General features: G+C 67.3%; 42 protein-coding genes, 1 tRNA gene and 1 pseudogene (2 of these 44 cut by a window edge). 22 read left to right on the top strand and 22 right to left on the bottom strand.

Annotated features, from left to right (window positions below; genetic code table 11):
• The 3 genes from GobsT_RS24280 to GobsT_RS24270 all read right to left on the bottom strand — a co-directional run.
• Window positions 1–868: the 5' portion of a dipeptidase gene (locus tag GobsT_RS24280; protein WP_010042198.1), read on the bottom strand. The gene continues 218 nt to the left of window position 1, outside the view; 868 of the gene's 1,086 nt are visible here — the first part of the coding sequence; it begins with the start codon at window positions 866–868; the stop codon falls past the left edge of the window.
• A gap of 150 nt (window positions 869–1,018) precedes the next feature.
• Window positions 1,019–2,308, bottom strand: a complete 1,290-nt coding sequence (locus GobsT_RS24275; RefSeq protein WP_010042200.1) for a hypothetical protein — start codon at window positions 2,306–2,308, stop codon at window positions 1,019–1,021.
• A 104-nt stretch (window positions 2,309–2,412) separates the two neighbouring features.
• Complete coding sequence (locus GobsT_RS24270; RefSeq protein ID WP_010042202.1) at window positions 2,413–3,804, bottom strand: serine/threonine-protein kinase; 1,392 nt, start codon at window positions 3,802–3,804, stop codon at window positions 2,413–2,415.
• A gap of 848 nt (window positions 3,805–4,652) precedes the next feature.
• On the opposite strand from GobsT_RS24270, the gene GobsT_RS24265 reads away from it, so the two are divergent.
• Both GobsT_RS24265 and GobsT_RS24260 read left to right on the top strand, forming a co-directional pair.
• Entirely contained in the window at window positions 4,653–7,244 is a 2,592-nt protein-coding gene (locus GobsT_RS24265; RefSeq protein WP_010042205.1) for a hybrid sensor histidine kinase/response regulator, read from the top strand.
• 227 nt (window positions 7,245–7,471) lie between these two features.
• Complete coding sequence (locus GobsT_RS24260) at window positions 7,472–9,364, top strand: sensor histidine kinase (protein WP_010042209.1); 1,893 nt, start codon at window positions 7,472–7,474, stop codon at window positions 9,362–9,364.
• A gap of 169 nt (window positions 9,365–9,533) precedes the next feature.
• Here the strand turns inward: GobsT_RS24260 and GobsT_RS24255 are convergent, their stop codons facing one another.
• Both GobsT_RS24255 and GobsT_RS24250 read right to left on the bottom strand, forming a co-directional pair.
• Window positions 9,534–10,391 carry a ThuA domain-containing protein gene (locus tag GobsT_RS24255; RefSeq protein WP_010042211.1) on the bottom strand — a complete coding sequence of 286 codons (858 nt, stop codon included), beginning with the start codon at window positions 10,389–10,391 and terminating at the stop codon, window positions 9,534–9,536.
• Window positions 10,392–10,745: 354 nt separating this feature from the next.
• Window positions 10,746–11,768, bottom strand: coding sequence for a zinc-dependent alcohol dehydrogenase family protein (locus GobsT_RS24250; RefSeq protein WP_010052708.1), 1,023 nt, complete (start codon window positions 11,766–11,768; stop codon window positions 10,746–10,748).
• Between the two features lie 154 nt (window positions 11,769–11,922).
• Here GobsT_RS24250 and GobsT_RS24245 point away from each other — a divergent pair, with 154 nt between their 5' ends.
• Window positions 11,923–14,847, top strand: coding sequence for a serine/threonine-protein kinase (locus GobsT_RS24245; protein ID WP_162542134.1), 2,925 nt, complete (start codon window positions 11,923–11,925; stop codon window positions 14,845–14,847).
• A 67-nt stretch (window positions 14,848–14,914) separates the two neighbouring features.
• Here the strand turns inward: GobsT_RS24245 and GobsT_RS24240 are convergent, their stop codons facing one another.
• From GobsT_RS24240 to GobsT_RS24215, 6 genes are all read right to left on the bottom strand, one after another.
• The gene (locus GobsT_RS24240) at window positions 14,915–15,406 is read right to left on the bottom strand and encodes a DUF6559 family protein (protein ID WP_010041060.1); all 492 of its coding nucleotides are present in this window, start codon (window positions 15,404–15,406) and stop codon (window positions 14,915–14,917) included.
• Window positions 15,407–15,788: 382 nt separating this feature from the next.
• A complete protein-coding gene (locus GobsT_RS24235) occupies window positions 15,789–16,286 on the bottom strand; it encodes a hypothetical protein (protein ID WP_010041062.1) in 498 nt (165 codons plus the stop codon).
• Between the two features lie 201 nt (window positions 16,287–16,487).
• Window positions 16,488–17,852, bottom strand: coding sequence for an IS4 family transposase (locus GobsT_RS24230; RefSeq protein ID WP_010041065.1), 1,365 nt, complete (start codon window positions 17,850–17,852; stop codon window positions 16,488–16,490).
• Window positions 17,853–18,515: 663 nt separating this feature from the next.
• Window positions 18,516–19,433, bottom strand: coding sequence for a transposase family protein (locus GobsT_RS24225; RefSeq protein ID WP_109570894.1), 918 nt, complete (start codon window positions 19,431–19,433; stop codon window positions 18,516–18,518).
• A gap of 216 nt (window positions 19,434–19,649) precedes the next feature.
• Window positions 19,650–20,558, bottom strand: coding sequence for a hypothetical protein (locus tag GobsT_RS39910; RefSeq protein ID WP_010041067.1), 909 nt, complete (start codon window positions 20,556–20,558; stop codon window positions 19,650–19,652).
• A gap of 420 nt (window positions 20,559–20,978) precedes the next feature.
• Window positions 20,979–21,049 (bottom strand) — tRNA-Gln (locus GobsT_RS24215).
• A 420-nt stretch (window positions 21,050–21,469) separates the two neighbouring features.
• On the opposite strand from GobsT_RS24215, the gene GobsT_RS24210 reads away from it, so the two are divergent.
• Together GobsT_RS24210 and GobsT_RS24205 are read left to right on the top strand one after the other, a co-directional pair.
• On the top strand, window positions 21,470–22,192 hold the full coding sequence (locus GobsT_RS24210) for an ISAs1 family transposase (RefSeq protein WP_010033685.1): 723 nt from the start codon (window positions 21,470–21,472) through the stop codon (window positions 22,190–22,192).
• Complete coding sequence (locus GobsT_RS24205) at window positions 22,173–22,616, top strand: ISAs1 family transposase (protein WP_109570720.1); 444 nt, start codon at window positions 22,173–22,175, stop codon at window positions 22,614–22,616. The genes GobsT_RS24210 and GobsT_RS24205 overlap by 20 nt, the downstream gene beginning before the upstream one ends.
• 32 nt (window positions 22,617–22,648) lie before the next feature.
• On the opposite strand, the gene GobsT_RS24200 is transcribed toward GobsT_RS24205, so the two are convergent.
• On the bottom strand, window positions 22,649–23,410 hold the full coding sequence (locus tag GobsT_RS24200) for an ISAs1 family transposase (protein WP_261340053.1): 762 nt from the start codon (window positions 23,408–23,410) through the stop codon (window positions 22,649–22,651).
• 113 nt (window positions 23,411–23,523) lie between these two features.
• Window positions 23,524–23,832 (bottom strand): annotated as a pseudogene (locus tag GobsT_RS41200) (transposase family protein); the annotation flags it as partial.
• 352 nt (window positions 23,833–24,184) lie between these two features.
• Between GobsT_RS41200 and GobsT_RS24190 the strand changes: the two are divergent.
• The 3 genes from GobsT_RS24190 to GobsT_RS40590 are packed head-to-tail and all read left to right on the top strand — an operon-like array spanning window position 24,185 to window position 29,296.
• On the top strand, window positions 24,185–25,219 hold the full coding sequence (locus GobsT_RS24190; RefSeq protein WP_010041072.1) for a KpsF/GutQ family sugar-phosphate isomerase: 1,035 nt from the start codon (window positions 24,185–24,187) through the stop codon (window positions 25,217–25,219).
• A gap of 4 nt (window positions 25,220–25,223) precedes the next feature.
• Window positions 25,224–25,754 (top strand): KdsC family phosphatase, encoded by a 531-nt coding sequence (locus tag GobsT_RS24185; RefSeq protein ID WP_010041075.1) that lies wholly within the window; start codon window positions 25,224–25,226, stop codon window positions 25,752–25,754.
• Window positions 25,755–25,765: 11 nt separating this feature from the next.
• On the top strand, window positions 25,766–29,296 hold the full coding sequence (locus tag GobsT_RS40590) for a hypothetical protein (RefSeq protein WP_010041076.1): 3,531 nt from the start codon (window positions 25,766–25,768) through the stop codon (window positions 29,294–29,296).
• A 501-nt stretch (window positions 29,297–29,797) separates the two neighbouring features.
• Here the strand turns inward: GobsT_RS40590 and GobsT_RS24175 are convergent.
• The 6 genes from GobsT_RS24175 to ilvD all read right to left on the bottom strand — a co-directional run bounded on the left by GobsT_RS24175 (window position 29,798) and on the right by ilvD (window position 39,135).
• Entirely contained in the window at window positions 29,798–31,633 is a 1,836-nt protein-coding gene (locus GobsT_RS24175) for a cytochrome c family protein (RefSeq protein WP_010041077.1), read from the bottom strand.
• A gap of 173 nt (window positions 31,634–31,806) precedes the next feature.
• Window positions 31,807–33,372 carry a hypothetical protein gene (locus GobsT_RS24170; protein WP_010041078.1) on the bottom strand — a complete coding sequence of 522 codons (1,566 nt, stop codon included), beginning with the start codon at window positions 33,370–33,372 and terminating at the stop codon, window positions 31,807–31,809.
• A gap of 155 nt (window positions 33,373–33,527) precedes the next feature.
• Window positions 33,528–36,371 carry a M16 family metallopeptidase gene (locus tag GobsT_RS24165; RefSeq protein WP_010041079.1) on the bottom strand — a complete coding sequence of 948 codons (2,844 nt, stop codon included), beginning with the start codon at window positions 36,369–36,371 and terminating at the stop codon, window positions 33,528–33,530.
• A 61-nt stretch (window positions 36,372–36,432) separates the two neighbouring features.
• Window positions 36,433–37,017 (bottom strand): nucleotidyltransferase family protein, encoded by a 585-nt coding sequence (locus tag GobsT_RS24160; RefSeq protein WP_029600940.1) that lies wholly within the window; start codon window positions 37,015–37,017, stop codon window positions 36,433–36,435.
• Between the two features lie 32 nt (window positions 37,018–37,049).
• On the bottom strand, window positions 37,050–37,406 hold the full coding sequence (locus tag GobsT_RS24155) for a hypothetical protein (RefSeq protein ID WP_162542135.1): 357 nt from the start codon (window positions 37,404–37,406) through the stop codon (window positions 37,050–37,052).
• 46 nt (window positions 37,407–37,452) lie between these two features.
• The gene (ilvD, locus tag GobsT_RS24150; RefSeq protein WP_010041083.1) at window positions 37,453–39,135 is read right to left on the bottom strand and encodes a dihydroxy-acid dehydratase; all 1,683 of its coding nucleotides are present in this window, start codon (window positions 39,133–39,135) and stop codon (window positions 37,453–37,455) included.
• Between the two features lie 258 nt (window positions 39,136–39,393).
• Between ilvD and GobsT_RS24145 the strand changes: the two genes are divergently transcribed.
• The 3 genes from GobsT_RS24145 to GobsT_RS24135 all read left to right on the top strand — a co-directional run bounded on the left by GobsT_RS24145 (window position 39,394) and on the right by GobsT_RS24135 (window position 40,508).
• The gene (locus GobsT_RS24145) at window positions 39,394–39,594 is read left to right on the top strand and encodes a Flp family type IVb pilin (RefSeq protein WP_010041086.1); all 201 of its coding nucleotides are present in this window, start codon (window positions 39,394–39,396) and stop codon (window positions 39,592–39,594) included.
• Window positions 39,595–39,777: 183 nt separating this feature from the next.
• Window positions 39,778–39,978 carry a Flp family type IVb pilin gene (locus GobsT_RS24140; RefSeq protein WP_010041086.1) on the top strand — a complete coding sequence of 67 codons (201 nt, stop codon included), beginning with the start codon at window positions 39,778–39,780 and terminating at the stop codon, window positions 39,976–39,978.
• Window positions 39,979–40,307: 329 nt separating this feature from the next.
• On the top strand, window positions 40,308–40,508 hold the full coding sequence (locus tag GobsT_RS24135) for a Flp family type IVb pilin (protein ID WP_010041086.1): 201 nt from the start codon (window positions 40,308–40,310) through the stop codon (window positions 40,506–40,508).
• Window positions 40,509–40,615: 107 nt separating this feature from the next.
• Here the strand turns inward: GobsT_RS24135 and GobsT_RS24130 are convergent, their stop codons facing one another.
• Together GobsT_RS24130 and GobsT_RS24125 are read right to left on the bottom strand one after the other, a co-directional pair.
• Complete coding sequence (locus GobsT_RS24130) at window positions 40,616–41,146, bottom strand: TlpA family protein disulfide reductase (protein WP_148087853.1); 531 nt, start codon at window positions 41,144–41,146, stop codon at window positions 40,616–40,618.
• Between the two features lie 29 nt (window positions 41,147–41,175).
• Complete coding sequence (locus tag GobsT_RS24125; RefSeq protein ID WP_010039408.1) at window positions 41,176–41,694, bottom strand: TlpA family protein disulfide reductase; 519 nt, start codon at window positions 41,692–41,694, stop codon at window positions 41,176–41,178.
• Between the two features lie 181 nt (window positions 41,695–41,875).
• On the opposite strand from GobsT_RS24125, the gene lepA reads away from it, so the two are divergent.
• The 11 genes from lepA (at window position 41,876) to ggt (ending at window position 57,008) form a co-directional block, all read left to right on the top strand.
• Entirely contained in the window at window positions 41,876–43,678 is a 1,803-nt protein-coding gene (gene lepA / locus GobsT_RS24120; protein ID WP_010039410.1) for a translation elongation factor 4, read from the top strand.
• Between the two features lie 64 nt (window positions 43,679–43,742).
• A complete protein-coding gene (locus GobsT_RS24115) occupies window positions 43,743–45,290 on the top strand; it encodes a S26 family signal peptidase (protein WP_010039412.1) in 1,548 nt (515 codons plus the stop codon).
• Between the two features lie 92 nt (window positions 45,291–45,382).
• Window positions 45,383–47,209 (top strand): S26 family signal peptidase, encoded by a 1,827-nt coding sequence (locus tag GobsT_RS24110; RefSeq protein WP_010039414.1) that lies wholly within the window; start codon window positions 45,383–45,385, stop codon window positions 47,207–47,209.
• 69 nt (window positions 47,210–47,278) lie between these two features.
• On the top strand, window positions 47,279–47,665 hold the full coding sequence (locus tag GobsT_RS24105) for an acyl-CoA thioesterase (protein ID WP_010039416.1): 387 nt from the start codon (window positions 47,279–47,281) through the stop codon (window positions 47,663–47,665).
• Between the two features lie 153 nt (window positions 47,666–47,818).
• Window positions 47,819–48,349 carry a MotA/TolQ/ExbB proton channel family protein gene (locus GobsT_RS24100; RefSeq protein WP_010039418.1) on the top strand — a complete coding sequence of 177 codons (531 nt, stop codon included), beginning with the start codon at window positions 47,819–47,821 and terminating at the stop codon, window positions 48,347–48,349.
• Window positions 48,346–48,858: a hypothetical protein gene (locus GobsT_RS24095; protein ID WP_010039420.1), complete on the top strand. Its 513-nt coding sequence runs from the start codon at window positions 48,346–48,348 to the stop codon at window positions 48,856–48,858. Before GobsT_RS24100 ends, GobsT_RS24095 begins: the two co-directional genes overlap by 4 nt.
• Before the next feature lie 19 nt (window positions 48,859–48,877).
• Window positions 48,878–49,528: a hypothetical protein gene (locus GobsT_RS24090; RefSeq protein WP_010039423.1), complete on the top strand. Its 651-nt coding sequence runs from the start codon at window positions 48,878–48,880 to the stop codon at window positions 49,526–49,528.
• Between the two features lie 82 nt (window positions 49,529–49,610).
• The gene (locus GobsT_RS24085) at window positions 49,611–52,070 is read left to right on the top strand and encodes a GTPase domain-containing protein (RefSeq protein ID WP_148087852.1); all 2,460 of its coding nucleotides are present in this window, start codon (window positions 49,611–49,613) and stop codon (window positions 52,068–52,070) included.
• 82 nt (window positions 52,071–52,152) lie between these two features.
• Window positions 52,153–53,055, top strand: a complete 903-nt coding sequence (gene metF / locus GobsT_RS24080; protein WP_010039432.1) for a methylenetetrahydrofolate reductase [NAD(P)H] — start codon at window positions 52,153–52,155, stop codon at window positions 53,053–53,055.
• A gap of 108 nt (window positions 53,056–53,163) precedes the next feature.
• On the top strand, window positions 53,164–55,245 hold the full coding sequence (locus GobsT_RS24075) for an FG-GAP repeat domain-containing protein (protein WP_010039435.1): 2,082 nt from the start codon (window positions 53,164–53,166) through the stop codon (window positions 55,243–55,245).
• Window positions 55,246–55,334: 89 nt separating this feature from the next.
• On the top strand, window positions 55,335–57,008 hold the full coding sequence (gene ggt, locus GobsT_RS24070; protein WP_010039438.1) for a gamma-glutamyltransferase: 1,674 nt from the start codon (window positions 55,335–55,337) through the stop codon (window positions 57,006–57,008).
• 97 nt (window positions 57,009–57,105) lie between these two features.
• On the opposite strand, the gene GobsT_RS24065 is transcribed toward ggt, so the two are convergent.
• Window positions 57,106–57,671 carry the 3' portion of an ornithine cyclodeaminase family protein gene (locus tag GobsT_RS24065; RefSeq protein ID WP_010039440.1) on the bottom strand. Its footprint extends 391 nt past the window's final position, so 566 of the gene's 957 nt are visible here — the last part of the coding sequence; the start codon falls outside the window, past its right edge; its stop codon occupies window positions 57,106–57,108.

Genomic DNA, 57,671 nt, shown 5'->3' with positions numbered 1-57,671 from the left:
GGTCCATGTGGTCCACGATCGCCTCCAGCCCCACCACCTCGGGCCGCGTCTTCCCGCGCTCCCACCCGGGGACCATCATCCACGCGTCGAATGCCGACCCGATCACCGCACCGCGCTTGATGAGTTCCTTTACCTGCTCGTCGGTCAACTGCCGGTCGCCGGGCACCAGCGACCGCAAGTTGTGGTGGCTCGCGAGCATCGGGCCGTCGTACACGTCCATCGCGGTCCAGAATGACTGGTCGGAGAGGTGCGTCACGTCCAGGATCATCCCCACCTTCATGAACTCCTTCAGGAGCTGCACTCCGGCCGGTGTCATCGGGCCGTCTACTGCGGTGCCGAAGGCGTACTGGCCGCGCCCGTAGTGGGCCGGGCCGACCGCGCGCAGCCCCAGCCCGAACCAGTGCGCCACCTGGTCCGGGGTGACGATCGGGTCCGCCCCTTCCATGCTCAGGATGATCCCGAGCGGGGTGGCGTCGGGGGCGGCCTCCCACGCGGCCCAGTGGGCGGCCAGTTCGCCGCGGGTGTGGATGAACTTCAGGTGCCCCTGGGCTTCGAGCAGCCGGTAGTAACCCAGCGAGCCGAAACAGTGGGCGTAGGCGATTTGCTGCGTGGCGTAGTCGATGTCGCCGCGCTTGAACCCCCAGCGCTGGGCGGCGTCCGGGCCGCTGCGGGCCAGCAGCGTGGCCACACACACGGGCACCTTGCACCGCTTGAGCTCCGGGAAGGTCACGGTGCCGCGTCCGCGGCCGGCCACGTCCGTAAAGCTCTGCTCCACCGCCCGCAGCTCGGCGACGGTGAGTTGCAGGTTGCGGTTGTAGTTGAGCGCGTTGAGCGCGAGGTCGAGGTGGGCGTCGATCATCGGGCGCATAGCGGTGCTCGTAATGTGCGGTGTGGGGTAGGAGTGTGAGGAGATGGAGTTAGGTGTAGCGGTGTGTGGGCCGAACTGTAGCCCGGAGACGCGCGCCGGGGCGCGTTTGGCGCCGGCCGCAGCGGAACATCCCGAGCGCCAACGGCGACATCAATCGTCGGAGGCGTTCACGTAACCGCCGTCGCGCAGCGCGCGGCGGGCCATCAGGTCGGACTTCTGCCGCCGGCAACTTGTTCCCGTCGCCGCTTCGAGCCGGTCCCAGTACGCGATCGCGCGGTCGAACATCTCGGGCCGGTCCCGGCCGAGCTTCTCGCACACCTGCGCCAGCGTTTCCAGCACCCACGGGTCTTGCGTGCTGCGTGCCTGGGCCAGCTTCTCGATGTGGCGCAGCGGGCGGTAACACAGGTCGATCATCCCGACCGATTCGTACAGCCGGTACAGCTCGCGGAGCAACTCGGGGCTGTCGGATCGGTTACGAACGGCGCGGTCGAGGACGCCGAACGCTTCGGCGAGCCGGCCGGAGGTGCGCAGGCTCCGCGCCATCGTTGTTTCGGGCGTGTCGAGCCAGAACCGGCGCAGCCGGTCACGCTGCGCGCCGAGCCAACTCCCCAGCCCGCTTTTCGGCGGCTCGGTGGGTGGGGGCTGGCGCTTCAGCCACGCTTCCAGCTCCTGCCCGGCGGCGTGGAGGGCGAGGAGGTCCGGACCGGCGTCCGGGTCGCGCGGGGTGGGCGTGTCGGTCGCTTCTGGCGTGTCGGTGGCGATCGAGGAGCTGAGCGGAACTCGCTCCCGCGAACCGGTCGGCGCGGGCGCGAGGGCGGCCTGCTCCGCCGTACTCGGCTTGATTTCGAGCCGCACCACCAGCGGGCCGACGAGCAACTCGTCGCCGTCCGCGATGCGGGCGAAGGTGAACACGGCTTTGCGGTTCCGGCCGATCGCCTTCTTAGAGAGGTTGTGAACGTACCAGCACCCGTCACGAGGGGCGAGCAGCGCGCCCAGGCGCGACAGGCGCGTGTCCGCGAGCTGGACGTGACAGTACGCGAGCCGCCCGAACAGCAGGTTGTGATCGACCGCCCGGCACTCCTCCATTCCGTCCGGGTTGGTGACGTACGCAAAACACGCGGGGGCGATGTCGTCCGCTTCCGCGCGCCTCGGATCAGTTGACGGGATCAGGATCGTGAACCGGTCGTCTCCGACGCCGAGCAGGTCACCCTTTTGGGGGATCACGCACTGGCCCGCGTGGAGCGGGCGGCGGTTGTAGGTCACGTCCTGGTCGGACAGGGCGTACAGCGCCCAGCCGGTCGGGTAGCAGGCGACCAGCGCGCCGAGGTACGGACCCGTTTCGGTCACGACGGTCGCGTGTTCGGCGGAACCGATCAGCGTGCGCTCGCGGTGCGCCTTGACGGTGTCGCCGGTGAGCACGTTTTGCAGGTGAAGGTCCATACCGTCGGTCCGGTCGGGCGAACGGAGGAGCGTTGCGGGTGCGGCGGCGGAGGTGAACCGACCCGCAACAGTATATCTCAAATACCTCGCGCCGGGACAGAACTTCAACGCACGGCCAGAAAAATGCAACCGCCGACAAGGACCAGCAGCAGGAGCAAGACGGTCGGCCGCGTGAGAAGGACCGCAACTCGTTCCGTGATCGAGGGTTCGTGCCCCGGCGTCGGGCGCATGAGGGCGGGCAGGAACAGGCGCTCGAAAACCGACAGCACCGGCCCGCACACGCGATCGAGCGCCCCGTGTTCTTCTGGTTCTGAGATGCGCACGGTGCGGGCGCCGGCGTTTGGGGGCGCGAGCGGCGCGGGCTTTTTCGGTTTTCGCGCCGGCGGGGCGGCAGCCGCTTCGGACGGGAGTAGCCGCGCGAACGCCTCGCTCAACTCCGCGGCGGTGCCGCGGTCGGCGGGGCGCTTCGCCATGAGCGTCTGAATCAGCGCATCCAGGGCTTTAGGGACATCCGGGTTGTGTTCGCGCGCGGAGGGCACGGGCGCGCGGGTGTGCGCTTTCATGAACTCGATGGCGTCCCGGCCCTCAATGATGTACGGGGCGCGGCCGGTGAGCAGGAAGAACAGGGTTCCCCCGAGCGCGTACAGGTCCGACTCCGGCACTACCCGCTCGCGCCACTGCTCCGGCGGGGCGTACTCGCGGGTGCCCACGAACATGCGCTTCGCGCCCTCGTTTTGCGGCTGTGCGGTGGCGCTGACGGCGCCGAAATCGAGCAACTTCGCGGCGGTGTCCCCCGGCCGGGTGCCGGCTTCCGGCGGCGGGCCGAGCGCGATCACGTTCGCGGGTTTCACGTCGCGGTGAACGAACCCGCTCTGGTGGATCGCCGCCAGCCCGCCGAGCAGGTCGATCGTCCACTTCACCACGAACGGCCACGGGATCGGCCCGGACCACCGCACGAGGCGGTTGAGGTCCGAACCGTCCACGAACTCCATCGCGATCAGGTACTCGTTGGTGGGGCGGTTGTGCTCGTCGCGGACCCGCTCGTAAAGGTGGAACCGGGCGATGGTGGGGTGCTGGACACGCATCATCGCCCGGGCCTCTTGCTCGAACCGCGCCCGGCTGGTGTCGGTCTCGCGGGTGAGGGTCTTGATGGCGACGAACCGCGCCGGGTTCAGTTGCCGCCCGCGGAACACCTGCCCCTGCCCGCCCGCGCCGAGTTGCTCCAGCAAAAGGAACTGGTTCACCGCGAGCTGCGGCGCGAGCGGCGCGTCGTCCCCGTCGAGCCAGGCCTCAACGACCGCCCGCTGGTAGTCGGTGAGCCCCGGCGGCGGTTCCGGGCCTTCGTCCTCGCTCCACCACTCGGGCGGCTGCGCCGTCAGTTCGTCGAGCAGAGCGGCGGTGATGCCGCCGGCGGCGCGGGCGGCTTTGTCCCACCGCGCGCGGGACACCACCCGGCACCTGATGAGGACGTTCGCGAGGTCGGAGAGGGTTGGCATTCGTTCCGCCGGACCGGTGATCGAACGGGTCGCAAGGGTTATTCTGGTACCTGCGGTGTCGCGCCGCCAGCGCGGCGTTACTGTCCGTAATCGCGACAGTCGCCGGCCCAATGAACGGCTAACGCCGTACTGTTCGGTGGAGCACCTGGTACATTTGGTATTTACCGACTCCCCTTCCTCTGCGCGGCATTTCTGGGCGTCTGTATTGCGCCGTGGTTGGGGACTGGTGCCGGCGGCCGTTGGCAACATCGGAACTGCTTTTTCAGGCTTTCAGGTGTAAGGCGTTTTTCGGTAATATATTGCGGTACCACATGTGAACGTCGCTGGGAACACATGCCGTCAACTTTGATGGCGGCCATTCCGGGTTTGAGGGTGCGATTCGTTGGTAGCGACCACCCAGCGAACCGGTAGCGAACGGCCCGTTCGCCGGTAGCAGTCGGGCGCCCGCTCGGACCTCGTGACCGAACAAACGGAACGGGGTCACTCGCCCCGAATCCTCATTACGGTACACGCTACGGCACTTGGATCAAATGTCGGTACGGTATTATGCCGTTGTCACGTGGGTGTTGAAATCGTTACTTCCGGCGGGCCGGGCCGCGACTGTTGTGGGCGTCGGAAACCGGCCGCAGTTGATCGTCTTGCGGGCGACCCGTTGCGCCTCACCGCTCGGACGAGCTGCGGCCACGTTAGTGCCCCGCAGTTAACGCCCGACAAGAGGATCGGTTTGTGGTTCGCGGCGTTTCCACGTCCCTGGCCGCCGCGCGGGTTCCGATCGCGAGCTATTTATTTTTGTATCGCTTTGATCGAATCGCACGTTCATAGGCATCAATTTCAGCGGAGCCGTCAAGATGCCCCTCGCGCTGCTCCTGCTGATCGGACTCGAGCCGCCGGGGCCGGCCCCGCTCACGCAGGTGGCCGACGTTCGCGCGCTGAGCAAAGCGGACGCCGCGGAACGACGCCCGGTCGAGCTGACGGTTGCTGTTACGTTTGTGAACCGGCACCTTCGCGACTTTTTCGTTCAGGACGTTACGGCGGGCGTGTACGTGGAAGAGTCCCCGCTGGCGCTCGGGCTCGCGCCGGGGGACCGGGTGATCCTGACCGGGTTCACCGCCCCGGGGACCTTTGCACCGGCGGTTGTGGCGACCGGGGTGCGCAAAATCGGCTCGGCCGAGTTCCCCGCGCCGGAGCTGCACAACCTCGATCCCGACGACAACCGGTGGCTCGACGCCCGGTACGTCGAGGGGCGGGTGTACGTGCAGCGGTACCAGTACAACGGCGTCCGCGTGCTCTTTTCGGTCGCGACCGCCAAGGGGACGGCCGTGATCAACGTGCCCGACAACGGGCTGAACCTGAGCCGGGCCGCGGCGCTCGTCGGTTCGGTCGTTCGGTTCCGCGGCGTCTGCAACTCCCCGCGCCACGACCCGAACACCGGAACGGCGTCGGCGGTCGGGCGGTTCCTGGTCGCATCGCTCGACGACATCGAACCGCTCCCGGAGTCGAACGGTTCGACGGCGCCGATCCCGATCGCGAACGTGCACCGCGGGTTCGTGACCGGGCCGGCCCCGTTCGCGCGCCCGGTCGCGGTCCGCGGGGTCGTGACCTACGCGCTGGAGAAGAACAAGGTTCAAGAGATCGCCGTGCAAGACGACACGGGCGCGGCGCTCGTTTACCCGAGCGAGCCGACGGATCTGCGCGTCGGAGCGGCTGTTCTGGTGCGGGGGTACAGCTCACCCCGGTCGAGCGCGATTCGGCTCGAGCACGCCGTCGTTTCGTTGGCGGGGCCGCCCCGGACCGCCCCGGCGCCGTTCCCGACCAGTGCGGACCAGATCCTTCGCGACGCGAGGTGGGGGCGGCTGGTTGAAGTCGCGGGCGAGGTGCGCGCCGCCGCCGCCGAGCGGGACGGCGAGTGGCTCGTCACCTGCACCGACATGGGGCGGCAGTTCGTCGTCGCCTACTCCGGCCCGGACGGGGCCGCGCTGGGGGACCTCGAACCCGGGACGCAGGTCACCATCACGGGCGTCGTCTTCCCGGTGGCCGCGCAGCAAGAAGGGGACGCGTTGTGCATCCGGATCAACAGCCCCGAAGACGTTTTCGTGCGGAGCCGGCCGCCTCCGCCGCCGCCGGAGAGCTGGTGGACCGCCCGGCGCGTGACCCGGCTGCTCGTCGGGGTCGGTGTGGCCGGGCTACTCGTCGGCGGATGGATCCTCACGCTGCGGCGCCAGGTCCGGCGCCAGGCCGCCGAGATCCGCGCCCGCTACGAGCGCGAGGCCGAGCTGAGCCGCTCGCTCCAGGAGTCCCGGCGGCTCGAGGCGCTCGGCCGGCTCGTCGGCGGGATTGCGCACGACTTCAACAACCTGCTCACCGTCATCCTCGGCTCCGGGCAACTGGTGCGCGACCTGGTGCCCGCGGCGTCCCCGGCCGACGAGCTGCTGCGCACCGTGATCCAGGCCGGCGAGCGCGGGGCCGACCTGACCGGCCAGCTGCTCACGTTCTCGCGCCGCAACCCGATCGCGCTGGAGCCGATGGACCTCAACGAGGTGCTCCAAGAGATCGAGAAGCTGGTCCGCCCGGCGGTCGGGGACGGCGTCCGGGTCGTGACCGATTACGCGCCGGACCTGCCCCCGGTGCGGGCGGACCGGGGGGTGCTGACGCAGCTCGTGCTGAACCTGGCCACGAACGCGCGGGACGCGATGGACGGGGCCGGTGAACTGGGCCTGCGCACCCGCTGCGTCGCGGTCGCCGGCCGCCCCGTCGCGCGGCTGGTCGTGTCGGACAACGGGTGCGGCATGGACGACGCGACCAAGGCCCGGGTGTTCGAGCCGTTCTTCACCACGAAGCCCGTCGGGAAGGGGACGGGGCTGGGGCTGGCGACCGTGTACGGGATCGTTAACGGCCTGGGCGGCACGATCGCGCTCGAATCGGCGGTGGGGCAGGGGACCACGTTCTCGATCGACCTGCCCGGGGACCGCAGCGCGGGAAACAGAGCGGCGCGTGCGACCCCGGGCCGGCCCCGGCCGGCGCCCGCGGTCGGGCCGGTGCTCCTCGTGGACGACGACCCGTCGGTCCGCGCGACGACCGCCGCGATCCTCCGGTACGCCGGGGTCATTGTTGTTGAAGCCGATGCGCCCGGCGCGGCCCTCGATCTGATCCGGCACGCCAGCGAACCGTTTGCCGTTCTGATCACCGACATCGTCATGCCCGAACTGAGCGGGCCGCAACTGGCGGAACAGGTCCGCCTCCGGTGCCCGGACATCCGGGTGCTGTTCATTTCCGGCTACCCGCGCGAGGAGCTGCCCCAGAACACGATGCCGCGCGAAGGGGACCGGTTCTTGCACAAGCCGTTCGCGGCGGTCCAGCTTTTGGTGGAGTTGCAGGCGCTGTGTGCGGGCTCCTCAGCCGTGCCGGTGGCCGAGTCGCAGCCGTTCGAGGTTCCGCGGTAAGAGGTGCCCCCCGGAGTCAGCGGCCGCGCGGGCCTGGCAAGCCCTTGACCGGCGAGCGCGAGAAGCGCGGCGAACAGAAGACGGGACATCAACGGCCCGCGTGATCGGGTGTCATCCGAAGCACAGTATAGGCGGCGCGTGGGGGCTCCGGTGCCGCAACGCGCGGCGGGCCGATAGAATGGTCCGGTGCTGGCTCGCCCGTTCCGGCACTGCGCGAGCCTTAACACATGTCCGAGCTGATCCCGCATACAACCGACGGAGCCGGTGAGGCTGCCGGCCAATCGGCGGCCCGTACCGCGCGGCCGGGGGGCGCCGGTGTCGGTCACTGGACGATGGACCCGCGCGCCGGGACGCACACGCGGGACGCGGACCTGAACCGGCTGCTCGGGCTGGCCGCGGCGGAAACGGCGGGGGCGCTCGACGAGTTCTTCGCCCACGTGCACCCGGACGACCGCGGGGCCGTGCGCGCCGCGGTCGGGGCGGCGGTTCGCGGCGCGGCCCCGCTCCGGGTCGATTTTCGCGTGCCGTTGCCGGACGGTTCGGCCCGCTGGCTCCGCACGGCGGGCGGTGCGGGCGGTGCGCAGGCGCTGGCCGGTGTGTGCGTGGACGTGACCGATCTGAAGGGCACCGAGGCCGCGCTCCGGACCCGCGCGGCACGGTACCGGGCCATCGCCGCCAACCTGCCCAACGGGGCCGCCGTCATCATCGGCCCCGACCTCCGGTGCCTCCTCGCCGAGGGCGAGGCGTTTCGGGTTCTCGGGTTTTCGGTTGCCGATTTGGAGGGGAAGACGCTCGCGGAAGCGTTCGGCCCGGAGCTGGCCGCCGTCTACGAGCCGCATTACCGCGCCGCACTGGCCGGCGAGCCGTTCCGGGTCGAACGCGCGGCGCACGGGCGCCACTTCATCACGCACGGCGTGCCGCTCCGCGAGGACGGCGGAACGGTCGTGGCCGCGCTCGCCGTGTCTTACGACATCACCGACCGCGTCCACGCCGAGGAGGCGGCCCGGACCGGGGCCGAGCGGCTCCAACTGATCCTCGCCAGCGCCACCGACCACGCCATCTTCACGCTCGCCCCGGACCTCACGGTGAGCGATTGGAGCCCCGGCGCGGAGGCGGTGTTCGGGTACACGGCGGCGGAGATCGTGGGCCGGCCCGTGGACGAACTCTTCACCCCCGAGGACCGGGCGGCCGGGGTGCCCGGCGCCGAGGTCGCGGTGGCCCTCCGCACCGGGAGCGTGGCCGACGAGCGGTGGCACCTGCGCAAGGGGGCGGAGCGGTTCTTCGCGTCCGGCGCGCTGACCCCGCTCGCGGGCGGGCGCGGGTTCGTCAAGGTGCTGCGGGACCTGTCCGAGCGCAAGCGGATGGAGGACGAGCTGCGCCAGAACCGCGACCTGCTGGAGGAGAAGGTGGCCGCGCGGACCCAGGAGCTGGCCGCGGCGCTGGAGTCGCGGGCGTCCGAGATGCTGCGCCGCACCGAGTTCGCGCGGCGGCTCGGGACCGCCCAGGAAGAGGAGCGCCAGCGGCTCGCCCGCGACCTGCACGACACCGTCGGCCAGACCCTGACCGGCCTGGCGCTCGCCGCCGCCGCCGGCCAAATCGAGCAGGTCCGCCGGCTGGCCGACGAGCTGAGCCGCGAGCTGCACGACGTGGCCGTGCGGCTGCGGCCGACGGCGCTCGACGACCTGGGCCTCGCGGCCGCGGCCCGCGAGCTGGCCGCCGAGTGGTCCGCGCGGGCGAAGGTGCCGGTGGACTTCCAGGCGGTCGGCGCCGCGGGCGACCGGCTCCCCCGTGAGATCGAGACGGCCCTGTACCGGGTGGTGCAGGAGGCGCTGACGAACGCGGCCCGGTACGCCGGCGCCCGGCGGGTGGCGGTGGTGGTCGGGCGCCGCGGGGACGAGGCCGTCGCGGTGGTCGAGGACGACGGGTTCGGGTTCGACCCGGACAGCGTGCCCAGGGCCGCGATCCCCGGGCGCCGGGGCGGGCTGGGGCTGATCGGGATGCGGGAGCGGGTGGACCTGCTCGGCGGGGAGCTGGAAATCGATTCCGCTCCGGGCAGCGGCACCACCATCATCGCCCGCATCCCGCTCCGGGAACTTGAGGCCCGCGAGGCCGGGAGCTGAATGTGTTTGTGTATGTGGTATTGTTGTATTGTTTATGATGCCGCGATCGCCAGCGAGTGAGGTACGTCACCCGCTCTCCGGCGGTCGCGGCTCGTGAACGCGCAGCGCAACTGCGGCCGCCGGTTCTGCTCTTGAGTGGGAACCTGGAACGGGACATCCCGAACCGGTGTCACTTGTCGGAGTCGCTGAGCAGCACCTTCGCGGCCGGCTTCAGGTGCGCGTCGTCCAGCTTCCCGACCGACCACAGCAGCCCCCGCGCGACCAGGTCGAGGTACTTCGCGTCGGCGACCGTGTCGTTGTTGTGCCCGAGCGTCGTCGCGAACACCTTGGTTTTGCCGTTGTAGGTGTTGGTCCAGGTGACCACGGCCTCGTCCACGCGCTCCTTGCCGTCCCGGCTCTTGAGGGCCTGCTTGCCCTTCGCGAGCGGTTGGGCGGTCGCGAGCAGTTTACCCGTCACGTTGTTGTAAAGTTCTTCGTTGATGGTTTTCCAGTCGCCAAGCCCTTTCGTGATCGGGCTCTCCCGGTCGATGTAGCGAACGTCGATCGGCATTTGCGGCCCGTGGCCGGTCGTGGCCAGGCCGGTGAAGTCGAACCACGGGGTCGATTTCGGGAACCCCTCGGTGCGGTAGCTGTGCATCGCGCAGTGCAGCACCACCCCCGGCAGCCCTTCCTTGTGCGGCTTCAGAATGCGCTCGACGATTTTCGGGTCCTTGACGTCGGCGCTGCACTCGTCGTGAACCACCACATCGAAGCCCTTCGCCCAGTCGTCCTTCTCGTAAACGGGGTTCATGTGCTTCGTGGTCGTGTCGGGGTCGTAGGCGACGGCCCACTGAACGTTGGCCCGTGCCGAAATGCCTTTCGTGAGCAGCTCTTGTTGCTTCTTGTAATCGTGGCAGCACCCGCCGATGACCAAGAGGGCGCGAACCGGTTTGGCGTCCGCGGGGGCCGCGCCGCGGGACGGCCCGCCCAGCGCCAGTGCGAGAACCACAAGTGAGGTGGCCGGGAGAAGGTTAGACAGGAGGCGCATTCGGGTGAGGCTCCGTGTGGGGTGGGGCGTCGGCACCGCCGACCGCGCCATTATCGGCTATCGGCTTGCGGACCGCCACCCGCAAGGTTGTTCTGATGCGTCGTGGTGCCGGTTCCGCCGAACTGCGCCGGCCAATTGACCGGTACATTCCGCGTATCCCTCACAATCTCACCTCATACCAAGTCCGATTGAAGAGTATCGGTGATTGGGAACGCCACCCGCCGGCTGACACCGGCGGTTCGACGAGCCACAGTCGAACCGCCGGTGTCAGCCGGCGGGTGCAACCTACGCCGCTGTCAAGCGGTTACTCTTTAACCGGATTTGGTATCAGTCGGTCGACCAGAACGGCGGCATTCAGCCGTGGCCGGGAGCGGTCATGCTCAGCACGACCTTTCCGAAGTGCGAGCCGCCTTCCATGTGGCGCAGCGCGGCCACGGCGTCCGCGAACGGGAACGTGCGGTCGACGACCGGCCGGATCTGCCTTTCGGTGATCACCCGGTTCATCTCCTCGAACATGGCCCGGGACCCGACGAACACCCCCTGGAGTCGGACGGCCTTCATCAGTACCGGTACGGGGTTTACCGTACCGCCGCCGGTCAGCACCCCGATGACCGCGACGTGCCCGCCCGTTTTGACCGCCCGGATCGACCGGTCCAGGGTGCCCGCGCCGCCGACCTCGATCACCACGTCCGCGCCCGCGCCGCCGGTCTGCTGCCGCGCCCACTTGTCCCAGTCCGGATCGGTGCGGTAGTTCACCCCGGCGGCCGCGCCGAGCCGCGCCGCCCGCGCGAGCTTGTCGTCGCTGCTGGAGGTGATGAGCGCCCGCGCCCCGAGGGCCGTTGCCAGTTGGAGGGCGAAGATCGACACGCCCCCGGTACCCTGGAGCAGCACGGTGGTGCCGGGGCCGGTGCCGGCGGCCGTCAGCGCGTTCCAGGCGGTCACCGCGGCGCAGGGGAGCGTCGCCGCCTCTTCGTAACTGAGGTGCGGCGGGACCGCCACGAGCGCGCGCTCGTGAACGGCGACGAGTTCGGCGAACACCCCGTCCCGCTCGCTACCGTATGTGGCTCCGGCCGCGGCGCCGGTGATCGCCCCCTCTTCCCACAGCGGCATGAAGGTGTTCGCGACCCGGTCGCCCGGTTTGAACCGCGTGACACCCGCGCCCGCGGCGACCACCTCGCCCGCGGCGTCGGAGCCCATCACCCGCGGCATCGCGAGCTTCGGGTTGTACTGGCCTTTCACGAGCATCAGGTCGCGGAAGTTGAGCGACGCGGCCCGGACCCGCACCAGCACCTCGCCCGCCCCCGGCACCGGCTCCGGCCGTTCTTCGAGCGCGAGGTGGTCCAACCCGAACCCGCCGTTCAGAACAAGTGCCTTCATCGCGTTCCCTCCGCCGTTCATTATGAGTGGGAGTACCCGGGCCGGGGCGAGAGGATTTCACAGAATCGCGGTTCTGCGGGTCGCACCGAATGTGGTAAACTCGGGTCGGGTCGGGTCCGCAGTTCGCCCCAAGCTCACGTCCGGTCTCGTACTGATGGATTCGTCCGACTCGCTGAAGCTCGACGAGAACCTCGCGCGGTTCCTGGCGGCGTACGACCAGGAACTCGACGGGGGGGACGGTCGCGCGCCGACGCTCCAGGTCCATTTTCCCCCGCTGAGTGACCCGGCCCTCACGCCCGAGCGGCCCGTCACGCCGCTGCACTCCGGGGCGGCCCACGAGGGGGCCGCGAGCGAGATGCTCCCGGACCCGGTCCGGCCGCTGCACCTGCCGCCGCTCGGCGGGGGGCACCGGATCGGGCGGTTCGAGCTGCGCCGCCAGCTCGGCAAGGGCGGGTGCGGGATCGTGTTCCTGGCCTACGACCCGCGGATGCGGCGCGAGGTCGCGCTCAAGGTGCCGCGGCCCGAGATGCTGATGAACCCGGACGCCAAGCGCCGGCTCAAGCTCGAGGCCCTCGCCGCGTCCGAGTTCGATCACCCGAACCTCGTGCCCGTGTACGAGTGGGGCGAGGTCGGGCCGCTGTGCTTCATCGCCACGGCCTTTTGCCCCGGGCAGACGCTGGCCGAGTGGCTCGACCGGCAGGCGTTCCCCGTGCCGGTGCGGCAGGCGGCGCGGCTCGTGGCGACGGTGGCCGACGCGGTGCAGCACGCGCACGACCGCGGGGTGCTGCACCGCGACCTGAAGCCGAACAACGTGCTGCTCCAGGAAACGAAAACCGAGGAGGGCGACGAGCAGCCGGCGGGCGGGGTGCCGCTCCGGGGCGCGTGCTACGTGCCCCGGGTGGTGGACTTCGGGCTGGCGAAGGTGGCGGAACGCGGCGGCCCGTCGGAAACGGGCACGCGGCAGATCCTGGGGACGCCGAAGTACATGGCCCCGGAGCAGGCCCAGGCCCGCCGCGAGGACATCGGCCCGCCGGCGGACGTGTACGCGCTAGGGGTGGTGCTGTACGAGCTGCTCGCCGGCCGCGCGCCCTACGACGGCGCCACCGACGTGGAGGTGCTCCGGCAGTCCGTGGAGGGGCGGCCGGTCGCGCCGCGACAGCTGCGGCCCGACCTCCCGCGCGACCTCGAAGCGATCTGCCTGAAGGCGATGGCGTGTACGGTCGGCGAGCGGTACCGCACCGCGATCGACCTGGCGGACGACCTGCGGCGGTTCCTGGACGGCCTGCCGACGGTGGCGCGGCCGCTCGCGTGGAGCGGCCGCGCCGGCCGGTGGCTCCGCCGCAACGACCAGCTCGTCGCGATCGCGGTGCTGGCCGTCATCGCGCTGTTCGTGACCCTGCTGGGGACGTGGAACTCGTACAAGACGCGGAACCTGCAAACCGACAACAACAAGCTGAAGGGGGACCAGGCGGAGCGGAACCGGGCGGACCAGCAGCGCGAGTACGCGCGCCAGGTGCGCGACGGGTACCACGCTTGGCGCGGCGGGAACACGCAGGCCGCCGCCGAGGCGCTAGACTCCGCCCGCCGCGCGTCCGACCTGGTGATGGACCCGCCCGAGTTCGCGCACGACCACCTCGCCCGGCTCACGAGGGGCGGGCAACTGGTGATCGTGTGCCCCGCGGGTGCGGTAACGGCGCTGGCCGTGTCGCCCGACGGCACCCGGCTCGCGAGCGGGCACGCCGACGGCACGCTCGCGGTGTGGGACCGGACGACGGCGGCACAGCTCGGCACGCTCAAGGCCCACGAGGGCGAGGTGTCCCGCGTCGCGTTCGACCGGAGCGGGGCGCAGATCGTGACCGGCGGTCCGGTTCCGAACGGCCTCACCGGGGCGCTCGTTTGGGCCGTTGGGCCGACCGGGACCCTGGCTCCGACCGGCGCCGGCGCACTTAGCATCGGGTTCGCGGCCGGCGGGCCGATTGCGGCCCCGCCCTGGCCCTTTTGGGTTCGGCCCGCGGGCGGGGCGGGCGTGCTGGCCGTGGCCCCCGACGGGCGCGTCGCGCGGAGCCCGCGCCCGGGTTGGGTCGAACTGCCGTCCGGGGCCGTCATCGCAACCGATGACACCGGCGACCTGCGCGCCGGGGCGTTCGCGCCCGACGGTGCGACGCTGTTCACCGCCGGTGCGGACGGCATCATTCGCTCGTGGGACGTGAACCGCGCCCCGTGGGACCGCGGCGCGGCCCCGAGCGACACGCCGCTGGCGATCGGCCTGTCGCCCGACGGCGCGGTGCGGATGATCGCGGGGGCCGCCCGCGTGACCCGGTACGAAAGCGGCCGCGCCCCGGCGGGTGTGCCGGTGCTGAAGAGGCGGGTCGCGGCGGTGCGCGTGTACGACGACGGCCGCGCGGGGGTGGTGTCGTTCGACGGCGCCACCGTTCAGGTCGCGGACCTCTCCGGCACGGCGGTCACGGAGCGGTTGCGCGCGAAGGTGCCCGGCGGGCGGCTGCCGGTGTCGGCCGCGCTGACGCCGGACGGGGGGAGCGTCGCGGTGGCGGACGACGCCGGGGGCGTGACGGTGTGGTCCGTGGCCGGGCGGAGTGCGGCGGGCCGGTACGACACCGGGTTGCGCCGCGCCGGCGCGGTGGCCATATCCGACGACGGTAAGACCGTGGCGGCGCGCGGCCCGAACGGGCTACTGGTGTGGACCGTCGGGACGCCGGAGACGCGCGCGGCCGTCGCGGTCGACGACCAGGCGGTGTTCCGGTTCCTGCCGACGGGCGACCGGCTGGCTGTGGCCGGGCGGGACGGGGTGGTTCGGGTGTTCAACGCCGCGGGACGCGAGGAGCACGCGCTGTTCGGGCACGTCGGCCGGGTGACCGCGCTCGGGGCGTCGCCGGACGGGCGCACTCTGGTGAGCGGCGGGAGCACGGGCGAGGTGCGGTTCTGGGACCTGAAAGCCGGCGTCGAACTCTACAGCGTTCGGCGGCACCCGTCCGCGGTGACCGCGATCGAGTTCTCCGCGGACGGCAAGTTCATGCTCAGCGGCGCCGACGGCCAGTTCGCGGCCTGGGACACGCGGTAGCGCGCCGGCGGTTGACACCGGCCGCGCCGGACAAGATTTGACGGATGGTCGGCCGCACGAACCGGTATTAGGGACAGTTGAGTAAAACGGTCCAGTCGACCCCGGCGAGCCAGCCGGCCGCCTCCGACGCGACCGGGGCCGCGCCGGAGACGATCACGTCCACCACCGCCGGTGTGGCGAACTCGGTGCCCCCGCCGAAGAACGCGGCCCCGACCGCCGCTCGCATGGCGAGGTAGTCGCACGCTTCGCCAGCGGCCGCGTGCAGGGACTCGAACGCCGGGGCGGAGCAGTGCAGAACGTAGGCCCAGCACAAGTAGTCGATGCGGAGCGCTCGTTCCAGTGCCGTTTCCCGCACCTGCGCCGGTGTGTAGTGCGGCTTGCGGCCGTATTTGGCCCGAAGCGCCGGCCCGAGGTCGGTGAGGTACGACCGGACCGCTCGTCGCTTGTCGGCCGTGAGCGTCGCGGTGCAAGCGGACGCGGGTGACACGGGAACTGGCGGTTCCGGCGCCAGGGCGTACACGCCGCCGTCGTCATCGTCGTCGTGTTTGGTCGTCGCCATCGATTCCCCCCTGTGTGACATGGCGCGGTGTCTGACCAATCGAGTCACGCATTCGGGCCTACGTCCGCCGGAAAACAGGCCGATTAACCCGCACACGGTCGCTAACAAGATGTTCGCCGGCCAGCACCGATCGTAGCCGTGGTGTCACTGGCTTCGGTGTGCTGCGCCGCCGAACGTTACAGGAGTCTTCGCTCGCTGACCGAGAAAATTGTGCCGCTCACGGCAAGGCCGCTCGTTGGTTGGTGCAACTGCTCAACCAAAACGCGGGCCAGTGGCCCGGGACGGGCTCGGCGGACATCGGTGGAGCGGGGCGGCAATGCAAGCGGGCTTCTCGCTTGCCGGTGCGATCGCTTTTCAGTCTGTTTCGCTTCCTAATCTGGTGTTACGTCCCCTGATCCGGTTCCGTGCCGGCTTCGTCGTCGGAAGAGACTCGCTGCCGGTCGTGTGAGACGCGAGCATACACAAGGGCGCCCGCAACGAACCCGACGAGGGCGCCCAGCCCGCCGCCGATCGGGACACGCTTGACCGTTTCTTCGGGCACGCCTTTTAACACAATGACGCGCTCCTGGCCGCCGGTGATGACGCGCAGCTCGCGCTGCTCCCGCGGAGTCGGGACGGTGTAATGGTAACTGCCGATGGTTCGCACTCCCACCCACCCGCCCGCCATCATCCCGACCAGCCCCGCGAGGGCGACGCCGGGCAGGCTCACCCCGGACCGGGCTGCAACGGCGAAGCCGGTTGCGTTTGCGAGCACCACCATCACCACGAGGAACCAGTCGTCGGCGAGTGTGTAGCGGTCGGCGGTTAAGAACAGCACGCCACACGCCGCACAGCCGTGTCCGGCGCCGACGAAAGCGGCGCGCCAGGTGGTCCCACGCATGTTCCGTCCTTTGTTGAGTGCTGCGGGGGCGCTCTGCTGCGACACGCCGAATGGTAGATTATTGCCGCCTGTCCCAGGAGGGCACCCTTGAGCACCTCGGGCCTACTCCCCTCCGAGCCGTGCAATTCCACTCGTACATGAGCCCACCTGCGGTGTCGCTTTTCTTGACGAGCCGCGACCGCCGGGGTAATGGCACTCGTTTTATGTTGGTGTGTGGTTGGTGGTGGTTCGCGGTTTGCGTTTTTTGAACTGGTCGGCTTTCGGGCGCCTCGGGTACGCCTCTCGCTCGTACCGGCGATCGGGCGGGCGTTGGGGTAGTCGGTCGCGCATGGCGTACCCGAGCGCCCGCTCGTAACCGGCGCGCCATTGCCCCGCCGTCGTGAACATCTTTCCCAGCAAGAACGTTCGGAACGTGGTCCACACGCGCTTAAAACTCAGCTCCCGTGGCCGGCACTTGGCCCGCTCGGCCGCTTGCCGGCGGAACGGCACCACTAGGTTGTACGACACCACCGACATCAGCAACTCCTTACGGAACATCGCCTCGCTTCGCACCGCCATGTGCTCGGTGTTCAGCACCACCTTCACGTTCCGGATGTCCACTTCCACGGTGCCCCGTTGCCGGTACCACGAGCCCACGTCGCTGGCCGTGGCGTCCGTGTCCGTCACCACCGCCAGCGCCCCGCCGTTCGGTATGCTCACCTCGTGCACCCGCGCCTTCAGCTCGGCGTCCGCCGCCCACTCCGGGTGCTTGCGCCGCTCCTTGGCGCTGGGGCGCCACGCGAATTCCCCGGTCCACCACCCGTCCCCACGGCCCACCTCACGAGCCGTGCGGCGGTATGCGGTGAACCGCGCCGCCGTCAGCCGGAACACGAACCCCAGGCCCCGCGCGCGAGCCCCGAGCGCCACCGCGAAGATCCCGAACCCGGCGTCCGCCATCACCACCCCGTTGGCGGGCAGGCGGTCCATGACGGCCCCGGCCAGTGCCGTTTCCGACACCGCGTGGGGGCCGAACGTGGCCCCCACTTCGGGCACCACGGCGGCCCCGCTACTCAACTCGTGGGCGACCACCAGCAGTGCCACCGGCCACACCCCGCGGCCGTGCGGGTTCGTGGCCGGTGGGTACTTCTCGCGGAGCTCGGGTTCGGGGGCCAGGGTCCGGGTGGTGCCGTCGATCAGGAACACGCGCCGCCCGGACCACGTGGGCGGGGCACCGTCGATGCGCGCGCGGCTCACATGGTCGGCGAACCATCGGGCCGCTTCGAGCGGTAGCCACTGGCGGGCGTCGGAGTAGCTGCTGGTATTCGACGACAGCGCGTTCTCGCGCACCCGCTTGGTGTTAGGGAGCAAATCGGGTCGGGCGTCGAGCAGATGCTTGACGGTGGCTTCCAGGGACTTGTCGGGGTGGGTGCGCTGGTACACGAGCATCCAGAGGATGACCGAGGCGGTATACACGGCGTTGGCCCGCCGGGGGAACCGGGCATCGGCCTCGGATGGGTCGAAATGAGCGGCGAGGAGGTCGAACGCGCGCTCGAACTCCTCGCCCGTCGGTCCGGAAGGCTCGGTCATGGCAACGGTTCCGTCGGTGGATGACACAACCAGTGCGCAATAACCGTGCCAACTAGCACCCGAAACACACCAAAACTGAAAACGAGTGCCATTACCCTGGCGGTCGCGGCTCGTCAAGAACGCGGCAATACTACCGGATACGTGTATCAGAGCGAATCCGATTGATCCGAATGGCACTTCCTGAGTCCTTAAGTTGAGCGGCCGAGCCGTTTTCGGGCTTGGTCTCTGGGTACGGTGAGTGGTGGGTAGGGCTTGGGCCGTCGTTTGCGTGCGCGGGGCTCGAATCGGTCGGGGCGATCGCCCACCGGGTACGCCAACACCACGCAGACGAACGCCTGATACCCGGCCTCCGTATCCAACACCTCGGCAAACGCGGCCAGCGCCTGCACCGTGCCGGCCACGCTCAGCTCGCGTGGCCGGCGCTCCGAGGCCTAGGCCCAATACCGTTCAATTCAGCATGACGATGGATTGCCGGAACTTCTTTGTTGGCTGAGGACAGCGACGATGTTCCGGTCTCTTCTTTGGCCAGTTGCTCATCTTCCGTTTGATCACCCGGGGGTTGATCCGATTCCGACGGACCGGCAGCAATTCCTCCGCAATCTCCACCAGCAAGTCCTCATTCACGCTAGGGTGGGGGTGTTCGTCCCCCTCCCCAACCGGTGCTCAAGCGGCCTTGGCCCGGTGGTCGAGCATCCGATTGACTAACCCGGCCACGGCCCGAACCCGCAGCGCGTGCCCGGGCCGCCGGTGCCGGTTCACGTGGGCCAGCGAACGGAACCGGCGGAGCCGGCCGATCGCATGCTCGACCCCGATCCGGCGGCGACTGAACGCGCGGTTGTACTTGCGGTCCTCGGGCGGCCGCTCCTGCCCGCGGGGCTTGCGGCGCGGGCACGCACTCGCGGTGTGGAGGTCCCGGATCCCGGTGTAACCCAGGTCCCCGAGTGCCCCGACCCGGTCCGGCAACCGCCCCAGCATCCGGGACCTCTTGAGGAGCTTGATGTCGGCCCACCGCCCGGGCACCGACTCGGACACGTGGACGATGCGCCCGGACGCCTCGTCCACGGTCACCTGGCTCTTGAGCGTGTGCGCCTTCTTCTTGCCCGAGTAGTACGCCCGCTGGCTCCGCTTCGGCCGCTGGGTCCGCTGCTCGAACGAGTCCACGATGACCGCCAGCTCGGGGGTGTCACTCAGCACCGCCGGCAACCGCTTGCGGCGGGCGGCCCCCGGGTCCGGCATCCGCATCGTGTCTCGGCCGGCCTGGGCCAGGGCCGGCACGCACCGGGTCCGGACCCGGCTGGCGGTCGAGTCGGACACCCCGAACAGGAACCCGAGCACCTCGTTGGTCGGGTACTGGCGCAGCCAGATGACGGTGAGCAGCAATTGGTCCGCGGTGCTCAGGTCGAAGTGGTCGCCCCCGCCCACCGCCCGCGGCCGGTCCGGACGGTTGAGCTTCTGGCGGTGCCCCGCCTCCACCACCGGGGCCACGTCACGCACCAGCGCGTCGAACGCCGCGATTGTCAACCCGGTCAGGTGCTCAAACACCACCCGATGCTGCCGCAGGTTGTCCAGACGTGCGATCATGGGGACCCTCACCGCGACGAGATCGGCACCGCTAAAATACGAATCCGCGGCTATCGTGAATGAGGTCTATAGACTAAGTAAGGCCCACCCGGACCGGCCCAAGATCCACTCGCACCAGCTCCGCAAGCGGGCGTTCACCGTCGCGTGGCGGGCCGGCATTGACGTTCGGAAGGCGGCGATCGCGATCGGGTGCAATGCGGACACCGTCATGAGGCACTATGTCAAGCTCGACGAACAGCAGGTGACCGACGAGGTGATGCGGCAACTCGCCGAGCGGCTCGGGGCGACGTCGAAGAAGACGAGCGGGCCGTCGCCTGCCGATGGCGGGGAAGGGGGGCACTGACCGTCTGCCGGATGCGCGGGCCGGTCAGCCACTTTTCCGAGCACCAGATCCACCACCCAGCACCCGCGCACGTGGGGGGCGTTCGGGTCGCGGCAGTGGCTGAGAACGTCGGCGGAGTCGCACCCGGCGTCTTGGAGGGCATCCGCCAAGATCGGGAGCGCGGAGAAGTCTCGCGACTCGTACGCCTGCCGGGCAATCGCGACCGCGGTATCGGTGAGCCAGTTCGCGCCCAGCGTTGCGGCTCGAAATGAGTTGCCGAAGATGTCGCTGAACAGGGCCGACACAACACGGCCGTCGCCGATCCAGCGGCCTGATGGCGGCGTACCGTGGATGGCCCAACAGGCCCACTGCTTCTCCCAACATTCCTGCCCGGGGCTGTCGTACGGGGGCTCGTCGCCACTCGGCTTCAGCCCGTGCTCGTCGCGCAGCCTGGCTTCGAGCCTGTCGATCGCGGCTTGCCGCATCGCCACGTCGTCACCGCAACCCCAGATCCCTTCCTCGCCACAGAAGAGCGCCGTTTGGAGTTCGGTCCACTCCGGAACAAGCCCGTCGGCGACCTGCTCGGCAACGTCCACCATCAGCCGGTACACCCACGGCAGCCGGACGTACCCCGTGCGTGCGCACCCGGCCCACAGGAGTCGGCTCTTGCGCGATTGAGTGAGGGACGTGTTCCCATCCGCACCCCACCAGGGGTTGAGTGCGGCGTATCGCGCCCCCACGTTCGGGAGCGACTGCCACTCCGCTTCGGTCACCCCGCACTCCCGCAACAGGTCCGCTCTCATACATGAACCCGCCGTGACTGCCGCATCTAGCCTCATAGAACGCGTTACCGACCAAGAACTTACGACAAGCCAAATGGGACAGCTTCGGCGGGTTCATGTATCAGGCCGACGTCCCGCCGGCAACACGTTTTGCTCAGCGAGCCCACCCGACCGATGCGGACGGTAATCCGTCGGCCGTGTCGGTCACACCTGTCCACCTCAGCAACCCGCAACCCCGTGTCGGTCGAGGCGCTCCCCGGGCACACCGAGGCTCGCGCTCCGAGTTCGTCCCAAGATCCGGTGCAGGCTGGTGGCCCGCGGGTGAGTGCGGTGCATGGTCGGCCAAAATAGGTTGGGCTATTGTTGGGCGTACCGAGATTCTGGTGTACAAGCGGGGAACATGAACGACACAACCCCTGGAAATTCCAGGGGTTGCTTCAGTTACCCGGCTAGGATTCGAACCTAGACAAAGAGAACCAAAATCTCTTGTGCTACCGTTACACTACCGGGTAAAAGTTGAGCATTTGCGTATGAACTGGGATTCAGTTCCATTACTTTTGCTTTACACACCTTTGGTCAGGATTCAACCCGTTTAAGTTATCTTTGGCCGCCATTTTATTGGGCCAAACTTAGCACTGATCCATTGCCTCGCAAAATTTCGGTACATTAGAGTTGCACTCGCCGATTGAAAAATTGTAATGAAACGCGAACGGGTGGGTAGTGTCAGCAGTGTGGTTCCACCTTTCACCGATGTCAGGTCACGGTTTGCGCGTGGACCAATCGGAAGTCTGATTAATTATAGTGATTCGTTACCTTGATTCAACTTGCGGAGATGTGGTTGGGTGCCCCTCCAGGGCCTTTCCTTATTTCACCTTGCTTACACGAGGGAACGTGGCTATGTGGGGCGCCTTCTCGCAGCCAGGAAGGTACCCATGTCTCCTTGCACCCTGGTCGATGCCCTGGCGGCGGTTCCCGATCCCCGCAGCAAGCACGGCCTTATCCACCCACTCGCCCCCTTCCTCGGACTCGTCGCCCTCGCCATGCTCATGGGGCGCACCAGCCTCAATGGCATCGCTCGCTTCGGGCGACAGCACGGACCCGCCCTCGCCCATGCCCTCGGCTTCCGACGCGGCAAGACCCCGGCCGTTTCCACGCTCTCCCGCACCCTGCGACGCTTCGACGCCGACCAACTGGAGCACGTCCTCTCGTACTGGATCGCCAGCCGCGTCGACCCGGCCGCCTTCACACACATCTCCATCGACGGCAAGACCCTTCGAGGCTCTCGCAACGGCGCGATCCCCGGTCAGCACCTGCTGGCCGCATACGCCCCCACCGTCGGTGCCGTACTCGCCCAGGTCAAGGTCGATGCGAGCACCAACGGGCACAAGGCCGCCTTGACGCTCCTCGGCATTCTGCCGCTGCGAGGGAAGGTCGTGGTCGGCGACGCCATGTTCTGCCAGCGAGACCTGGCCGAGGAGGTGGTCGGGGCCGGCGGCGACTACGTGCTCACGGTGAAGGACAACCAACCCGGATTGGGGATCGACATCCGAGCCGGGTTCGCCTTCGAGACCGCCGCCCGATCGATCGCGGCGGCCACTTCCCCCTGGGGATCGGCCTCCGCCCGCCCCGAGCCGCATCGCCACGACCGTCGATAAGGGTCACGGCCGCATCGAGAAGCGGACGCTGCAAACGACCTCGATTCTGACGTGCTCGCCGACGTGGGCGGGGGTGAAGCAGGGCTTCCAGTTGACGCGTGAGCGGACGGTCCGAGGCCAAACGACGGTCGAAGTGCATTTCGGCATCACGAGCCTGTCGGCCGAGAAGGCGGATGCGGCCACACTCCTGAACCATGTGCGGACGCACTGGCGCATCGAGAACGAACTGCATTACGTGCGTGACGTGACACTGGGCGAGGACGCGTGTCGTGTGCGCATGGGGCACGCACCACAGGTGCTGGCGGCGCTGCGGAACGCCGTGGTGCACCTGTGGCGTGAGGTCAAGGCGGTGAGTTGCCCGGAGGCGATCGAGCGGCTCCAGATGGACCCGGCAATGGCCAAGGGACTTATCGGAGTTACGTAGAGTGAATCAAGGAAAGGCCCTGGGCTACAGGGCTACTCAGAGACTGAAACTGGCTGATGGGCGGCCGCCAGTGCCAGCTCAGGTTTGGCACCAACCGTCCGAATCACGGCTGCGATGGTGCCGGTACCGAGGCGCCGGAGCAGGTACACGGCCACGTTCCGCAGCACCGCCAGCACCCGTGGTGCGGCGCCCCGGCGCACCCGGCACCGGTCCTCGCCCAAGGTCGCGTCGCGGATGTGGTGCCGGCTCTCGATGCCCCAGTGGGTGCGGGTGTACCGGAGTAACGCATCGGGTGCCGCGGCTACCGAGCTCAGACTAGAAATCCCGTACACCACCTCCACGGTTGTCTTCCCACCGACCTGACGGGTGCGCGTGAGCCGGAACACCTGTTGCACCCCGGGCCACCGGGTCAAGTACTCGTTGAGCCATATGGTGCTGGTCATGGTGCGCCGCTCGACCCACCCGTGCCCCTTGCTCACCTCACACGCGGTGCCCGCGTCCCGGTCCCACTGACGCGGCAACCCGGGGGGAAAAATCGCCCCCGCGGCGGTGGCGAACGCGGCTTCCAGGTCCGTGCACAGCGTACCCTGGTTGCTCTTGGCGTACAGGATGTAATCCCCGCCTCGCTCCTGTACCGCGGCGCACACGTCCGGCTGGGTGAACATGGCGTCCCCGGTGATGATGGTCCCGCCAGCGGGGGCAACACGCCCAGCAACCGGAGCGCCGCCTCGTGCTCGTGGGTGGTGGTCTCGACCGTCATCTGGGCGACCACCGCCGAGACGCCCGGGGCGCACGCGGCCCGCCGGTGGACCCCCGGCACCTCGCCGTCTCGCGACCCGTGCAACCGCTTGCCGTCCAACGCGAGGTGCTCCCACCCGTCGGGGTGCCGGTCCGCCAGCCACGCCCCGATGATCCGGTCCAGGTGGTCGGCGTCCAACTTCCGCATCAACCCCGCGCTGGTGTTGGGGCACGGCATATTGCCGTGCCGGAACCCCAGTGCGTGCCCCAACCGCTTCTGCCGCCGTCGCCCGAACGGAGAAATCGCCTCAGGCGTGGTGTGCCCGCTCATCACCGCTACCAAGTACAGGGTCAACAGGCCTACCAGTGGTGCTGGCGACCGTGATGGCTCCGCGGGGCCGGTAGCTCGGCCAATCGCTCGACCAGGGAACGGGACATCGACGGCCCCTGAAACGAGGAGCCGCACCCATACCCACATGCCGCAGCTTACCTAGCACCGATCCGTGCGCAGCCCTGCCCTGACTGGTTGATCAGAGTGCAGGACCGGGTTTGCGATTGGCTACCCCTGTTTCACTTGGTTTCCGCTGACCCTCGCGAACCGGAGTCGGAAAATTGTCCGATGGGGGTCGGGAGCACGCCCACAGAGGGCTATCGCAACTACTGATTCAACAAGCCAGTTACGGCGTATCGCATTTCGGGATTCACTTGGCGTCGCAAAGTATGTCCTGCACTCCGTTGATCACTTGACCAGTTACACCCGTTGCAAATGACAGCGAGTTACGTTATTACCCCATCTTCTCGAACTCTACGGCACAAGGACGTGCCCCATCATGACCGCCCCCTTTGACCAACTCGCATACGCCCGCCGTGTGTTGCGCGCCGAAGCCGCGTCGCTCGACGTGGTCGCTGGTCGGCTCGACGACGGGTTCAACCGGGTCGCGGACGTGCTGCTCGCGTGTCGTGGGCGGGTCGCGGTTATCGGCGTGGGGAAATCCGCGGACATCGGGCAGAAGACCGTCGGCACGCTCAACTCCACGGGCACCCGAGCGTACACCCTCGATGCAACGCGCGCCGTTCACGGTGACCTCGGCAGCGTCCACCCGGACGATGTCGCCCTGCTGCTCTCCCATAGCGGCGAATCGGAAGAGCTGATCCGACTCATCGCCCCGCTCAAGAAGTTGGCCGCCGGAGTGCTCGCGATTACGGGTAGCGCGGCGAGCACGCTCGCCCGCGCCGTCGACGCGGCCGTCGTCTACGGCCCCGTCATCGAAGCGTGTCCGCTCAACTTGGCCCCGAGCAGCAGCACGACCGTGATGCTCGCGCTAGGTGACGCCCTCGCGTTCACCCTGGTAGAGCAGCGCCAGTTCACCGCGGACGAGTTCGCCACGTTCCACCCGGCCGGGTCGCTCGGGCGGAAGCTCGCGGTGGTTTCCGAGTGGATGCGGCGCGGCGACGAGCTGCGCGTCGCCCCGGAAACCGACACCGTGCGCGAGGTGTTCGCCAAGGTGCGGCACACCGGCCGCCGGACCGGCGCCATCATGCTCACGGACGCCGCCGGACGGCTCTCGGGTCTGTTCACCGACAGCGACCTCGCGCGCCTGTTCGAGAACCGCGAGGACCGGCTCCTCGATTCGCCCATCGCCGCCGTCATGACGCGCGCACCGGTCGTCATCGGCCCCGAGGTTCGGGTCACGGTCGCGCTGGACGCGCTCAAGGCGAGGAAGTTCAGCGAACTGCCGGTGGTCGATGCAGACGGGCGGCCGATCGGCATGCTCGACATTACCGACCTAATCGGACTCGACTCGCACGCCGGTGAAACAAATTCACAATCCCATTTGCGCCTGATCGGCCGTAAGAGCGCGTAAAGTGATGCAGACTTCCGAGCTTGCCGCCCGCGCCGCCGCGATCGAACTCCTCCTACTCGACGTAGACGGGGTCATGACCGATGGCAGCGTGGCCTACCTGGACGACGGGCGCGAACTAAAGCGGTTCCACGTGCGCGATGGGTCGGGCTTGAAGTTGTGGCGCGCGGCCGGTAAGCGGGTCGCCATTGTGTCGGGTCGGTGTTCGTCGGCGGTCGAGCGCCGCGCCGCAGAGTTGGGCGTGTCGCCGGTTCTTCAGGGGCGCGAGGACAAACGCTCGGCGCTCGAAGAGGTGCTCCGTGTAACGGGGGTGCCCCCCGACCGGGTGTGCGCCCTCGGCGACGACCTGCCCGATGTCCCCGTGTTGCGGGCGTGCGGACTGGCGGTCGCGGTGGCGGACGCCTGTACCGAAGCTCGCGCGGTCGCCCACTACGTCACCGCCGTGCCCGGCGGGCACGGGGCCGTCCGCGACGCCATCGAGTGGCTGCTGAAGCTCGCGGGCCGCTGGGGCGAAGTGACGGCCCGCTACACCACTTAATCCGGAGTGCCATGCTGACGCCGCGGCGGACCATGTTGTTGCTCGCGGGGTTCATGCTGTCCGCGGGCGCGTACTTCGCTTACGCACAGTTGCTCGGCTGGCTCGACGGGCTACCGCAGCTCCCCGCCAAGATGCTCGTGCCGGCGGACCCCGGGAGCTTTGTGCCGCCCGAGCGCAGCACCTCGCAGACGCTGCACAAGCTCGTCGTGGCGTTCGGCGAGAACAGCCCCGAAACGAACTACTCCCACTACGAGACCCAGATCGAGATCCGTAACGGCGAGTCGTCGATCGTGGTCGCGGCCGGCAAAGCGCCGAGCAACCCGAACTCGAAGCGCGTCACGCTCAGCCCGTTCAGCATCGCGATCTTCAGCAAGGAGCGGCGGGAGCACCTGCGCCAGCCCGGCGAGGTCACCGAGATCACGACCATCCACGCCGACAAGGGCGTGCTGGAGTTCGACCGGGTCATCACCAACCCGGCCGACATGCGGCCGGGCAAGGCCACCCTGGTGCAGTTGGAGTTGCACAGCGACTTCGCCGAAGCCCTGCCGGACCCCCGCCGCGGCACCATCCACATCACCAACAACCAGCGCTCCAGCGACCCGAACCGGGCCCTCGTGCTGCGCACCGTCGGGCCGATGTTCTACCGCGACCCGAAGGCGGTCGCGGGCACCCCCGCCGCAAACGGCCCGGACTTCTGGACCGACGCGGCCGTGGAGATCGTGGACCGGCAGAACCTGCCCCGCCCGGTCGGCTCGGCCGCCCCGGTCGCGGTCCCGACCAGAAGCGAGGAGAACCGCCACTCCGGCGCCGTGGCCGCAATTCTGAGCGGGCAGCGGCTCCCGCCCCCGACCATCACCGCGCTCGGCCTGCGCGTGTACCTCGAACAGAAGCAGGCGACCGGGCAACCCAAGCCGGCGCCGAAGCCCGGCGCCAGCCCGATGAACGGCGTCCGCCGCGTCGAGTTCCTTGAACAGGTGGTAATGAACCTCTGGGTCGACAACGGGCAGTCGATCGTGGGCGGGACGCCCGCGCCAGGCCAGCCCCCGCCGCCCAAGAACAGCGGGCTGGCGCTCGTGCCCCCGCCGCCGGCGATCGCGGCCGTCACCGGCGGGTTGGGGCCGATCGGGTACAACGCCCGGCTCCTGAACCGCGCGCTGCTGCAAATCGACACCCGCGGACCGTTCTCGTATGACGCCGAAAAGGCGCTGGCCCGGTTCGACGTGGTCCCGCACTCGGACCCGAACCTGCCGAACGATGTCCAGGTGACCAAGATCCCGGCGCACGGCGGCGCCAGCAGTTTGTACAGTCAGGTGCTGGAACTCGAGTTCAACGGCGGGCCGACCGGGGCCGCGCGCCCGTCGAACGCCCCAGCCATCAAGCAGCTCCACGCCTGGACCCAGGTGCCAAACGGCTACATCACCCTCGCCTCCGACGACAACTCGGTCGTGGCTTACGGGCGGGATCTGGTCCACCAGCAGGCCGAGTCGCGCACGAGGCTCTCCGGCACCCCGCTCCGCGTCGTGCAGGGGCGGAGCGAACTCAGCGCGGGCACCCCGCAAGAGCCGGCCACGCTCATCATCGAGCCGGGGCCGCCGCCCCAGGCCGGCCCGGGTCAGCCCGCGGTGCGGAAGCAACAGATGACGGTCCGCGGCGCCGGGAAGATCGAGATGCGTGACCCCGGCACCAACGCCGTCACCTTTTCGGCGTCGTGGCGAACGTCCCTGTTGCAGAGCCGGGATCTGATCGACGGTCGCGAACAGGACGTGTTCGTCCTCACCGACAACGCCAAGTTCGACGACCGCAAGGCCGACTACTGGCTGACCGGCAATGTTCTCAAGGTCTGGATGGAGCCGCGCGCCGATAAAGCGGCGGGTGCCCCGGAACTGTCGTCCCCGACCGGCGGCGCGAAACCGTCCCGGGTGCTCGCGGTGGGGAACGTGAAGAGCCACTCCGCCGAGTACGACATCACCTACGCGGACCAACTGACCGTTCACATTACAGACGCAAAACCCGTCGTGGTGACCCGGGCGGTCGCACCGCCCACGAAAGACCCGGCCCCCGCGCCGCAACCCGGCCCGACGCCGTTGGCCACGCCGGTCCCGCCCAAGCCGCCCGAGCCGGCGGCAAAAGCGCCCGAGAAACCGAAGCCGCCGCACCAGATTAGCGCCAAGTCGATCGAAATGCACCTGACGCGGTTCACCGCTCCTTCGCCTGCGGGACCAAAGCCGAAGGAGCCGGCCGCCGAGAGCGTCCGGTATCAACTCAACCACGCCCGGTGCGAGGAGGCCGTTAACGTTCACCAGGACCCGACCGACCCGTCCAAGTCGCGCGGCGTGGACATCCTCGGCCGGCTGCTGCTCATTGACGGGTCCGCGGACGGCAGCGTGATGACCGTGTACGGCTGGCCCAACCGGCTCGGCGAGGTGCACCAAGAAGAGATGTCGCTGCTCGGGCCGGAGGTGGTCCTGAACCAGGTGCGGAACTCGGCGTCGGTGACCGGCCGCGGGGCACTCACGATGCCGACCAACAGCGACCTGGCCGGCGGCGAGTTGCGCCAGCCCGAGGTGGTCGTGATCCACTGGCGCGACAAAATGACCTTCGACGGCGCGAAGCGGTCCGCCCAGTTCGTAGGCAAGGTTCAAGCTACCCAGGGCGAATCGTCGGTCAATTGCCACACAATGAACGTCGTGTTCGATCGCCCGATGTACTTCAACACCGCCCAAAAGCAGGCCGCCGCGAGAGAGGGGAACACCAGCAAAGCCAAACTCGACAAAGTGTTCTGTTACCCGGCACCCGGCGACACGGCCGATGTCGAGCGTGACCTCGAGGTGCGGTTCAACCAGGTCGAGCACGATAAGGACGGCAAGCCGATTAAGGTTCAGCAACTCAGTGCCTCGGAACTCCGGATGTTCGCGCAGGCACAAGAGCCCGGCAGCAAAGAGACGTTCCAGCGTATCATCGCCGAGGGGCCTGGTAGGGTCCGGATCTGGCAGCAGGGGGAAGCCAATCCGGTCGGCCCGGCAGGAGGAGCGGCCCCCCAGCCGATGCAGCCGGTCCCTAAGAACGATCAGGAGATGAAGCTCACGATCGTCGAGTTCAGCGGACGGATGACGGCCGTGGAAAAGGGCAAGGTGTATCGAGAAGCCACCTTCGGCGACAACGTGAAGGCGGTTAGCGTCCCGGCGAAGTCTCCGACGCTCGCTGTCAACATGAACAACCCACCGGATCGTGCGGTATTGATGACATGCTCCAAAAAAATGGTGGTATGGAGCCACAAGAAGCAGAATGCCGCGCTGGAACAAGTTATGGAGGCCGTAGGCAACGCCTATGTGCAATCGGACGACTATGACGGGTCTGCCGAAACGATCAAAACGCACGGCAAGGCAGTTGATCTGATTGGCAGTGCAACCATTCCCGCTCGGGTGATGAGCCGTGGCGGCCAAGGGACCGAAAAGACCGGCAAGATCATCAGCTACGACCGCAGCACCGGCTCCGTCAACATCGTCGAAGGCTTCGGGGGTCGGATCAATCCGAACAAGTAACCCAGGAAGTCACTCCAACCGCGCAGTTTCACCCACCCAGCGCGGCTCTCGGTACCGCGTTCGGCTTAACGCGGTATCGGGGAGCATAGTTGTTCTGCCTGAACAATGAAATGCCACACGCCCAGCTCGCATTGCCTGGGCAAACACATCGGACACCGCGAACCGCGGGACTGCAAGCGACACGGAGTGAGACACAGATCTCCTCTATGCCGCTTGCAGTCCCGCCGCTGCCGTCGTTGATCGGATCACCAGCGCGCGGGAACCGAGCACCGGTATCGGAGCCTGAATGAGGGGTACACGGCTCGCACTCATGCGCCGGTACCGAATCCGACGAACATCCCGTCACACGGCTGACCCAACTACCGCGTTCTACTCAACAGGTATGACGGGGCCAGGAAGCCAAAACGAGGGCCAATAACCCAGACGCAACGAGTGCCCCTCGGCACCACATTGTGCGGTTCCGGGGGCACATCGATAAATCACCTACCGGCAGTCAATTTCTTACTGCTTGGGCGCCACTGCCGGCCAACCGCCCGGGGGGGCGAGCCCACTGTGGCCGATCTTCGCCCAGTTCTTATAGATGTCGAAATGCGGATCGGCGTCGTGGTCGTGGCACTCCATACACATCGCACTTACGCGGTTGATCAACAGTTGCGTCGCCGGCGCCTGAGCCATCTTTCCGCGCTCCTCCGGCCCGAGTTTAGCCATTTTCTCCATGAACGCCTTGTCAGGCAGCCGAATCGCGTTCTGTCCTGGTGCCGGTGTAAGACCCTGCTTCCACTGAGAAAGAAGTTCGGTTAGTTGTTTGTTCTTGGGGTCGGCAACGTGTCCGCTGCCCGGTCCATGACAGTTCTCGCACCCCACGTTCTTAAGTTGTGGCGTCTTCTTTTCGTCCTCGTACCCGGTGCTATGGTTGAACCCGACCGTGTGACACTTCACGCACTCGCCATCGAACTGGCGCAGGTTCGGGCGATGGGCGTATTTCTCCAGTGACTTCATCGCGTGGCTGTGGGCCAGCGACTTCTCATCCGGGGCCACATCCGCCCATTTCTTGTACTCGGCTTGGTGGCAAGCTTTGCACGCCTCGGATCCCACGTACCGGAGAGACACCCCCTTCGGCTTCAGTTCGGCCGCGTGGATCTGCGCCGCGTGCAGGGTTCGTGGGTAATCCTTGCCGAGTACGATGTCCTTCTTGACGCGCTCCGCGTACCACTGGAGCGACTGAATCGCCTTATTCTTCTGGAGCGCCTCCGCGTCCGTGCCGGGCTGGTTGAACTCCTCGCCCATGGGGACGAGTTGGTACCTCAGTTCGAACCCGCCGCCCGGCTTCTTGAACGCGCCCACGACGCCGACGTGCTGTCCCTTGTGTCCGACTTCGACGATGGCGGTCGTGCCGGCAGTCGTGTTCACGTAATTAGGTTTCAGCGGCGGAAGCGCGTCACTCGCCTGGCAGAGGATCACGTTGAACTCGGGGAAGTTTTTGGCGACGTTCTGGGCATCGGCCATGCTTCCCTGGTAAATCAGGACATTCAGCCGCGGCTTTTTGGGGTGCTTCGCGAGCGCGTCGCGGGCGGCAACCAGTGCGTCTTGCGGTTTAGCAAAGTCGATCGAGGTGTCGAACTTCTTTTCTCGGGCCAGAACCGCCAGCGGGCTACCGACGACTCCCGCTACCCCGACCGGGACGCCGCCAACATCAGCCACCTCGGTCAACTCGACAATCGGACGCTTACCTGCTCCCGGCGGGAACCGCTGCTCACGCGGGTACAGAACCGGCTTTCCGGCCGCGTCCACCCCCGGCCCGACAATGTTACCTGCAAGCGTGAACGGGGGCTGTTCTTTTTGCACGATGTATTTGCCGAGCAATCCGTCTAGCCCACCTTTGAGTTCCGTCTCGCCCACCCCGACCGCGATGTACCCCATCTCGCGCAGCGCGTTCATGGCGGCGAGGTACTTGAGCTTGCCCTGCTCACCAACCGCCACCTTTTCCGGGTACAGGTCGCCAAGGTCCACCCCGGCGACCGGCCAGCCCTTTTTCTTGAGTTGGTCGATGAAGTACGCGCGGCGCTCCAATCCCCCGGTCTGCGGGCGGCTGCACCCGCACGGCTGGAGGTACCCGAACGTCTGTCCAGTCAGCACCAGGGTCGCGTCCGGCTTCTGGTCCTTGGGCCAGTCCGCGAACAGCGGCTTCCCGTCAACAAGCGTTTCTTTCGGCACCGCTCGCGGCGGATCGGCCGCCGTTCCGGAGGCCAGTGCGGCGAGCACGGCACCGAAGCCGAGGAGCGCGAACAGGCGCGACGCGGTCGCGCGGGCGTTCGGACGCGGGATCGGATCGGACATCGCGGGTCGTCCTCCTGAACGGGGCGGGAGTCACTCCCATCCGAATGTCGGCAAAGAGCGGGTGGCGAGAGGAGGGGGCGCTTAGCCGACGCGCCTCGGAGGGCACGCCGGCGGTCGGGTCGCACGATCTGGGCAAGCAGAAACGCTGCTCGAACACGCCGCAATCGTCAAAATCAGCCCTGTTCCCCAAAGCCGCGAACCGGAATACGAATCCGCTGCCCCTGCGGGGCGGTCGCGTCAGGTGAGGCACCGGCGGGCTTTTTGGGCCTCGCTTCGAGTACCACCACCGCGTCCCGAAACGCGCCGAACTGTGCCGACGGTGGGATCGTGATTCTCAGGTCGTAGTACCCCTGCCCGCCGCGATCGGCCTTCGGCGTCAGTTGGTACTTGAACGCCCGCGGCCTGCTCTCGTCTTCGACCACGGTCAGTTCCAACCCGGTGGACTCGGTGACCAGTTCCGGTACGTGGACCGTGCCCATCCGGCCCTTGAAGGTCGGCACCTCGATCTCGGTTTTCCCGTTCGCGAGCCACACCGCGCCCTTCACCATCGCGTTCACTTTCACGGCCGCGGTCGCGCTGCCCGAGCTGATGTAAATGGTGCGGTCGAGCGCGCCGAGCGGGATGCGAGCCCCGTCGACCTGCGGACGCACCGCCACGGTCACCCGGTAGGCGGCCTTCACTTTCGTCAACTGTCCCGCCTTCGCGGTCTCCTGCACCACCTCGAACAGATCCGCGTCCGGAACGCGGACCACCTTCGTCACAGCGACGAACGGTCCGGCGTCGGTGCCTGGGGTGGCTTGTACGGTACACACCGGCGGCAGGAGGTCGTCGAACTCGGACTTGGGGCCGCGTGTCGCCGAGTACAGTACAAATGTGTACTCGCGGTCGCCGGTGAGTTGGTTAATCTCCCCGACATCGATTGTCGGGCGGGAGACCGCACAAGCCTCGGACGCGGCGAACATGATCCCGAACAGGTGCGCGCCGACCTGGTTGGTACCCTCGACTTTGGTCGCGAACTGGGCCGAAAGCGGCACTTTCGGGTCCTTCGATACCGTGAACGTGAGTTCGAGAATCCCCCACTGCGCGGTCCACTTGTCCGGGTTCGCCGGCGCCGCGGGCACCTTGTACGTCGCGTTCGGGTCGTCGCGATACTTGTGCGTCGTCCATTCCAGCTTGTCGAACTCTACTGCCGGTTCGAGCAACCCGACCCCGAACGCGTTGAACGTGCCGATCGGCAGTGACGCCAGAGCGGTGCGCTGGAGGTACGTTTTCGTCACTTCGGGCGGGATTGCGGCCAGCCGGCCGCCGCTGCACGCCGTGCAACTGATCCCCTTCAACTGTAAGAGAACCGGGTTCGGGTTGCGGTTCTCGAACCAGAACGCGGCCCGGCGCAGGGTCTCCGAACTCGGCTCATAGAACCCCGCGAACACCCGGTCTTGAAGGGAATAATCGTCCCCTTTGATCGCCGACGGGGCCAAGTTCGGGAGGTGCCGGTACTTCAACTCGGACGACGGCGGGTCCCACGTGCGCTCGCTGTTGAAGAAACGTAGAGGCGGCTCGGAGTTGCTCGCCGTGGCGCCATCTCCGCCGCTCTTCGTCTCTTCTTGCGGTTTCGTGGTGTACATCGAGAACAGGGTCGCGCCGAAGATCACCGCCATGAGCGCTACGAGCGGCACGGCGACCTTTAGCGCCGACTTCAGCCCGCCGGACGCGGGGGGTGGGGTGGCTCCCGAACTCATGTGTCGCGGCTCCGCGGAAACTTCGAGTCGTTAAACATTGTACGCGAACGGAACACAAACGGTTCTCCTCCGGGGGAGCACGGGGCCGGCGCCCCGCATCACCGGAGGAGAACCGTTTGTGGCAATGGTGCGAGGGGCCGATGGGGCCCTCGCGTTTACTTCTTCTCTTTCTCCAGCGGCTTACCGTCTTTATCGATCGCGCCAACGGCCACCAGCACCAGCGTTTTCGGGTCGAGGTGCTTTTTCGCCATCGCCTGCACGTCAGCCGGGGTGACCGCCGCCACCTCCTTGCGGTACTTCTCCAGGTAGTCGAAGCCCAGGCCGTACCGTTCCGCGGCGAGCAGTTCGCCCGCGACGCCCGACAGCGTTGTGAACTTGAAGGGCAGGCTGCCAAGCAGGTACTTCTTCGCGTCTTCGACCTCTTGATTGGTCGGGACCTCGTCGCGGAGCTTGTTCACCTCCTTGAAGAACCCGAACTTCACGTCCAGAAACTTGTTCGGGAACGTCCCCACGAACCCGGTGAACGTGCCCGGCTGCTTCCCGGCCGTGGTCGTGATGGTCGCGTTGACGGTGTAGGCCAGGCCGAGCCGGTCGCGCAGGTTCGACGACAGCCGGTCGGTGAACCCCGGCCCGGTGCCGAGCACGTTGTCCATCACGAGCAACTTGTAATAGTCGGGGTGGTCGCGGGTGATCCCGAGCCGCCCGATGTAGACGTGAACCTGTGACGCGTTCTTGTCGGACACGATCTGTTCGCCACTTTTCGGCTCCGGCGGGGGCGCCACCTCCGGCTGACTCAGTTCCGACTTCTTCCAAGAACTCGTGAGCGCCTCGAGCTTCTTGACCATCTCATCCGTCTTGAAGTCCCCGACAACGGCCACGGTCGCGAAGTTGGGTGCGAACGCGAGCTTGTGGAACGCCTTCACATCGGCGGCGGTGAGCTTCTCGACGATTTCCTTCTTCCCGAGAGCCGGCCGGCCGCTGGGGTGGTTTCCGTAAACCGTAGCGTTGAAAAGCCGACCCGCCCGCGTGCGCGGCTGGGTTTCGGCGTCGGCGATTGAGGAAAGTTGCTGCTCGCGCATCCGCTCGAGCGCGTCCTCCGGGAAGGTCGGCGCTTGGAGACACTCGAACAGTAACCCCAACCCCAGGTCGGTATCCGGAGTGAGTACCTTCAAGGTACCGCCGCTCGACGAAAGCGAGAGGCTCCCACCGGTGCCCTCAATGAGGGCCGAAATCTCCTTGCCGGTGTGCTTCGCGGTGCCCTCTTCGAGCAGGTTACCCATCAGCGTGGCGACCCCGAGCTTCTCCAGCGGTTCGCGCAGCCGCACGTTCGCAACTTCCGCCGCCGCAACAACGACCGGTAGTCGGTGATCTTCGAGCAGAACGACGGTGAGGCCGTTCGGAAGAACGACCTTCTTGGCGGCGTTCAGCGAGAACCCGCTCGTACCGGCCTCTGCCGACTTCGGTGCGGCGTGCGACGCGCGAAACGCGACGTGCGAAGGCGCCCGCGGAAGGGCTCGCGCCTGTTCGGTCTTTGTTCCGAATTCCGGGTTCTGCATGCCGCCTTTCTGAGGCGGGGCCGCCGGCACACTCCAGACGATCGCCGACGTGTTGCGCACGAGGTACTGCTTCGCGACCTTCTGAATGTCCTCCTTCGTGACCTTCGCAACGCGGTCGAGGTAGTTCTTGAAGAACTTTGCCACGTCCTCACCGCCGGGGTAGGTGCTGGTCCGTGCGACCGCATCACACAGGCTGTGGACGCTCTCGCGTGCGAAGATGAACGACGCCAGGATCTTGCGCCGGGCGCGGTTCAGCTCTGCATCGCTCACCGGCTCAGCCGCGAGCTTGTCGAGTTCCGCGAACGCGAGTTCTTCGGCCTTCTTGCGGTCCTTCCCCTGAAGCAACTCAACGTTGACCGCGAACCAGCCGGGGTAGCGGCCGGCGTAGTTGCCCGCGCTTACCTCGGACGCGATCCGCTCGTCCTCCACCATTTTCCGGTACAGCCGCGAGGTCTTCCCGCCCGCAAGGATCTCCTGCACCACATCCAGAACCGGGTCTTCGGGTGTGCCGACCTGAACCGTGTTGAACCCGACCATCATGCGCGGCACGTCGAACTTCGACTCGAATTCCTTACGAACCGGTTCCTTACGCTCGGGGTAGAAGGTCGCCTTCTTGCGGGGCGGCAGTTCGGTCTTGGCGATCGGCCCGAACAGCTTCTTGATCTTCTCCAGGGCCGCGTCGGGGTCGAACCCGCCGGCAACGATCAGTGACGCGTTGTTCGGATGATACCACTTGTCGTAGTGCCGCTTGATGACCTCCGCGGTGGCCCCGCGCACGTGCTCGCGCTGCCCGATGACGGGGTGGGAGTACGGCGACTCCTTGGGCCACAGGAGCGGCAGGATCGCCTTGTATTCCAGGTCCCATGGATTGTCCTCGCCGCCCTCCAGTTCCGAGACGACCGCGCCTTTCTCCTGCTCGAACTCGTGTTTGGCGTCGATGAGCGTGTTGCGCATCCGGTCGGCTTCGATCTCCAGCGCGATCTCCCACCGGTCGGCGGCGAAATCGAAGTGGTAGACCGTCATATCCTCGGACGTGTAAGCGTTGTTGCGCCCGCCGCTGCGCTGGGTGGCGCGGTCGATGTCGCCCGGGACCAGTTTTGCGGTACCCTTGAACAGCAGGTGTTCGAGGTAGTGCGACAGCCCGGTCTGGTCCTTCTCCTCGTCCGCGGCGCCGACTCGGTACGCCACCATCGTCGTCACGACCGGCGCCCCCTTCACCGGGAGCAGGTAAACGCGCAACCCGTTCTCAAGGGTGACCAGTTTGAGGTCGGCGAACATCCCTTGCGCGGTCTTCACGAGTTCGGCGTCGGACGTGGCGTCCGCGGCGCGTGCCGCCACTGGCTGTTCGGGCGGGTTCGCCGCGGGTTCGCCGCGGGTTGGTGCGATGGGAACCAGGAGCGATAAAGCAAGAAGGGGTGGCAAACCGAGCGCGAACCGCGACATGGTGAAGTCCTTCCTGGCCGGTGAAACGTCCCGGCCAGTGTATCGCGCGGTCGCGACCGAGTCAGCCGTCGGGGGTGTCAAGAAGGTGCTGGAGCCTGGCCCCGAGTTCGGGCGGAAACCGACTGACCCAGGTCGCGTCGATCAGCCCGACTTCGATGAAGTCGCGAATGTGGGTGCGGTCCTTATCGCGGTTGGCATTCAGCTTCATCCGCACAAGCGCGGTCAGCGCGGCAACGCGGAACGAGCCGCCCGGTTCGCTCTCATCCACGTCCGGCGCCGGGGTGATGTGGTCGTGGCGCACCTTCTCGGCCGCGAAGACGATGTGGATCGCGTCGCGAGCCTTAGCGTTCGGCCCGTCGAGAAACATGTCGATACTGGCCGCATGTCGGTACACGAACCCGACGGCTTCCAGTGCCGCCTTCGCGGCGTCGAAATCGGTGCGGCGGAGAAGCACGTCCACGTCGCGGGTGTTGCGAACGGCCGCTTGATCCACGCGGCCGACCCATTCTGCAACGGCGTTACCGCCGACGACGGCGTAAGGCACGCTTGCGCCGTCGAGCGCCCCGACGGCGCGGCGCAACCGATCGCGGACCTGTTCCACGGCGAGAACCGTCCTTTCCCAACCGGACTGTACTGGGGCAGACATCGCGGCCCCTTTCAATGTTCCGTAAAGCGAGGTTACAGTGCCTCCCAACCCACAGTAGTGTCCAGCCGATCAAACCAGAAGTCCTCGACGACCCGCAGCAAACGTTGTTCGTCGAGCAGGTAGGATCGTGGCAAGGTGGTGAACACTCCACCGCACACGACCGTCACACCTCCGTCCGGTTGGTGCAGATCCGGAAGCGGCTGAAACTGAAAACCGTCGGCCCGCTCGTAAAGCACAAAAAAGAGGCAGTCGGAGCCGTCGATCATGAGAGAAGAACCGTTCATCGCGACAACAGAAATGCCGGCGAACCGTCGAGCGCGGCTTTGAGTCGTCCTGAACACGTTGAGGAAAAGCTCCCACGTCGGGTTCGGGACGACCGTGCCACGCAACCGGTTCCCTTCGTCGTACTCGTTGATCGCGAGTGAGTAGGGCATATCACCCGGTCCCGGCGCCTTCGCTGGCAGAGCGGGCCAGCTTCGCGTACTTCGCCAACACCCCGCCCGTCACCCGCAGCGCCGGCGCCTTCCACTGATCCTTCCGCGCTTGCAGTTCCGCGTCAGGAATGTTGAGCGTGAGGGTCTTGGCGTCGCCGTCGATGGTGATCGAGTCGCCGTCGTGGATGAGTGCGATCGGGCCACCCACCCAGGCCTCGGGCGCGACGTGTCCGACCACCAGCCCGTGCGTACCACCACTAAACCGGCCGTCGGTGATGAGCCCCACCGTCTCGCCCAGCCCCTGGCCCATTAGCGCGCCGGTGATGCTCAGCATCTCGCGCATCCCGGGACCGCCGACCGGCCCCTCACCGCGGATCACGACCACATCGCCCGCGACGATCTTCCGCGCCTGGATGGCGGCGAAACACGCCTCCTCGCCGTCGAACACCTTGGCCGGGCCGGTGATGCTGCGTTGCTTCAGGCCTGCCACCTTCGCGACCGCTCCTTCGGGCGCCAAGTTGCCCTTCAGCACCACGTGAATCCCGTGGCTGAAGAGCGGCTCCTCGAACCGCTTTACCACTTTCTGCGGCTTCTCGAACACGCTGGGCACGTCTTTGAGGTTCTCCGCGAGCGTCTGGCCGGTCACGGTGATGCAGTCGCCGTGCAGGAAGCCGTTGTCCAGCAATGCCTTCAGCACCGCGGGCGTGCCGCCCACGCGGTACAGGTCAAACATCACGTACTTGCCGCCCGGCTTCAGGTCCGCGAGGTGCGGCGTCTTCGCGCTGATGCGGTCGAAGTCCTCGAGCGTCCACTCGACGCCCGCCTCACGCGCGATCGCCATCAGGTGCAGCACCGCGTTCGTACTGCCGCCCAGAGCCAACACGAATGTGTAGGCGTTTTCCAGGCTCTTGCGGGTGATGATGTCGCGCGGGCGGATGTTCTTCTCGACGCACCGCAACACCGCCTTACCGGCCAGGAACGACTCGCGGTCCTTCGCGGCGGTCACCGCCGGGTTGCTCGCCCCGTAAGGCAGCGACAGGCCCATCGCTTCGATCGCGCTGGACATCGTGTTGGCGGTATACATGCCGCCGCACGAGCCGTGACCCGGGCAACTCTCGCACTCCACCTTGTGGAGCGCCTTTTGGTCGATCTTGCCCGCCTGGAACTGACCAACGGCCTCGAAAATCGAGACGATGTCGAGGTCCTCGCCGTGCGCCCCGACGCCCGGCATGATGCTGCCGCCGTAGACGAACACGCTCGGGATGTTGAGCCGGGCCATCGCCATGACGCAGCCGGGCATGTTCTTGTCGCACCCGCCGAACGCGACCAGCCCGTCGTGGTTCATCGCCCCGCACACGGTCTCGATGGCGTCCGCGATCACCTCGCGGCTCACCAGCGAGTACCGCATCCCGCGGTGCCCCATGCTGATCCCGTCGGACACGGTCGGCGCGCCGAACGTCTGGGGGACGCCGCCGGCGGCGCGCACCCCCTCGCGCCCCTTCTCCGCGAGCCGGTTCAGGTGCGCGTTGCACGGGGTAATGTCGCTGAACAGCGACGCGACCCCGATCACCGGCCGGTCGAAGTCCTCGTCGGTGAACCCGACCGCCCGGAGCATCGCGCGGTTCGGCGCGCGGCCCTGGCCGCCGGTGGTGATCAGGCTGGTACGGGTGGGACCATCAGACATCGCAGAGACCTCGCAGTCGTCACAAGTGGAGAGGCGGAACGAACCGACACAACCGTTTCAAACTGTTATCCGGAACCGGCACGCACCGGCCACGCGGGGGAGGGGAGTTTTTCGCACCGCGCGAATATCTCGGATTGTGCCGGAAAACTCGCTCCGACCGTTTGCACCGCCTGCTCGCATGAACTAGTTGTTGGCTGTCTCTCGCCCATGGAGCGGCGAGACCCAGCCGAATAGACGCCCCAACCGCAGGAGAGTCTGATGCGCAGCTTGACCAAGAGCCTGGTGAATTTCCTGAAGGCCGAAGACGGCCCGACCGCCGTGGAGTACGCGGTGATGCTGGCCCTGATCGTGGTGGTGTGCATCGCCGCCATCACCACCCTGGGCTCCAACGCGAACAGCACGTTCAGCTTCGTCGGCTCGTCCATCAAGCCGCCGACCGGTGGCGCCGCCGCCAGCTAAGTGCACGAGCGGTGACCGAAAATCCGACTGGCGTCGGACCGCATAAGTAGAAAAAACGAAGAGCCGTACAGCATCACCCGAACGCGATTCTAAGAACCTTCTGTCCGGGCAACGTGCCCGCACAACACGCGACCTTTCGGACAAGACCCGGGGCGCGAGACGCCCCAACCACAGGAGAGCCTGATGCGCAGCCTGACCAAGAGCTTGGTGAACTTCCTGAAGGCCGAAGACGGGCCGACCGCCGTGGAGTACGCGGTGATGCTGGCCCTGATCGTGGTGGTGTGCATCGCCGCCATCACCACCCTGGGCTCCAACGCGAACAGCACGTTCAGCTTCGTCGGCTCGTCCATCAAGCCGCCGACCGGTGGCGCCGCCGCCAGCTAAGTGGCCTGCGGGAACTTTAGCGAGCCGACCCCGTCACCGAAAGTGGCGGGGTCGGCTCGTTTTAAGCGCTCGGACCGACAACACACTCATTCGCCAAACGTGGCGCCGGCTTTTTCGGCAGAATGCCCCGGCACGATCGCACAATTCGGCAAAACCGACCAGCGTTCACCGGTACATGCCCTAAATCTCAGGTGTCAACCCGCAAGGTAAAAGGTGAGCCGTCCCAGCTCGCCCCGAGCCGCGGAAACCGGCGACCGCGTCGGGCGCAACAACCGCCCCCGCGCACCGGTCTCACACCCTCCAATTGGGCACCGTTGAAAGGGCACCAGATGCGCAGCCTGACCAAGAGCTTGGTGAACTTCCTGAAGGCCGAAGACGGGCCGACCGCCGTGGAGTACGCGGTGATGCTGGCCCTGATCGTGGTGGTGTGCATCGCCGCCATCACCACCCTGGGCTCCAACGCGAACAGCACGTTCAGCTTCGTCGGCTCGTCCATCAAGCCGCCGACCGGTGGCGCCGCCGCCAGCTAAGTGCTGAGCCAAAGTTGAAACGAGCCGGCCCTCGTCACTCCGGTGACGAGGGCCGGCTCGTTGTAAGCCTCCGGATCGCGGACGGCTAACTCGAGTCCACTGTGCGACTACTTCGCGAGCTCGGTTTCGATGAGCTTGTCGAGTTCCGCGTCCGTGAGTTCTTTCTCTTCGCTCGTCCACACCCGCTTACCGTCCTTGCCGAACAGCACCTGGAACGGGATGCCGCCGTCCAGTCCGAACCGCTTGCTCACCTGCTCCTCGTCGGCTTGGTAACCCAGCAGCACAAAATTGGGGAACGCCGCGCCCTTCTCCTTTAAGAACTTGAGCACGGCGTCCTTGTCGTACTTGTCTTCCTTGCCCTTCGGGTCCATGCTCACGCTCACGCACACGAGCCCCTTGTCCTTGTACTTCTTGTGGGTGTCGACGAAGTGCGGGAACTTTTTCATGCACGGCCCGCACCATGTGGCCCAGAAGTCCACCAGCACCACCTTCTTCTGTTCGGCCACGGCTTTCGCGAGCGCGTCAACCTTTGCCTCGGTGACGGTCACGTTCTTGCCGGGTTCGTCCGCGGCCCGGTTCGCGCCCGCCCCGAGTGCGGCTGCAGACAGGATGCCGGCGCAGATCCAGGTTCGATACATGTTCTGCTCCTTGTAAAACGGAATTCGGGTCACTTCGCCAGCTCGCGCTCGATCAGCGTGTCGAGTTCGTCGTCGCTCAGCTCGCGCTGCTCACTGTCCCACACGCGTTTTCCGGCCTTATCGAACATCGCCATGTGCGGAACGCCGCCGTTCAGCCCTGACCACTGTTTGAGCCGCTCGTCGTTCTTGTCGGTGGCAACGAAGTTCGGGAACGGGACCCTTTTGGACCGGAGGAAGCTCTGGATGTGTGCCAGCTTGTAGTCGAGCTTGTCCCACCCGCCAACCCTATCGAGGCACACGCTCACGCACACGAGCCCCCGGTCGGCGTACTTGTTGTGGGTGTCCACGAGGTGCGGGAACCGGGCGCGGCACGGCCCGCACCACGTGGCCCAGAAGTCCACCAGCACCACCTTACCCGTGCGCTCTTTCACAGCCGCAGCGATCTCAGCGGTGGCGGCCTCGGTCAGGTCGACCGGAGGGGCGTCCTCGGGCTGGCACCCTGTGACGGCCGCGAGCGCCAGCAGAACCACGATACCGAGCGTGCGCATGAAAGTGTCCCCGTGGGCCGCGGGCGGAACGGCGTTCTGGAATGTTACCCGCTGGACGCGCAGACGGGCGGTCCGAGTTGTCTATTCAGTGCCGGCGAGTGCTGCTAGGATATTGGGAGTACGCACCGAGCGGCCCCGCCCGAGGCGGGACCGCGCACCTTGCCCCGAGCGCTGCAGAATAATGCCGACGCCGACCGCGATCATCCGCAACTTCTGCATCATCGCACACATCGACCACGGCAAGAGCACGCTGGCCGACCAGTTCCTGCTTAAAACCGGGGCGGTGTCTGAGCGCGACATCAAGGCCCAGACCCTCGACAGTATGGACCTGGAGCGGGAGCGCGGGATCACCATCCGCATGCACCCGGTCACGGTCTACTACGAGCTGAACGGCACGAAGTACGAGCTGAACCTGATCGACACGCCGGGGCACGTCGACTTCAACTACGAGGTGTCGCGCTCGCTCGCCGCGTGCGAGGGGGCGATCCTGCTCGCCGATGCGTTCCAAGGTGTGCAGGCGCAGACCGTCGCGAACGCGTTCCTCGCGATCGACGCGAACCTGAAAATCATTCCGACGCTGAACAAGATCGACCTCCCGCACGCGCGCCCGGACTTCGTCATCGGCGAGATGGAGCAGGCGCTGATGGTCGACCCCGACGAGGTCATGCGCGTCAGCGGCAAAACCGGCGTCGGCGTCGAGGACCTGCTCGCGGCGGTGATCGACCGCGTCCCCCCGCCCGCGGGTTCCCCCGCCGCGCCGCTCAAAGCGCTCATCTACAACAGCCACTTCGACACGTACAAAGGGGTGGTCGTTTACATCCGCATGATGGACGGCGTGCTGAAGCCGGGCCAGCGCATCAAGCTCATGCGCACCGGGCGCGAGTACGTCATCACAGAGATGGGGCAGTTCCGTCCAGAGCCGACCAAGGTCGACGAGCTGTCCGCCGGGCAGGTCGGGTTCTTCACCGCCAACATCAAGAACATCGAATACGTCAACATCGGCGACACCGTGACGGACGCGGTCGCCCCCACGGCGGAACCGATGGCGGGGTACAAAGAGCCGAAGCCGATGGTGTACTCGGGCCTGTTCCCGGTCAACAACAACGAGTTCGAGGACCTGCGTGAGGCGCTCGGCAAGCTGAAGCTCAACGACAGCTCCTTCACGTTCCAGCCGGAGGTGTCGGACGGGCTCGGGTTCGGCTTCCGGTGCGGGTTCCTCGGGATGCTGCACCGCGAGATCATCCAGCAGCGGCTGGAGCGCGACAGCGAGCTGAACCTCGTGCAGACCGCCCCGAACGTGACGTTCGAGATCAAGAAGCGGGACGGCGAGGTGATCACCGTCCACGGGCCGCAGGAGGTGCCCGACGCGGGGCTGATCGAGGAGTTCCGCGAGCCCATCGTGCGCATCAGCTTCCTGATCCCGGCCGGGAACATCGGCGACCTGATGGGCATGTGTACGGAGCGCCGCGGCACCTTCGTCCGCACCGAGTACCTGAGCCAGCAGCGCGTCATCCTCGTGTACGAGATGCCGCTCGCGGAAGTCATTTACGACCTGTACGACAAGCTCAAGTCGGTGACGCACGGGTACGGCACGATGGACTACGAGGTGCTCGGGTTCCGCCCGGCGGACCTCGTGAAGCTCGACATCCTCGTCCACGGGCAGAAGGTGGACGCGCTGTCGGTGATCGTCCACCGGACGTCTGCCGAGCGGCGGGGCCGGCAGGTGCTGAAAAAGCTCCGCGAGGAGATCGACCGGCACCTGTTCGAGGTCGCGCTGCAGGCGGCCATCGGGGCGCGCGTGGTGGCCCGCGAGAACATCGCGGCGATGCGCAAGAACGTGACCGCGAAGTGCTACGGCGGGGACATCACCCGCAAGCGCAAGTTGTGGGCCAAGCAGGCCGAGGGCAAAAAGCGGATGAAGCAGATCGGGCAGGTCGAGGTGCCGCAAGAGGCGTTCCTCGCGGTATTAGAATCGGACGACTGACGTTTGGTGTCTTCGGCGGACCGGGAGCGGGTCACCCTTTCGGCAGTTTCCAACGGCGCTCCTAATGACCGACACGCCGACACCCGCTACGAACCCGGGCGACCCCGACGGGGCGGCGCCCACGCCACGCGCGGAACACAAAGAGCCGACCGCCGAACTCCCGCCGCCCACCAAGAACGTGTCCCCGTTCCGCGCGGGGCTGGTGGTGATGGCCGCGTTCGTCGGGCTGTTTCTCGTCGTTCGCACTGCGGCGCTTGAGCCGTTCGGCGTCCCGACCGGCAGCATGTCGCCGGCGCTCAGCGGGCACCACCGCGACGGCTTCTGCCCGCGGTGCGGCGCGACGGCGCGCGTCGGGCGCCCCAGTTCCGGCAGCGAAACCGAACACTTCCTCAAGGTGCTCTGCTGGAACTGCGAGCAGACGCTCTCGCTGGCCGCGGCCCGCGAGTTGAGCGGCGACCGGCTCCTGGTGGACAAGAACGTCTACGACCTGCGCGCGCCGCGGCGCTGGGAGATGGTCGTTTTCCGGTGCCCGAACCCGAAGCGGTCGGAGTTCGGCAAACCCTACGTCAAGCGCCTCGTGGGGCTACCCGGTGAGGTGATCACCATCCGCGACGGCGACGTGTACGCCAACGACGTGCTGGTACGCAAGGGACTGGCCGAACTCCGGGAGACTCTCGTTCCGGTGTTCGACATGAACTTCGCGCCCAAGCCCGACGGGTGGAGCGCGCGGTGGCTGGTCGAACCGGGCGACCCGCGGCTTCCGCACGGCGCCAGCGCGGCGAGCGGCCCCGTAATCGAGGACGGGGCGCTGGTCCTCGACGCTTCCGACGGCCCGCAAGCGGTCGCCGCGGTGCGGTATCGGCACTGGAACCTGGACGCGCGCGACTCCGAGCCGGTGCGCGTGTGGAACGCGTACAACGGATACCCCATCCGCCGCGACCGCGAGCCGGCCGCGCACGACTTCTACCTCACGTGCGAGGTCGAGGTCGCCGCCGCGGTCGGCGCGCCCGGGGACGCGGCGTTCGAGTGCCGGCTCTCCGACGGCGCCGATGTCGTAACGGCGGAGCTCGGCGTCGGCGCCCGCGGGGCGGGGCAGGCTCGGCTCGTTCAGGAGGGCCGCGGCGGGTTGGGCATTGCGGGCGGTGTCTCGCTCACCCCCGGCAACAAGCACCGGCTCGAGTTCGCCTTCGTTGACCGCCGGGTCACCCTTGCGCTCGACGGGCGGATGGTCATTCCCCCGGCAGATCTGGACCCCGTTGGGAAGCCCCGATCGCCGGAGTCGCGTCCCGTCCGCCGGATCGCCGCGCGGGGGTGCAAGGTGATCGTTCGCGACCTGAAGCTGAGCCGTGACATCCACTACACGACCACCGACGAGCGCGACCACGGGAGCCGGCCGGCGCGGCTGGGCCGGCACGAGTATTTCGTACTCGGCGACAACACCCAGAGTTCCGAAGACAGCCGGAAATGGCCCAACCCGGGCGTGCCGGAGGACGCGTTCATCGGTAAACCATTCCTGATTCACCAACCGCTCCGGCTGAGTCGGGTGTCGGTCGGCGGGCGTGATCACGTGTTCCAGTCGCTCGACTGGTCCCGCCTCCGGTGGCTGCACTGACAGGCTCCCCAACCGCGGGCCACCGCGCAGAAATTGACCGCCCGCGCCAGCGAATACCGAACGACGCTCGCTCTGCTCGTACCGAGGCCCGCATGCCAACCGCGACCGCCGATCCCGCCAAGACCGCCGAAGACGAGAAGAAAAAGGCGCACCGCGATCCGGCCCGTGAGGTCGTCGAGACGATCGTATTCGTCGTCGTTCTGGTTCTCTTGCTGAAGCTGTTCATCACCGAAGCGTTTGTCATCCCCACCGGGTCGATGGCTGAAACGCTTTACGGCTATCAGAAGATTATACCCTGTCCGAAGTGCGGCCACACGTTCCCGCTCAACTCGCATAGCGAGGTCGAGGGAGACGCGCCGGACAACCCGCTACAGAACCGAAAGCTCGTGCGGCTCACGCATTACGTGTGCCCCAACTGCCGGCACCGGGGGCAAATCGATGACCTCCCGGAGTGGCCGCGTAACAACAGCGGTGACCGGGTGCTGGTGCTGAAACCGCTCTACCACCTCCGTGAACCCGAACGTGGCGACGTGGTGGTGTTCAAGTACCCGGAGGCGCCGCAGACGCAGCAGACGGCCCAGAACTACATCAAGCGGATGATGGGCTCCGGAGGGGAAACCTTGGCCGTCCACCGCGGCGACCTGTATGTCACGTCGTCGTTGTCGTACCCCGTCCCGGACGCGCCGAAACTGGACTGGTGGCAGCCCCGGTTCCGGCACCGGAACAGCCCGCAGGCGGTCGCGCGGTTCGAGGCGTCGCGGAACGCCGGCTTCCCCCCCCACATTGACGGCGGCTTCCGGATCGTGCGGAAAGAGGAAGGGCAGTTGCTCGCGGACCGCCGAATCGTCTGGGACAACGACCGACAGCCGGAGGACATCGCACAACTGGCCCGACCGCGGTGGCACGCGCCGGAGCGGCCCGAGGCGTGGACCACCGACGCGCCGACTGCCCCACGCGCGTTCGCTCACAAGGGCGACAGCTTGGACTGGCTCCGGTACCGGCACTCCCGCACCGAGTGGCGGGTCGGGGAGCGCGGCCGGGGTGTGGACGATGACGACGCCAGGCACCTCCGGGGCGAGTGGCCGACCGACAAGGCCAAGGTCACCGACCGGCTCATCGACAACTTCCTGGGTTACAACGTCAGCCGCCCCACCGAGTCCGACGAGCAACTCTGGGTCGGCGACCTGATCTTGGAGTGCGAGGCCGAGTTGGCGCCCGGTGCCGAGGTCTCCCTGGAACTGTCGCGCGGAATGGACCGGTTCCGCGCCACCTTCGGCAACGGGAAGGTCACACTCACGCGGTCCGGTGGCCAGAACGCCGAGCTGAGCGCTCGGCCTTGCGCGGTGACCGCCGGGACGCACCGGCTCCGGTTCGCCAACGTGGACGCCCGGCTCTGGGTGTGGGTGGATGGTCAGCGGATCGACTTCGGCGGCGCCGCCGATTACGAGCGCACGCCGCTCAAGGAGACCGATTACGACGAGTTCGACACCAACAGAGAGGGGTGGATTAGGGCCAACGACGTGGAGGCGCCGGCCGGGATCGGTGCGAAAGGCGGGGCCACAGTCCGGCACATCACCCTGCACCGCGACATTTACTACACCTGGAACCGCGATCAGAGCTCCAAGTACGCGGACCCGGACGCCAGCCCGCTGCCGCTCAGCCTGCGGTCGCCCGCGGGTTCCGGTCCGTCGCCCAACTACAACGAGGGCGACATCTACTATGTGCAGCCCGGGCACTACTTCTGCATGGGCGACAACAGCGCGGCCAGTTCCGACAGCCGCTCCTGGGGGACCGTCCCCGACCGACTCATGTTGGGAAAGGCGGTGTTCGTGTTCTTCCCGTTGTACCTCGACTGGAAGCTCGGCTGGCCGCCGGTCCGACCGACCCCGGGAAAGAACCGCGTCGGGTTCATCAAGTAATCGCCCGCGCCGCCGGGCGACGGGGCGCGTGACTGGCCCGGCCCGAGCGGGCCGTTTGTGAGGTCCGAGATGCTGACCGGTGAAATTCAGATCCGCGTGCGTTATGCGGAGACCGACCGCATGGGGCTGCTGCACCACGCGAACTACCTAGTGTACTTCGAGCAGGCCCGCACGGAACTGCTCCGCGCGCGGCAGGAGTCGTATAAGGAACTGGAAGACCAGGGGTTCTTTTTGGTCGTGGCGAAAGCCGAGGTGAAGTACAAGAGCCCGGCGCACTACGACGACGTGCTCACGATCCGCACCACGGTGACCCGCACCTCGCCGGTGCGCCTCGAGCACAAGTACGAGGTGTTCCGGGGCGCCGTCCTGATCGCAGAGGGGCTCACCACACTCGCGTGCGTTGGCCGTGACGGCAAGCTCCGTGAGATGCCCGCATGGCTTGCGGAGGCGAAGTGATGCGCAACCGGACGCGTTGACGGACCCGCCAAGATAAACAGTAACAAAAAAGACGTCCCTTGCCTTCACGCCCCCGTTTATCCTGGCGGGCCTGTCGACTACCGTTAATGCGTTCACGGCCGGAGGAATCGGCCGCTCGCGAGGGGAGGTTCCGTGCGCCGGCTCTGGATCCATCAGGTGCTGCCGTTGGTGTTCGCCGCGGTCCCGGTGCTGACGGCGGCTCTGGTGTTTGTGGCGGTGCCCTCCGACGCGCGCCGCGACTACCTCGCGCGAGTCGCCGAGTCCCCCATCGACTGGATCATCATCGCCATCGGGTTCACCCTTTTCACCGTGCAAACGGCGTTCGCGTGGCGCGCGCTGCGGTGGCAGGAAACGGACTTCGACCTGCGGGCCGACCGCTGGCTCGGGAACCTGTGCCAGGCGGCCGAGTGGTTCCCGCTGCTGGGGCTAATCGGCACCGTCGCGGCGATCCTGCAAACCTTTAACTCGATCACCCCCGGCGCCAACCCGACCCCGCAGGAGATCATTCGCAAATACGCGCCCGCGATCACCGCCACCGGCGGAGGGCTGTACATGGCGTTCATCAACATACTGCCGGTGTGGGTGGTCACCATCGGTCGGGACCTGATCCGCTCGCTGGCGGGCACGCCGGCCCCTGTTGAGTCGCGCGAGGGAAAGTCGTGATCGCGCCGCCCCGCCGCGCCGTGACGCGGTTCTTTGTGCCGTTCATCGACGTGCTAATCCTGCTGTTCGGGATCTTCCTGTTGATGCCGTTCGTGGGCGGCACCCAGTCGGCCGACGTGCCGGAGGAGAAGGCCGCACCACCGAAAGAGTCGCTTTCCGCGGACGTGCGCGAGCTCCAGCGGCAACTGACGGAGGCCCGCGACCGGCTGCTGCGCATGGAAAAGGCCGCTCAAGCACGCGTCACAGACCGGCTGGTGGTCCGGGTGCTGCACACCGACCGCAAGGACGGCACGCTCTACTATTTCGACCCCGACCGGCAGGAGATTCGCACCGAAGCCGACGCCCAGCGCCTCATCGCCCACCAGAAAACGCTGGCGAGCAAGTCTGGCGGGGTGAAGGACGTGTTCTTCCTGATTCTGTACCCCCAGAACCCGAGCGGGTTCCCGACTAAGAAGCAGGAAGATCAGATCCACCACTGGTTCCGCGACGTGCCGCACGAGTTCCAGTAGCGCCGCGCCCGAGGTCCCCATGCTCGACACACTCCTGGCCGACGGCATCGCGTCCGCGGCGTCGAACAAACTGGCCGAGTTCGTCATCAAAGCGCTGGCCGTCGGCGGCGGCTTCCTGGCCGGCTACGTCGGCGGCCGGCTGATCGCTTGGGCACTCGACCGGTGGGTGTTCGCGCACAAGGCCCCGGCGCAACTCAAGAGCCTCTGCGGACTGCTGTGCGGCGTGCTGGCGGCGATCGTCGTGGCGTTGATCGTATTCGGGTCCGGCGGCAGCGGACTGTTCGGCGGTGGGGGCGGGGGCGAGCTGAAAAGCACCGGAGACGATCAGAACCGGCAGCAACAACCCACGGCACCTCCGAAGGACGATAAGAAAACCGAGCCGCCGAAAATCGAGCCGAAGGTCGAACCGAAACCCACTCCGGGTGACGTGCGCGTTTCGATCCTCAGCGGCGCGGACGTGAGTGACGCCAAGTTCTACGTGTTCGACGGTGACCCGACGCCGCGTACGCTCGACGAACTGAAGAAAGCTGTCGCCGAGCGCCCGAAGGACAAGCCCGCGCCGGTACTGGTGTTTCGGTTCGCCAAGGACCGCTTGTCTACCACCCACCCCGAAATGAAGCGGCTCACCGCGTGGGTGCAAGAAGCGGGCATTCAAAACAGGTTTGAGTAACATGAGATGTCGGGGCGTGGCCCCGACCGATGCCGCGAACCGACCACCCGTAACGCGGCCACCACGGACGGAGGTTACGCGCGTGGCCTCGCACCCCGGCAGTCTACCGCTCGATGCTCCCCGTGTGCTGCTGTTTGGGCACCGCGGCGCGGGCAAATCCGCGCTGATCGGCGCGCTAATGCGCGCCGGCGAAGTGCAGGGCGAAACTCTCCGCGGGGAGGTAGTACCTACTTCGCCCGAACTGCCACTCATACGCGACGCCGCTTACAGCGGCACGCTCGAATCCAGCTCTGCCGAGCTGACGAGTTTTACCGTCCGGCTACGCCCCTGGCGGGTCGGCACGCGGGCCGTTTCGGACCCGCTCACGGTGATCCTTGATGACTGCGACGGCAAGGCCGCCGAAGACCTGATCCGACACTCCGAGCCGATCACCCAGCGTCACCCCGACAGCGAACTGGCCCGCGCGGTGGTCGAGACCGACGCCATCGTGCTCCTCGTCGATGCGGCCAGCACCCGGGCGCAACTGGCGGAAGCGTTCAAGGCGTTCGACGCGTTCCTCACAACCGTCGAACGGGCGAAAACAGACGCGCGGACGGTCGGCGGGTTCCCGGTGTTCCTGGTCCTAACGCAGTGCGACAGACTGGCTCAGAAGGGTGACACACGTCGGGAGTGGGAGGCCCGCGTTGCGGACCGCGTCGATTACGCCTGGGCGGAGTTCGACGAGTTCCTCAAAGAGGCCGACCACGGCGACGCCCCGGCGGCTCCGTTCCTCTCATTCGGGAGCATCGACCTGACGGTGGCCGCGGTCGCGCTCCGCCCCCCGCCGCTGCTCGAAGCGCCGACGCCTGCGGACGAACCCTATCTTGTGGCGGAACTGTTCCGCGACTGTTTCGCGGCCGCCAAGGCGCACCACGAGCGGCACCGCCGGTCCGAGGCCCGGCTCTGGTGGACCGTGCGCGCCGCACTTACCGCGCTGTGCTTCCTCGTCCTGGCGTTCGGGTCGATCGCGCTGTTCCCGCCCCAGGGTAGCGCGCCCGATCTCGCGGCGCGGGTCGACGACTACGAGCTACACGAACCCCCGGCGGCGGTGCGCCTGTCCGACCCAGAACGTGACCGCAACCGCCAGACGTTGCGGCGGTTCGCCAACGATGCGGCGTTCCGCTCGCTCTCGAACGACCGGCGAGGGTTCGTCGAGAGCCGGCTAAAAGAGATCGACGACTACCTCGCGTACCGCGCGCGGCTGGCCGGCGCGACGGCGCCAGTGTCAGCCCGGAGCCTGCCCGATTTGGTACAGATCCGCGAAACACTGAAAACCGCGCTCGCCCTCCCGGGCGAATACTCCTGGGGGGAGACTGCGGCGGCACAGCTCCGTGACAAGTGGCTCGCCGACTGCGCCGCCCTCGAAGCGGCGCAGCAGGCGTGCGTGGACCGGTACCGTGATCGCGACCGCGCGGGCACGGAGCTGACGCTGAAGCGCACGTTCGACGCGGGCTGGATCCGCGACCTGGACGCGCTATTGACACGGGACACACAATCACCTTTTCCTCCCGAGGAACCGATCCCTGGTTCACCCGAACTCAAGCAGCCGCGCGGGGAGGCGATCACGTACCAGGTGCCGCTCGAATTCGACGAGGTGTACCGGGCGCGTCGGTATTGGGAGCAGACCCGCGACTTACTCGTTCACCTGCGCGACCTGCTCGACGCACTTGGGTTGGTGCGCGCTCCGGACCGACCGCCGGCGGTGCTGAGCCTGCCCGAGTCGGGCGGCGCCGACCCGGCAGAGCGACTGGCGACCCTCGCCCGAACTTACCCGCGACAGTCCGCCGATTATGCAGAGTGGGAAGCGTGGCGGTTTCCGGACCCGGTGCGCGGCGAGATCACCGGCCTGCTACAAACGTCGTTCGTAAACGGTGTTCGTCACACCCAAAAGCTGATGCGGGTCGAGGACACCCTTGCCGGCTGGAACGCATTGGGCGCCACGCTGGCGGAGCCACGGTTCCGCGATTGGGGCCGGTTCCTGCACCTCTTGGCGAAGTTGCAAAACCCGAACGTCCCTGACCCGGTCACTGAGTTGGCCGTGCTCCTGCGAGACCTTGACAAAAAGACGTTCGAGCTGGACCCGCGCGGCTTCGAACTGGCGGTTCCGCTCGACCTCACCTTCGAGCGAGTCGAGCCCGTCGGGCCGTTCACGATCACTGTGACCCACAGGGGGCAGGGGGCGACGGCAAAGTTCACGGTCGGCAAGGGAACGGTTCGGGGCACCACGACGGTTTACCCGCTCGTGCCGGACGGGCCGACGAAACTGTCGTACCGAGCGGGAGACTCGCTCCGTGCGGAACTGCCGGTCCGCGCCGGTGCGCGGGAGTTGAACCTGCTGTGGGACACCGGTCCGACAAGCGTTTTTCAGTTCGACCGCCTGACTCACGAGCCGCGACTCACAAAGCCCGGGGGCGGGACTGAGCCGGCTTCCGGGGTAAAACTCGTCCCGACCGCTGGGACCGTTCCGACACTCCCTGTCCTGTTCCCGAAGCGCGCACCATAACTTCGCCTATCTCGGCGCGGCAATTTGAATACACTGTCAAGGTACAAACCGTTCCGGGTTGGACCCCACGCTTGTAGCCGCTATGCACATTCAGGACATCTTCGCTCAGCACCGCACCACCTTCAGCTTCGAGTTCTTCCCACCGAAGACTGACGCGGCCGGTGAGGAACTGTTTACAACCATCGCGGCGCTCCAGACGCTGCACCCGTCGTTCGTGTCCGTCACGTACGGGGCCGGCGGTTCCACGCGCGACCGCACCCACGACCTCGTGGTGCGCATCGAGCGCGAAACCAACCTCACCGCCGTGTCGCACCTCACCTGCGTGTGCCACTCCCGCGACGAGATGATCGCGATACTCGATCGGTACGCCACGAGCGGCATCGAGAACATCCTTGCGCTCGGCGGTGACCCACCCAAGAACAGCGCCCACGACCGCGAGAAGGACGCGTTCCGGTACGCGAACGAACTGGTGGACTTCATCCGCTCGCGCCCGGGTCCGAACGGCCGCGGGTTCGGTGTGGGTGTAGCGGGGTTCCCCGAAGGGCACCCCGGGTGCCCGAACCGGCTCCAAGAGATGGACCACCTGAAGCGTAAGATCGACGCCGGTGCGGACTACATCTGCACCCAGTTGTTCTTCGACAACCGCGACCTGTACGACTTCCGTGAGCGGTGCGATTTGGCCGGGATCAAGGTGCCGATCATCGCGGGTATCATGCCGGTCACCACCAAGGCTGGTATGGTCCGGATGGCGGACCTGGCGGCCGGCGCGCGCATACCGGCCAAGTTGTTAAAGGCGGTGAGCCGCTGCGCCGACGACACGGCGGTGGCCCGGGTGGGCATCAGTTGGGCCACCGAGCAGTGCGCCGACCTTTTGCACAACAACATCCGCGGGATTCACTTTTACACCCTGAACAAGTCCGACGCGACGCGCCTGATCTACCAGAACCTCGGGGTCGAAAGCTCCGTCGCGCTGCGGGCGGGGTGAGCGGCGCGAACGCGCGAGCCATAAGCCCCGCAATTGCTCGCCGCCCGGCACGATAAGTCCTGTATGCGCCGGCCCGTCGGCTGGCCCCATCAGGACACGGACCATCCCATGGCCACCCGCCGCCCCGCCCCCGCGCGCCTCGGACTCGAGCCGCTTGAGCCCCGGGACGTTCCGGCCCAGTTCCTCGGCGTCCTGGCGACTGCCGGCGGCATCGGCGCCGATCACCCGTCGGTCGCAGTGGCCGGCAACGGCCAGCAGTTCGTCGTCGCGTGGGCGGACACCGACGCCATGACGAGTACTGCGACCGTGAACGCCCGGCTGTACGACGCAGCCGGGGCCGCGCTCGGGGCGCCCCTCGCGGTCGCCACGGTGCCGGTCACCGCCGGCACCCCGGCGCGGGTCGCTGTCGACATGGACCCGACCGGCCGGTTCGTCGTGGCGTTCGACCAGCTCCCGGACAGCGGGAGCCTCACCGACATCGGGCTCCAGCGGTACGCGGCCGACGGAACCCCGGTCGGCACCGTCAGCGCGGTCGGCGTGGCGACCCGCGTCGAATCGCTCCCGGTCGTTAGCCTTTCCGACACCGGGAGCGTGCTCGTGGCCTACCGGAAAACAACCAGCGACGGCCTGACGCACCGGTTCGACTACCAGGTTTATAACGCGTTCACCGACACCGCCTCGACCACCACCACCAGCATCAGTTCGACCGGTGCGCTCCTGCCGACGGCCCAGTTCGGTGATGCGAGCAACGCGCTGGTCTCCGGGACGTTGCTGTCCGGGGTCGGGGGCACGGCCCCGTTCCGGCGCGCGGGTGGGAGCTTAATATCAGCATCCACCAGCCTGACCCTCACCGCGGCGGTCGCCCCGGTCATCACCCGCGCGCCCGGCGCGGACGCCTGGCGGGTGATCTCTGTTGAGGACTCGGGCGGCACCTACCAACTGGTCGCGCGAGCGGTCACGTACACCAGCAGCAGCCCCACACTGGACCCACAGGTGGTGCTGGCGACCGGGGTGAGCGGCACCGCGCCACTTTCGGCCCGGACCGACGCCGCGGGCAACACGGTGGTGGTGTACGCGCTCGCGTCCGGGGCGCTGGTCGCCGAGACGTTCTCTGCGGCCGGGGCGCCGGTCGGGGCCGCAGTTACGCTCTCGGGTACGGCGGTCGAGTCGTACTCGCTCGGCCTGGGCGCGGCCGCTAACCAGAGCCTGGTTGTGTTCGCAAGCCCCGACGGCTCGGGCGCGTTCGAGTTGCGCGGGGTGCTGCTGTCCGACCCGCCGCCTCCGCCACCTCCTCCGCCGCCGCCGGGACCGGATCCCGCGCCTTCACCGGCCCCCACGCCTTCACCGTCTCCGGTACCAGGGCCGGTACTGAACGCGCCCGATGGCACCGGCACCATCCGCGTGCTCAACCCCGACGGCACGACCCGCGCGACGGTCACCCCGTACACCGGGTACGCTGGGCGCGTGGTCACGACCGCCGCCGACATGACCGCCGACGGAACCGCCGACGTCGTCACCGGGGCCGACGGGCACGTCAAGGTGTTCGACGGGACCACCGGGACCGAGGCCCACAGCTTCTTCGCGTTTGACGGGTATCGGGGCGGGCTCCACCTGGGCGCCGGCGACCTGACCGGTGACGGGGTCGCCGACCTGGTCGTCACCGCCGACACCAACGGGCACGTCAAGGTGTTCGACGGGGCCACCGGCGGGCTGGTCGCGAGCTTCTTCGCGTTCGAGGGCTACCGCGGCGCGGTCGCGGCCACCGTGGGCGACACCGACGGGGACGGGCGCAACGAGCTGATCGTCGCTGCCGGCGCGGCGGCCGGGGCCCACGTCAAGGCGTTCGACCCGGCGATCCTCGCGGTGAGCCGCTCGTTCGTCGTGGCCGGGGCCGGCGGCGCCCGGTTCGCGCTCGCCGCCGGCGACCTCGACGGCGACGACCGGGCCGACCTCGTCGTCGCGCAGGGCACCCGCGTCACCGTGATCGACGGGGGCACCGGAGCCGCTCGCGGGTCGTTCGACGCGTTCGAGGACCGGTTCCTGGGCGTGATGGCGGTGCAGGTGGACGGGGACGACATCCTCGCCGCCGCCGAGATCAACGGGCGGGTCCACGTCAAGGGGTTCGACGGCCAGACGTTCGATCTCCTCGATTCTTACTTCCCCGACCAGCGTGCCGCGTCCGTCGCGTGACGCCATCCGGCGAAAACGCACCGTGGCGTGGAAACCGGGCGCCCCGCCCGTACCAAAACGGGAACCGTATTCCCGCCGCGAGCCAATCCATGCTTCGTTCCGCGCTGCTCATCGCGCTGCTGCTGTGTTCCGCGGGGCTCGTTTCGGCACAGCCGAAGGCCGAAACCGTAACCTCGAAGGGCGGCGTAGTGGTGTGCGTGTCGCCGCCCGCGGCCGATGTCGGCCTGGCCATCCTCAAAGAAGGCGGAAACGCGGTCGATGCGGCCGTGGCGACCGCGTTCGCGATGGCGGTGACGTGGCCCGAGGCCGGAAACATCGGCGGCGGCGGGTTCATGATGGTCGCGGCACCTGGGAAGGCGCCGACGTGCTTCGAGTACCGTGAAACGGCTCCGGCATCGGCGAAGGTGGACCTGTTCGCCGACGGCAAGGTGACGTGGCTCAATCACAAGGCCGCCGGGGTGCCGGGCACCGTTCGCGGACTCGCTCTCGCGCACAAGAAATACGGTAAGCTCGAATGGAAAACCGTTGTGGCGCCGGCGGCGGAACTTGCCGAGAAGGGCTTCGTCGTCAACACGGCCCTCGCTGGTGGACTGAATCGCGTTCTTGCAGACCCGAAAACGACCAACGTCGCCTTCAAGCTCACATACGGCAAGCCGAACGGCGAGACGTGGAAGGGAGGCGACCGGCTCGTTCTGAAAGACCTGGGTCGCACACTGCGCATCATCGCCGAGAAGGGTGCGGACGCCTTCTACACCGGCGAACTGGCCGAACTGCTCGATAAAGAAATGAAGGCCGGGGGCGGGCTCATCACGAAAGACGACTTGGCGATGTACAAGGCCAACGAGCGCGAGCCGATCCACACCACCTTCCGCGGGTTCGACGTGTACGGTCCGCCCCCGCCCAGCTCCGGCGGGGTCGCGCTCGCGGAGATGCTCAACACCCTCGAAACCTTTGACCTGAAGGCCAAGGACCGATGGTCCCCGGAAACGTCACACCTCGTGATCGAGACGATGAAGCGGGCGTTCGTAGACCGCGCGCGGCACCTCGGCGATCCGGACTTCACGAAGATCCCGGTGGAACTCACCACGAAAGACTACGCCAAGAAGCTGGCGCAAAAGATCGACACGAGGAAAGCCACCCCGAGCGCGGACCTTGCCCCTGAAATCAAGCTGAACACCGAGAGCGGCAGCACCACGCATTTCTCGGTCATCGACAAGGACGGGTTGGCGGTCAGCAACACGTACACCCTGGAGAACAGCTACGGGAACCGGGTGGTGGTGCGCGGCGCGGGGTACATCCTCAACAACGAGATGACCGACTTCAACCCGCGTCCCGGCTTCACCGGCACGACGGGCGAGATCGGCACCAAGCCTAACCAGATCGCACCGGGCAAGCGGATGTTGTCCTCCATGACACCGGTGATCGTATTGAAGGACGGCAAGCCCTACCTCGTCACCGGCAGCCCGGGCGGGCGAACAATCATCAACACCGTGCTGAGCGTGGTTCTGAACGTACTGGCGTTCGATATGCCGGTTGACGAAGCCGTGAGTGCCCCGCGGTTCCACCACCAGTGGCTCCCGGACGTGACTCGCTTCGAGGGCGGCAAGACGCATCCGGAACTGGTCATGAAACTGAAGGCGCTGGGCCACACTCTGGTCGAACACCGCCAGGGTGACGCGCACTCAATCCTGATCGATCCGAAGACGGGGGTACGGACCGGTGCCGCCGACAAGCGCCTGGACGGGAAAGCCGTCGGAGAGTGATGCGAGTATTAACCGGTTTTTGACAGGACTAACAGGATCGACAGCATTGAGACAGTAGACTGAAATCCTGTCAAAAACTGTTCGGCGGTGCCGGTCTTTACAGTAGCTCTCGCCCGAGCCCCTGTTGTTTCGCCAGTTCGACCACCTTCGCGGCGAGCGCAATGTCCTGAATGCCCAACCCGAGCGACTTGAACAGTGTCACGTCCTGCGGCGACTCGCGGCCGGGATACCGACCCACCAGAAGTGGTGCGAACTCCAGCACGTCGGCCCACTGAAGCACCCCGGCCTTTACCGGCTCTACGAAGTCACCGGCCTCAAGCTTCGCCTGTTCCTTGCTGTCGGCACTGACGACTTGTGTGCGGCGGAACACCTCCACGTCGGTCTCTGTCTTCGCCAGGAAGTTCGAGCCGACGACGTTCAGGTGCTGTCCCTCACTCACCCACTCGCCCAGCAACACGGGCTCGCGTGAGGTGGTCGCGGTGATGACGATGTCCAATCCTTGCGCGGCCTCTTCCGGCCGATCGACGGGGATCACCTCAACGCCCGTTTCCTGCGCCAGTTGAGCCGCGAAGGTCTTGCGGCGTTCGGCGTCGCGCCCGTAGACGTGTGCCTTCTTGATGGGCCGTACCTTGCAGACCGCCAGAAGTTGCGTGCGGGCCTGCT

It is taken from the genome of Gemmata obscuriglobus (assembly GCF_008065095.1).
GTDB classification, from domain to species: Bacteria; Planctomycetota; Planctomycetia; order Gemmatales; family Gemmataceae; genus Gemmata; species Gemmata obscuriglobus.
Note: the sequence above shows the minus strand (reverse complement) of the source record. Positions and strands in the feature narration are given on the sequence as shown.

Excerpts from the sequence above, each read along its gene's own strand:
- GobsT_RS24275 (WP_010042200.1), bottom strand. The coding sequence starts at position 2,308 with ATGGACCTTCACCTGCAAAACGTGCTCACCGGCGACACCGTCAAGGCG.
- GobsT_RS24270 (WP_010042202.1), bottom strand. The coding sequence starts at position 3,804 with ATGCCAACCCTCTCCGACCTCGCGAACGTCCTCATCAGGTGCCGGGTG.
- GobsT_RS24265 (WP_010042205.1), top strand. The coding sequence starts at position 4,653 with ATGCCCCTCGCGCTGCTCCTGCTGATCGGACTCGAGCCGCCGGGGCCG.
- GobsT_RS24260 (WP_010042209.1), top strand. The coding sequence starts at position 7,472 with ATGTCCGAGCTGATCCCGCATACAACCGACGGAGCCGGTGAGGCTGCC.
- GobsT_RS24255 (WP_010042211.1), bottom strand. The coding sequence starts at position 10,391 with ATGCGCCTCCTGTCTAACCTTCTCCCGGCCACCTCACTTGTGGTTCTC.
- GobsT_RS24250 (WP_010052708.1), bottom strand. The coding sequence starts at position 11,768 with ATGAAGGCACTTGTTCTGAACGGCGGGTTCGGGTTGGACCACCTCGCG.
- GobsT_RS24245 (WP_162542134.1), top strand. The coding sequence starts at position 11,923 with ATGGATTCGTCCGACTCGCTGAAGCTCGACGAGAACCTCGCGCGGTTC.
- GobsT_RS24240 (WP_010041060.1), bottom strand. The coding sequence starts at position 15,406 with ATGGCGACGACCAAACACGACGACGATGACGACGGCGGCGTGTACGCC.
- GobsT_RS24235 (WP_010041062.1), bottom strand. The coding sequence starts at position 16,286 with ATGCGTGGGACCACCTGGCGCGCCGCTTTCGTCGGCGCCGGACACGGC.
- GobsT_RS24230 (WP_010041065.1), bottom strand. The coding sequence starts at position 17,852 with ATGACCGAGCCTTCCGGACCGACGGGCGAGGAGTTCGAGCGCGCGTTC.
- GobsT_RS24225 (WP_109570894.1), bottom strand. The coding sequence starts at position 19,433 with ATGATCGCACGTCTGGACAACCTGCGGCAGCATCGGGTGGTGTTTGAG.
- GobsT_RS39910 (WP_010041067.1), bottom strand. The coding sequence starts at position 20,558 with ATGAGAGCGGACCTGTTGCGGGAGTGCGGGGTGACCGAAGCGGAGTGG.
- GobsT_RS24210 (WP_010033685.1), top strand. The coding sequence starts at position 21,470 with ATGTCTCCTTGCACCCTGGTCGATGCCCTGGCGGCGGTTCCCGATCCC.
- GobsT_RS24190 (WP_010041072.1), top strand. The coding sequence starts at position 24,185 with ATGACCGCCCCCTTTGACCAACTCGCATACGCCCGCCGTGTGTTGCGC.
- GobsT_RS24185 (WP_010041075.1), top strand. The coding sequence starts at position 25,224 with ATGCAGACTTCCGAGCTTGCCGCCCGCGCCGCCGCGATCGAACTCCTC.
- GobsT_RS40590 (WP_010041076.1), top strand. The coding sequence starts at position 25,766 with ATGCTGACGCCGCGGCGGACCATGTTGTTGCTCGCGGGGTTCATGCTG.
- GobsT_RS24175 (WP_010041077.1), bottom strand. The coding sequence starts at position 31,633 with ATGTCCGATCCGATCCCGCGTCCGAACGCCCGCGCGACCGCGTCGCGC.
- GobsT_RS24170 (WP_010041078.1), bottom strand. The coding sequence starts at position 33,372 with ATGAGTTCGGGAGCCACCCCACCCCCCGCGTCCGGCGGGCTGAAGTCG.
- GobsT_RS24165 (WP_010041079.1), bottom strand. The coding sequence starts at position 36,371 with ATGTCGCGGTTCGCGCTCGGTTTGCCACCCCTTCTTGCTTTATCGCTC.
- GobsT_RS24160 (WP_029600940.1), bottom strand. The coding sequence starts at position 37,017 with ATGTCTGCCCCAGTACAGTCCGGTTGGGAAAGGACGGTTCTCGCCGTG.
- ilvD (WP_010041083.1), bottom strand. The coding sequence starts at position 39,135 with ATGTCTGATGGTCCCACCCGTACCAGCCTGATCACCACCGGCGGCCAG.
- GobsT_RS24145 (WP_010041086.1), top strand. The coding sequence starts at position 39,394 with ATGCGCAGCTTGACCAAGAGCCTGGTGAATTTCCTGAAGGCCGAAGAC.
- GobsT_RS24140 (WP_010041086.1), top strand. The coding sequence starts at position 39,778 with ATGCGCAGCCTGACCAAGAGCTTGGTGAACTTCCTGAAGGCCGAAGAC.
- GobsT_RS24135 (WP_010041086.1), top strand. The coding sequence starts at position 40,308 with ATGCGCAGCCTGACCAAGAGCTTGGTGAACTTCCTGAAGGCCGAAGAC.
- GobsT_RS24130 (WP_148087853.1), bottom strand. The coding sequence starts at position 41,146 with ATGTATCGAACCTGGATCTGCGCCGGCATCCTGTCTGCAGCCGCACTC.
- GobsT_RS24125 (WP_010039408.1), bottom strand. The coding sequence starts at position 41,694 with ATGCGCACGCTCGGTATCGTGGTTCTGCTGGCGCTCGCGGCCGTCACA.
- lepA (WP_010039410.1), top strand. The coding sequence starts at position 41,876 with ATGCCGACGCCGACCGCGATCATCCGCAACTTCTGCATCATCGCACAC.
- GobsT_RS24115 (WP_010039412.1), top strand. The coding sequence starts at position 43,743 with ATGACCGACACGCCGACACCCGCTACGAACCCGGGCGACCCCGACGGG.
- GobsT_RS24110 (WP_010039414.1), top strand. The coding sequence starts at position 45,383 with ATGCCAACCGCGACCGCCGATCCCGCCAAGACCGCCGAAGACGAGAAG.
- GobsT_RS24105 (WP_010039416.1), top strand. The coding sequence starts at position 47,279 with ATGCTGACCGGTGAAATTCAGATCCGCGTGCGTTATGCGGAGACCGAC.
- GobsT_RS24090 (WP_010039423.1), top strand. The coding sequence starts at position 48,878 with ATGCTCGACACACTCCTGGCCGACGGCATCGCGTCCGCGGCGTCGAAC.
- metF (WP_010039432.1), top strand. The coding sequence starts at position 52,153 with ATGCACATTCAGGACATCTTCGCTCAGCACCGCACCACCTTCAGCTTC.
- GobsT_RS24075 (WP_010039435.1), top strand. The coding sequence starts at position 53,164 with ATGGCCACCCGCCGCCCCGCCCCCGCGCGCCTCGGACTCGAGCCGCTT.
- ggt (WP_010039438.1), top strand. The coding sequence starts at position 55,335 with ATGCTTCGTTCCGCGCTGCTCATCGCGCTGCTGCTGTGTTCCGCGGGG.